A 57,671-nucleotide genomic window follows, 5' to 3' on the forward strand; every position below is an offset into this window, starting at 1 on the left:
TTACATAATATGAGCTTAAATTGGTTTAATAAAATAATTAAAGAACATCCGAAATTTTGGGAAACCTATCTTACTTACTTTGAAGAAAATCAGAGCAAAGAAAAGCGTTATGTGGTATTTGATTGCGAAACTACAGGATTAGATTATAAATCAGATCGAATTTTGTCAATTGGTGCGGTTGCGATTCAAAATAATGAAATAATTGTCAATGATTATTTAGAGGTTTTCCTGCAACAAGAAGTTTTTAAAGCAGAAACGGTTCCCATTCACGGAATTTTACGCGAAGGAAAAGAAGAAAAAATTGTAGAAGCTGAAGCTGTAATTCGTTTTTTAGAGTTTGTAAAAGATGCAACATTAGTAGGACATCACGTAGATTTTGATATTGAAATGATTAATCAAAGTTTAACACGCTTAGATTTGGGAAAACTTAAAAATCAGTCAATGGATACCGATATTATGTATCAGAAATTGAAGTATTTACCTTATGAACAACATACTTCCTTGGATGAATTATGTACTATTTATAAAATTAAAAAATCAGACCGACATACCGCAAGTGGTGATGCTTTTATCACGGCCTTATTATTTTTAAAATTGAAGCGAAAATTAGAAATTTAAAGTATTAATTTAAAACTATAATTTCTTTAAATCTTCCGTGATGACTTACGGATATAGGTTTGTTTGAATTTAAAGTTATAGGTAAACCCTTTTCATCTTTTTTATATTCGGAAGTATTTACTTTTTCAATTCGTTCAAAATCGGCTTTATTTAAAACCACAATTGTTTTTATGAAATCGGAATCACTAGTGGTTTTTCCATAAAATAAAGTGTCAAATAACTGAACAACAGATTCATTTTTAGCGTTTATTTCTAAGATTTCGATTTTGGTTGGATAGAATCCTTCGTTATAGTTAATTCTTTGATAAGCCTTGTAAACACTTTCTTTTATGCTCCAAAGCATCCAAACCAGTTCTTCTTGATTTGTTGCTTTCGCGATTAATTCTTGCTCAAATGATGTAAATAATTTAGTTAGAAAGCCTTTGCGTTTCCAATTGCTTTCTTTTTTCGCGAGCACCAAATCAATTACATCATTTCCAATCATTTCTCTGCTAATTTGTTTTGAATGATAGCAATTGTATTTCCTAAATCTAACATTTTTTCCATTGAATCGTTGTCAATTTCAATTCCAAATGCTTCTTCAACATCTAAAACAATATCTACTAAATTGGCCGAATTGATATTCAAATCCGTAATAAAATGTGTTTTTTCGGTAATTGAATTAAAAGCGTTTTCGTCTTTCACAAATGGTTTAACGATTGGTTTCAATTTTTCTATTATTTCTTCTTTATTCATATTTTTTTTATTTAAATCAGTGTACAATATACACTTTACAATATACTTTTTTAATACTTTTTAAAAATAAGGCAACCATTTACATCGCCAAATCCAAAACTTGCTTTTGCGACTATATTTAGTTCTTTTTGAATCATTTTTTGTGGAATTTTCTCTTCCGAAATGATCGCTTTTATTTCTTTGTTCAAATCTTCACAATTGATGTTGGGAAAAATAAAATTATTATATATTTGAAGTACAGTTGCCACAGCTTCCACACTTCCCGAACCAGATAAACAATGGCCAACCATCGATTTTAATGAATTTATATACGGAAAATCAATTCCTTTTCGGTTTAAAGCTTCGCTCCAATTCTTAATTTCCAACGCATCTTTTGAAGTTGCCGTTAAGTGACCGTTTATGGCATCAATTTCATTTGGATTTACGTTGGCATCTTTCAAAGCATCGGTAATACATTTCTGAACGGCCACCGAATTTGGAGCTGTCATTGTTCCTTCTCCACGTTGTCCGCCAGAATTTACATTTCCACCTAAAATTTCGGCATATATTCGAGCTCCACGAGCTAAAGCCGATTCTAATTCTTCTAGTACCAAAGCTCCTGCTCCACTACTTGGAACAAATCCGGAAGCGGTTGCACTCATTGGTCGTGAGCCTTTTTCAGGTTGTTCATTATGTTTAAAAGTACAGACTTTCATCGCATCAAATCCACCCCAAATATATGGACCAGAATCGCTCGTGCTTCCGACCAACATTCGTTTGGCTTTTCCTTGTTGGATGCGTTCAAAACCCATTAAAATGCTTTCAGTTCCTGTTGTGCAAGCGGATGAATTGGTTGTAACTTGATTTCCTAAACCTAATTTTCCACCTAAGTAGGCCGAAATTCCACTGTTCATAGTTTGTGCAACAGCCGTACTTCCTAATCTTCTGGTTTCAAAAGCGTCAATTTTATAAATCGATTCCCTAAATTTTTCAATTCCCGAAGTTCCTGTTCCGAAAATCGTTCCGGTTTCCCAATCGGGGTTTTCGTTATTTTCAATAGGTAAATCTGCATCTTTCCAAGCATCTAAACCTGCAATTACACCATATAAAATACCTGTCGAGTTAAAATTTCTTAATTCTAAATCACTAAAATAATTACTTTTAAGTTCTTCCGAAATTTCTGGAGTTCCCGAAATCTGGCACGAAAATTTTAAACGTTCTAATTCCGCATCAAACTTAATTCCTGAAATTCCATTTTTTATCGCATTCATAAACGCGTCAAGTCCTACTCCATTTGGAGCAACAATTCCTAAACCTGTTATGACGACTCTTTTTTTCAAATTTCAATTACAATTACAAAAAACAATATCAACTACAAGGTCAGTTCTAAATTCTAAAAACTATTATTTATTATCAAAATAAAACTTACAACATACAACCTAGAACATATAACCTTTCCTAAATAATCATTCCCGACAAAGTTCCAGAACAAACTTCTTGCTTTTTCTCATTTAGCATTTTTACTTTGCATTTCAGTTTCCCAAATCTATAATATATTTTTTCAGAAATTACTGTTACTTTTTCATTTGGATACACCGGTTTCAAAAACTCCACTTCGGAAGATGTAAATCCGATGTTTTGAATCTCTTTTCCTTCATTTAAATAAATTCCCAAACAAACCAAACCAATTTGAGCCATTGTTTCCGTTAAAATAACGCCCGGTGTTATTGGGTTATTCTTAAAATGGCCTTTATAAAAATCTAAATTCGCATCAAAAGTAAACGTTCCTTCTACCCCATTTTCATTGATTGCTAAAATTTCATCCACAAACAAAAAAGGTTTGGAATAAGGTAATTTCGTTATAATTTCTGCTTTTGTCATTACCATTCTAATAAAACTCTTTGAGCTGTAAAACCAGGTCCAAAACTCAACATTACGCCTTTATCTCCGTCTTTTGGTTTATTGTCCATTATTCGTTCTAAAACGTATAAAACTGTGGCACTCGACATATTTCCATATAAACGAAGCACTTCTTTTGTATCATTAATATTTTTTCCTAAATCGGAAAATAAGCCTTCGACTAAATTAACGATTTTTTTTCCACCCGGATGGAATATTAAATGATCAATATCTTCTATTTTTAAGCTATTTCGCTCTAAAAACGGATGAATTATAGCCGGAAAATGTTCTTCAATCGTATCGGGAACTTCGATATCTAAAATCATTTTTAAACCATTATTAGTCAGTTCAAAACCCATCATATTTTCTTTATCATAGAAATGATACATCGCTTCATCAACAATGGTTGGCCCCACTTCATTTTCATACGAAGAAAGTAAAACACAAGCCGCTCCATCACCAAAAATCGCAGCACTCACAATGTTTGCCATCGAATAATCATCTAATTGAAAGGTCGCTGTTGGACTTTCGACCGCAATTACAACCGCTCTTTTATTAGGATTTGCTTTAAGAAAATTTTTGGCATAAATAATGCCTGAAACACCGCCAACGCAACCCATTTCAGTAACCGGCAAACGCACGATATCCTGACGCAAATTCAATTTATTAATCAAATAAGCATCTACTGACGGAATCATAATTCCGGTGCAACTTACCGTAATAATATAATCGATGGTTTCTGGTTCCCAATTGGCTTTATCTAATGCTTTTTTAAGTACTTTTTCACCTAAAACAATCATTTTTCGTGCATAAATGGCATTTCGCTGTTCAAAAGAATATAACGAAAAAACTTCCGCAGGATCCATAATGGAATACCGTTTATCCACGTTTGCTCCTTCAAAAATCTTTTTGACTTTCCGCTTGAATCGATCGTCTTGATTTACTAACCAACTATCTAAAAAAGGCAAGATATCTTTGGTTTCTCGAGAGAAATCGGGTAATTGTGTAGCAACATTTATTATTTTAACTGGCATAAAATATAGATTTTTAGCTATTAAGATTTATGGATATCTAGATTTTTTTAATAATCCATTGGTAGCGAAAGGCCCATTTCCAATGAATGGTATAATTTTTAAATTGATTTCGTTCTGAAAAATTGATTAATTCTTGTTTTTTAAAACCTCTTAAAATGGAAATTAAACCATCTTCTCTGGACATTCTGTTTAAGCGAAAGAAGAAGCAAATCAATTGAAACGCTCGGTAAGCAATTATATTTCGATGTAAGTCATTAATAACGATTCCTATTCGTGCTTGCTTTTGAAATAATTGTAATAAGTAATCTATCTGATTGTTTTTAAAATGATGTAATGTTAAGGTGCACAACACAATATCATAATTCAATTGACTGAAAGGTTCACTAAAAATATCTTCGCATTTGTAGCTTATATTTGGATATTCTTTGGATAGTTTGATAGCATAATCAATTGTAAAAGCATTTGCATCGATTCCGATTAGCTTGCAATTATAGTTATTTTTCGTTGCAAAATCAGCCAAAGCTCGCAACATATCGCCATTTCCGCAACCCACATCAACGATTGTAATTTCGTCATTTGTGTGAATTAACTTTTTGACTCCTTGTAAAGTTAGTTTATTTCCTCCCAAAAACTGATTTATAGAAGCAATTTTATCCAAAGCATCTCGAAGTTCTTCACCTTCTAGCGAGAAATCGTCCATAATTTCCTCTTCTTCAGTTCGATATTTTGTGCTAATTGCCATCTTATAAATTGCTTTTTGAAGTTGTTATTGTTGTCGACATTTATAATGGATTTCCGTGCGTTTTCTTAATTATTATCGGCAATAAAAAAGGAAATACTAACAACAAATTCATTGTTACTTTAGATAGATACGGATTTAAGAGCAGTTTGGATAAAAATTTTCCAAATCTTAATCTATTTTTAAACGTTTTATTCCAAATTGAAGTATAATTGACTTCTAAATTTGTTCTTGAAATTTTATTATTTAGAAAATCGGCAACTAATTCGCTGGCAATTTTTGCACTGTGAATCGCCATTGCCATTCCGTTTCCACATAAAGGATGAATCAAACCAGCCGAATCGCCCAACATTAAAATGTGATTTTCAATTTTTGGTTTGTTTTCAAATGATATTTGACTAATCGTTAATGGATTATCGAAAATCATTTTGCTTTCTTTCAATATTTTTTTAAGATTTTTGTTCTGAAAAAGGATATTCTCTTGAAACTCTGCAATATTTTTATACTTCTTAAACGATTCGAATTGAACTAAATAGCAAATATTAATCACATTATCTTCCACTTTTGAAACGCCACAATATCCTCCTTCGAAATTATGCAATCCAACTAAATCATTTGCAAAATCTCCTGCATAATGTGCTTTTACACCTAACCAAGGCGATTTCTGTTGGATAAATTTTCGCTTCAATTCGATGTCTAAATTAGAACGTTTTCCGAAAGCTCCTAACGCAACTTTTGAGTGAAAAACTTCATTGGATTGTGTTATAATCGTAAAAATATCTTCAGAAAAGTCAATAGTTTTAACGGTTTCGAAAACTATCTTCCCTCCTAATTCTAGGACTTTTTCAGCTAAATAAGCATCTAACTTATAGCGACTTACACCAAATCCGCCCAAAGGTAATTTTGTTTCAATTATCTTTCCAGAATGCGTTGATAACTCGGTTTTATAAATATGTGTTGGCTGAAGTGACTCGATAGTTAAACCTAAATTTTCTAAATAAGGTAAAACTTCATTGGAGATGAATTCGCCACATACTTTATGTTTTGGGTATTCGTTTTTTTCGAAGACAATTACTTTAAAATTTCTATTCAGTAAATCGATAGCGGCTGTTAAACCTGCTAAACCACCACCAATTATAGAAACGTCGTAAGTTGAATTCATTTTACTAAAGTATGAATTTTTAAGTGAACAAATATCAAACTATTTAAATTAACAAGCGTTTAATAAAAAAAAACTGCTTCTTTTCTGAAGCAGTTTTTAAGATAATAATATGAATTTTAATTATTTCGGATCTAATATAGCATTAATTCTAGCCAAACAATCTTCTAAATGAAAGTTGTTTTCAGTTGTTGTTTGCAATCCTTTTTTAGTTTGAATTAATTTTTTTAGTGTGGATAATTCGCCACGAACTAAAGCTCTAACATCAGATTGTGATACATTGTAACTTTCTTTAGAATTGTTGTTTTTAAACTCTTCTTTCATTAAAAATTCCATTCGTTCAATATAAGCTCTTTGCAAATTTCTTCTGTAAATAGTTGTGTTTTGATTGGCATTTAATTCATTCCAAATTCCAGTTCTAAGTTCTTGTAAAAATGTTAATGGTTTATAAGCATTTTGGTCAATTACTGTTGCATTTTGAAGTCTTCCTAATGTTTCTAAGCTTAAAATTTTATTTAAAACACGAACTTGTAAAACTCTAAACTTCTCAATGTAACCCGTATAAGCTGTGTTTTTTAAGATAGTAGTATTCACCAACCAGGTTGGACTGTTGAAAGCATTTTCTTGCAACCATTTTAAAGCTTCTTGCTGTTTTACTTTTGGTACATTTTTATAAATTTCACCAGCTTGATTTGGTTTTTTATAAGTTTCGTAAACGCCGCCAATATTTGTCGCTACGTGGCCCACATAACGGTTCCAGCATCCTAATAATTCATCATATAATTCTTCTACATCTTCGTAGTTATTTGTTTTTAAACTAGTCCAATTTTCTAAATTATCAGCAACAATTTTTAAATTTTTTAAAGCATAAGTACTAGCTTTCATTGCATCATTCCCAATATCTTCGGTTTGTGAACTTGGATCGAAACTACTGCCTTGGTTTCCAAATTTATAAGTGACGTCGTTTGCTTTTTCTTCAATCCACTGGTCTAAAATTTTAACTTCACTTTCTGGCGTGGTTGCATTTGGAATTTTTCGATAGCCCCAATTTGTAGCATAAAAATCATAGGGACCCATTTGACGAATAAAACGCACATCTTTATCGCCAGGTTGCGCAATATAATTGTAGCGCGCATAATCCATTATACTTGCTGAAATTCCCATTTTCTTAGTAAAAGCAGGTTTTCTATAATTCTCCACATCATAAGCACAACTTGCTCCCATATTATGCGGAAAACCTAATGCGTGCCCCACTTCGTGCGCAATAACCATTTGCATCATTTCGCCCATATCCTCTTCGGAAGTGTCTAACGTTCTTGCCTTTTCATTCGCAGCGCCAGTTTCTAATAAATATCTATTTCTATACGATCGCAAGTGATTGTGATACCAAATAATGTCACTTTCAATAATTTCACCAGTTCTTGGGTCTGAGACACTTGGTCCAACGGCATTTCGTGTTGTACTTGCTACATAACGAATTACAGAATATCGAATATCTTCTGGACTAAAATCAGGATCTTCTTCTTTTGTTGGCGCATCTTTACAAATAATAGCATTTTTAAAGCCCGCACTTTCAAACGGTTTTTGCCACTCTTCTACTCCAGCTTTGATGTATTTTCTTAATTTTTCGGGCGTTGCAGGATCTAAATAATACACAATTGGTTTAATTGGTTCAACTAATTCGCCACGATTGTAAGCATCAATGTCTTTCGGTTCCAAGCGCCATCGTCTGATAAATGTCTTTTTATCTGATTTTAATGCTTCGCTAGAATAATCGTATTGATTTACTGTAAACCATCCAACACGATTATCAAAAAGTCTTGGTTGCATTGGAATTTCGGGCAATAAAATCATTGATTGATTCATTTGTAAACTAATCGTTTCTGTATTTTGTAAAACAGAAGGATTCGAAGCAACATAAGTAAAGTCTTGTATCACTTCAATATTAAGTGGAAATGATTTTACCGAAGTGATAAAACTTCTTGAATCATCTAAACTTTTTACTTTGTAAGTTTCACGCATCTGAGATGTTAAACCACTTAATGCTTTCACATCAGAAGAATAAAATTTTGTTACATCAATCACAACGGCTGAAGAATCTTTAGCAAAAGCAACGATATCAAATGCGTACAAAGTTGGTTCGTAATTATTCGCTTTTACAGAAATATTAATCGGCAAGCTATCATTTGCTATTGAAGCAAAAGATTTGACTTTTATTAAAATTTTATCTTGAAATTTCTCCCAAACTATCAGTTGTTCATTTGCCGAAGAACCCGCATTGACATAGCCTCCACCAAGTCCAGAAGGAAGTTTAGAAATTCTACTTACCAATAACATTTCCTTGTTTAGAAGCACATTTGGAATTTCGAAATAATATTTATTATCTACTTTATGACTTTTAAATAAACCTTCATCTGAAATTGCACCTTTAGTAATTACTTGATTGTAATCTTTTATTTTAACCTCTTTTTTCTTGTCGGCTTGGAACTTAAGTAACTGCTCTTTTTCTGCTAATTCTTTTTTCTTTCTTTTAGATTGTGAATAGGTATGATTTAGTTGAAAAAACATACTCAAAACCAACAGTAATGTAATCTTTCTCATATTTAATTTTTAGGGAAACCAAATATAGCAAAGGATATGGTAATAATATAAATTGTTTTTGTAATTTCATAAAAGAAAGTACAGTAAAGTAGATACTTTTAATAAAAATTATTAGACTATGACAATAGAAATTATCATTGTATTTACTGTTCTTTTATCGTCTGTGGTTTTATTTGCCTTAGAGGTATTTCCTGTAGATAAAATTGCATTTTTCATAATGGTTAGCTTATTGTTTGTAGGGCTTTTAAGTCCAGAAGAAGCGATTAGTGGATTTTCGAGTCCGGCTACAATATCTATATTATGTTTGATGATTATTGCCATTGGTTTGGAAGATAATGGTGTAATTTCTTGGCTTTCACAAGGACTCCAGAAGTTAAAAATATTACCGCTTCTCCTGATTATTCCTTTGTTTATGTTCATTACTGGAACGGTTTCTAGTTTTATTAGTACGACTGCTGTTGTAATTGTTTTCATTAAAATTATTACCGATTTAGCTCGAAATTATAAGATTCCGAAAGGTAAATTGTTACTTCCCATATCATTTGCTGGAATTTTAGGCGGAAGTTGTACTTTGATGGGAACTTCTACCAATTTAATTGTGAATTCTGTTATCAAAAAAGAAGGTTTGGATCCGTTTACTTTTTTCGAGTTTACAAAATATGGAGTATTATTTTTGGTAATTGGTATTGTGGTAGTAACTGCTTTATCCTTTTTGTTGCCAACCGGAAATTCAGATGATTTAGATGTATTGGACAAAAATAATCGTTATTTAACTACAGTTCAGATTAAAGATGATTCGGAATTAATTGATAAAACATTAGAAGAAACGGTTTTATTTAAAGATGATAAAATCAAGATTTTGAAGTTAATTAGAAACTATAATACCACAAAATCTCCGGGGAAATATATTAAAATTAAAGCAGGTGATATCTTCGTAATAAGTGGTGATGCGAAATCTTTGTTTGATATGAAGAATTCGGAGCACTATTTGGTTAATCATACATTGGAAGAGAATGAAATTGAAATTAGTACGAACGAAAAGCACAAAGAAGCAAATTATACCAAAATTGTTGATTTAGTAGTTTTGCCCGGTTCGGCATTGATCAATAAACGATTTTCGGATATTAAAAGTTATATGATTAATGGTGCGAAGCCGTTGGGATTTCGAAAAAGAACGAATTTGCCCAATTTTTATGAGCGAATGATGCAAGTTAAAATTAATGACCAAACGATAAACTTAGGCGATCAACTTTTGGTAGAAATTCCAGAGAAAAGGTATTTTGAATTTAGTTCATCGGAATATATGACGGTAAATAGAGATTTCGATTTTACAATCAAAACTTCTAAATTTAAAAGAAATATTACTTTCTCAATTCTACTATTAGTGATTGGATTAGCGGCGACGAGTATTGTTCCTATAATAACTAGTGCATTAATTGGTTGTGCTTTATTGCTTGTTTTTAATTGTATTACCTTAGGAAATATCTATAAAAAAGTAAACTGGGAAATTATTTTCCTTTTAGCCGGAATGATTCCAATAGGAATTGCTATGGCAAATAGTGGTGCCGATAAATTCTTAACTGCTAATTTATTAGAATTGTGTATAGGCCAAAAGCCGTATTTTGTTATTGGAATTTTATTCTTAACAACAATGATTATTAGTGGTTTTGTCTCTAATAATGCGACTGCAATCATTATTACTCCTATTGCAATTGCCTTAGCTCAAGGTATGAATTTGCCTGTAAAACCCTTTATATTAGCAGTATTATTTGCTTCGAACTTTAGTTTCTTTACGCCAATGGGATTTCAAACCAATACGATTATTTATGGGCTGAATATTTATAAATTCAAGCACTTTTTTATAATTGGTGGGATTTTATCTATTGTCTTATGGATTGTAGCAACGTTTGTTTTATCAAGTATGTTGTAAAAAAAAGGAAGCTTATAGCTTCCCTTCTTTAATTTCATCTACAATTTCTGGATTGAGCAGTGTTGAAGTATCTCCAAAGTTTGAAAAATCTCCTTCTGCAATTTTACGTAATATTCTACGCATAATTTTACCAGAACGTGTTTTTGGTAAACCACTCACAAATTGAATTTTATCTAATTTTGCAATCGGTCCGATTTGATTAGAAATCATCTCGTTAATTTCTTTTGCTAAGTTAGTTTTATCACGTCCTTCACCACTTTCTTTCAAGATAATGAATCCGTACAAAGCATTTCCTTTAATATCGTGTGGAAATCCTACAATAGCACTTTCCGCTACAGCTGGATGTTCATTGATTGCATCTTCAATTGGTGCAGTTCCTAAATTATGTCCAGAAACAATTACGACATCATCTACTCTACCTGTGATTCTGTAATAACCAACTTCATCGCGTAAAGCTCCATCTCCAGTAAAATATTTACCTGGGAAAGCTGTAAAATACGTTTCCTTATATCTTTGATGATCACCCCAAATTGTTCTAGCCATTGACGGCCACGGGAATTTAATACATAAACTTCCATTTACTTGATTTCCTTCAATTTCATTGCGTAAATCATCCATTAAAACAGGTTGAATTCCCGGTAATGGTAACGAAGCATAAGTTGGTTTTGTTGGCGTTACGAACGGAATTGGTGAAATCATAATCGCACCAGTTTCCGTTTGCCACCAAGTATCTACTAACGGGCAACGCTTTCCTCCTACGTGGTCGTTATACCAATGCCAAGCTTCTTCATTGATTGGTTCTCCAACCGATCCAATTACTTTTAAAGAATCTAATTTGAATTTTTGAACATAGTCTAAACTTTCTTTAGCTAGTGCACGAATGGCCGTTGGAGCGGTATAAAATTGAGTAATTTGATGTTTTTGAATCACTTCCCAAAAACGACTAAAGTCTGGATAAGAAGGAACTCCTTCGAAAATTACTGTTGTTGCCCCGTTTAAAAGTGGTCCGTATAAAATATACGAGTGTCCGGTAATCCAACCAATATCGGCTGTACACCAATACACATCATTTTCTTCGTAATTGAATACATTTTTAAAGGTATATGCCGTATAAACCATATATCCTGCTGTTGTATGCAACATTCCTTTTGGTTTCCCAGTCGAACCTGAAGTATATAAGATAAATAACGGATCTTCTGCGTCCATAATTTCGGCAACGCTTGTTCCCATTGCTTCATCTAATAAAGGTTGTAACCAAATATCACGACCTTCTTTCATTGTTACTGGCGTGTTTGTTCTATTTACCACCAATACTTTTTCTACACAAGGAGATTTTTCTAAAGCTTCGTCGACAATTACCTTTAGATCGATTGATTTATTACCTCTATAACTTCCGTCTGAAGTAATTACCATTTTACATTCACTATCGTTAATTCTTGCTGCAACAGCTGTGGATGAAAATCCCGCAAAAACAACTGAATGTATGGCTCCAATTCGAGCACAAGCTAATATGGCGACCGATAATTCAGGAATCATTGGTAAATAAATACAAACTCGGTCTCCTTTTTGAATGCCTTGACCACGCAACACATTAGCCATTTTAGAAACTCTTTCATACAATTCATTATACGAAATGTGTAAAGCTTGTTCATTTGGATCATTTGGTTCAAAAATAATAGCTGTTTTCGTACCTCTTTTTGCCAAATGCCTGTCAATACAGTTTTTAGTGATATTCACTTTAGCATTAAGAAACCATTTAAAATTAGCCTCTTGCATATCCACTTCAAAAACTTTGTCCCATTTTTGGTACCAAACAAAGTTTTCATCAGCAATACGATCCCAAAATTTTCTGGGTTCCCGTACTGATTTTTTATACATTTTAAAATAGTTCTCTAAATCGTGTATTTTATAATAACTCATTTTTAAGTGTGTTTTTTATTTGATTATGTAAATATAACTAATCTATTTTTTGATTTTCATATTATTTTGCAAAATAGATATAGCTTGTATAAACTGTAAAATTGAAATTTGAAATTCAAAAAGTAGCATGAATTTATATATTTTAGTTGAACTATTTAAAATATCCGATTTTAGCAATTGATAAAACTTCTCTAATTTCATCAATTATAGCTTCGTCATCGATTGTGGATGGGATTTGAAATTCTTCACCATCGGCAATGCTTCGCATCATTTTTCTTAAAATTTTACCCGATCTTGTTTTTGGTAAGCGTTCTACCATCGCTACATCTCGTAAAGAAGCAACGGCTCCGATTGTATCTCTAACTAGCTTAACTACTTCATATTGTAATTGAAAACGCTCAATTTCTTCACCTGATTTTGCAACCACTAATGCCAACGGAATTTGACCTTTTAAATCGTCGTTTATTCCAATTACAGCACATTCAGCAACCGAAGGATGAGAAGCCACTACTTCTTCCATTTCTGCAGTAGATAATCGGTGTCCGGCCACATTTATTACATCATCAACACGACCCGTTATGAAAATATAGTCTTCTTCATCTTTATAACCGCCATCTCCTGAGAAATAATAACCTGGGAATTTATTCAAATAACCGGCTTTAAATCGCTCATTATCTTTCCATAAATCCAATAAAGTTCCAGGAGGTAATGGTAATTTAATTACGACATAACCTTCTTCATTTGAACCTAATTCTTGTCCGTTTTCATTAAAAATTCGCACATCATAACCTGCAACTACTTTTCCGGAAGAACCTGGTTTTATTGGCAAACGCTCCACTCCCATCATATTTGCAATCATTGGCCAGCCTGATTCTGTTTGCCACCAATGATCAATTGCAGGAACCGGAATATGTTGGTTAACCCATTCTAAAGTTGCCACGTCACAACGTTCGCCTGCTAAAAATAAAATTCTTAATGATGCTAAGTCATATTTTTTAATAAATTCGCCATTTGGATCTTCCTTTTTAATAGCTCTAATTGCTGTTGGTGCTGTGAACATTACGCTTACTTTGTGCTCTTCAATTACTCGCCAAAACGTACTTGCGTCGGGTGTGCGAATTGGTTTTCCTTCAAATATAATCGTCGTATTTCTGTTTATTAATGGACCGTAAACGATAAAACTATGCCCAACAACCCAACCCACATCGGAAGCTGCCCAGAAAACTTCGTCTTGTTGTACATCATAAATGTATTGCATTGAATATTTAAGCGCTGTTGCATAACCTCCTGTATCTCTTACAATTCCTTTTGGTTTTCCTGTTGTTCCCGAAGTGTATAAAACATATAATGGATGCGTTGCATTGACTGGAACACAATCCGTTTCTTCTGAACCATAAACTAAAGCGTCATAATCGACATCATATTTTTTGAAGGGAACTCTTGCTCCTAACTTTCTATTGAAAACCAATACTTTTTCAGGTTTGAAGTTTGCTAATTCAATGGCATCATCAACAAGTGGTTTATAAGCAATTAATCTATCAATTTCAATTCCTGAAGAAGCCGTAATGATTAATTTTGGTTCACAATCGTCAATTCTTATAGCTAGTTCGTGCGGTGCAAAACCTCCAAATACTACCGAATGCGTAACGCCAATACGAGCACAAGCTAACATTGCAAAAGCAGCTTGTGGAATCATTGGCATATAAATTACTGCGGTATCTCCTTTTTCTAGTCCTAAGGATAATAAACCTCCGGCAAGCTTAGCTACTTCCAACTTTACTTCACTATATGTATACTTTTTAACAGTTTGAGTTACTGGCGAGTCATAAATAATAGCAATTTGATCGCCAAAGCCATCTTCTATATGTTTATCAACTGCTAAATAACAAGCATTTAGCTCGCCATCGGCATACCAAAGCGGATAATCATTAGCATCATTAGATAAAATCGTCTCGGGATTCTTAAACCAATCAATCTTTTGGGCTTGCTCCTTCCAAAAATCTTCTGAAGATTCAGTACTTTTCTTATAAAATTCTTGATAATTCATAGGGATAGTTTGGTATTCGTTACTATTTGATTCGTAAATTTAAAGAATTAAAGAACGCCAAATGAATTATTCTTGCAAAATAGCTATAGTTTTATAACCATAAAAAAAGACTAAGTTTCCTTAGCCTTCTATTTCTTTTAAACTAGTAACTCACTAATCTGTTCGACTACCTTTTTAATCGTAAAAGGCTTTGTCATATAGGCATCGGCACCTAAAGCCAATCCTTTTTCAATATCACTTGCTTTATTTTTAGCCGATAAAAATAACACCTTAGTATGTTTCAAATTATCGTCTTTTCTAATTTGTTCTAAAGTGGCAAATCCATCAACCATTGGCATCATAATATCTAAAATTATAACGTCTGGAAAGTTGGTTTTTAAAATATCTAAAGCTTCTTGCCCATCACGAGCAATGAATACTTCGTAGTTGTTTTTTTTGAATGTATATTCCAATGACATTACAATGTTTGGCTCGTCATCTACAATTAAAATCTTCTTCATAAATCTTAGTTTTCAATATTTTTTTGTGGCAATGTAAATACAATACAAGCTCCTTTGACACTTGGTTCTACAGTAATTTCACCTCTGTGATGTTCTATAATTTGTTTGCAAATAGCAAGTCCAAGTCCGCTTCCGATTGGTTTTTTAAAATTTTGATTGGAAGCTTGATAAAACTTGTCAAATATAACATCAAAATCGGTAGGATTTATCCCTTTTCCATTGTCTTGAATCGAAGTAATTACGAAATTATCCTTTTGTTGGACTTGAATTGTTATTAAGCCTTCTTCATCAGGACAAAATTTAATAGCATTTGATAGTAAATTGGTAATTACTTGAATGATCCGGTCTTCGTCATAAAATGCAAAAATAGAATCTTTCGCTTCAATATATACTTTAATATTTTTATTCTTAATCAGCTGTTGTAAAGGTTTAATAGCGTTTTCAATAGTTGCGATTAGATTACTTTCTGTTGGATAAATGGTTTGTTTTCCCGTTTCAAACTTCTCTAAATCTAGTATTTTATCGATTAAGCGGTTTAAGCGATCGGATTCAGAGATTATATTTTGTAAAAATTGTTTTTTTAATTCTTCTGGAATATCATCATCGTCGTGTAAAATTTCGCTCGCCGCCCGAATTGCCGTGATTGGTGTTCGTAATTCGTGCGTAACGGTATCTAAAAACTCATCTTTTTGTTTGTCTTTTCTAACTAAATTTTCGTTGGCCGTTTGGAGTTGGGAAGTGATTTCTTTTAATTCATTCGAAGTTTCAATCAGTTTTTTATTGGTAATAATATTCTCTTTGGATTCTTCTAATATTTTTAAAACTTCCGGCAATGTTACTTTTTCCTCTTTTACAACGCTGGAAATTAAAATTCGAGCAGAAGCTGTCCCAATATGTCCGGTTAATAAATTTTCTGCAAATTTTATTAATCTTGAATCGGCTAATTCGTCGTGTTTATCTACATTATATTTTAGATTAAAGAGATTCAAAGCTCTTTTGGTGCGTTCTTCACCCAGAAATCGAACTAATACTTTTTTAATATCACTTGTGTAAGCAGTTCCTTTCCAAACAAATGCATTTTCGTGATTGGTGCTGTATTTGTCAATATCAACATACATTTCGGCATAATTTCTTTCGCGATAATTTCCTTTAAAACTTACGGATACTGCGAAATAAGTCAACGTATTGAATAACATACTCCAGAAAAATGCGTGAGGAACAGGTTCTAAATAATCCAATCCGAACAATTGGAAAGGTTTTAATAAACTAATATTCATAAATCCTTCTGAAATAAAGGAACTTTCTTGGTTAGTTAGCCCAATAGCATAAGGAATTAAAAGCGTGTAGAGACAAATTGCAAAGCCAATTAAAATTCCATAAATTGCACCTAATCTTGAACCTCTTTTCCAAAAAATAGCTCCAAAAAAAGCGGGTCCTAATTGTCCGATGATTATAAATGCGACTAATCCGATGGAAACTAAATTATAATCTAAAGTGAAGAAGCGATAAATCAAATAGGATGCTATAATTAATGAAAAGATTCCAATTTTCCGAATATTTACAATTTTTTTATTATTGATGGTTTGTTCTTCATTGCGTAACTTCCCTAGAAAAGTATACGGAATTAATAAGTTGTTACTCAACATTGTAGATAAACTTATACTTGAAACAACAATCATAGAAATCGCGGCTGAAAATCCGCCAAGGAAAACTAAAACCGTTAAAAAAGTATTGTTGAAATATTGCGGAATTAATAGTGAATAAGAATCTGCATTGGCATTCGTTCCTTCAAACAAGACATTTCCGCCCCAAGCTATTGGATAAACAAAAATATTGAATAACAATAAATACAACGGAAACAACCAAATCGCCGTTTTAATATGACGTTCTCTATTATTTTCAACCACCGACATATGAAATTGTCTTGGCAAGAGAAAAATCGCAAAAAGTGAAACCATACAAAGGAAAAACCAATTCATTCCTTGTTCTAAACTTCCGAAAGTGTTCTTTTCTTTATAATTTTCTAAGAGTGAAGCTTGTGCATAAATATCATCATAACCATCAAAAACAAAATATGTTACATAAATACCAATAATTAAAAAGAATACTAATTTCAGAATACTTTCTAAAGCAACTGCCGTAACGATTCCTTTTCGTTTTTCGGAAGCATCTACATATCTGGTACCATAATAAGAGGCAAAAAGTGCTAAAGCTATAGCAACATAAGTTGTGGTATCATCAAATATGAGTGAACTTGTATCGGTTTTCGTTACAATATGAAAGGTTTCAGAAATTGCTTTCATTTGTAATGCTACATAAGGTAAAATTCCAGCTAAGCAAACTAGCGTTACCAATGCTCCTAAAAAACGACTGTTTCCATAGCGAAGCGAAATAAAATCGGCAATACTAGAAATTTTATTGACTTTCGAAATTCGTATAATTTTTTTAAGAATAATTATCCAAGCCGGAATAATCATTATTGGTCCAACATAAATTGGCAAATAGCCTAAACCAGAATTTGCGGCCACACCGATACTTCCATAATACGTCCAAGCCGTGCAATAAACAGCTAATGAAAGTGTATATACATAAGAATTATTTGTCCATTTGCTATTTTCATTTTTTTCTGCCCAATGTGCGATAAAAAAAAGAATACCCAAATAAACTAAAAGTATAAGTAAGAGAATAATACTATTCATAATAACGTTGGACTACGAACCAAGAAATTAATACCGAGAACAACCAAACCGAGAAAATATAAATGTAGATAATAGGAAAACCTAAAAAACTTTCCGCACTATCAAATAATAAAAGTAATGGCAAATTTAACGCCAATAGTAATAATAAGGATAATACAACTAATTTATGTTGATGTCTATTCTTCATTAAGAACAACTTAATTTTTTACATTTATTTTTTAAAAATACAAACTCTGTTCTTGAAAAACAAGAACAGAGTTGTAAAATAATTATATCTAAAAATTAGTGTGAACCTCCCGCTTCTCCGGCTCCGGAAGGAATTCGAATGTTTTCCACAATATCTTGTACTTCTTGCGGTGGTGCTGGTGTAAATTTACTTACAACAATTGCAACAACGAAGTTTGCTATCATTGCAACAGTTCCAAATCCTTCTGGTGAAATTCCGAACCACCATTCTGATTTGTCTGGCATATCGCCAATCCAACCTAATTTGAATTTTGCCATATAATAAAGCATCAATAACATTCCGACAACCATTCCAGCAACTGCACCTTCTTTATTCATCCGTTTGTTGAAAATTCCCAAAATAATAGCTGGGAAAAAAGATGCAGCTGCTAATCCGAAAGCAAGTGCGACGACGGCCGCAACGAAACCAGGTGGATTAATTCCGAAATATCCTGCAATAACTACCGCAACTGCAGCAGCTCCACGAGCTGACCAAAGTTCGGCTTTTTCAGAAATTCCTGGATTAATCATTTTCTTAATTAAATCGTGAGAAACAGCGGCAGAAATTACTAATAATAATCCAGCAGCAGTTGATAAAGCCGCAGCTAATGCTCCAGCAGCAACCAACGCAATTACCCAGTTTGGTAATTTAGCAATTTCAGGATTCGCTAAAACCATAATATCATTGTCGATATACAATTCGTTTGCACTGTCTAAATTTGGATGGTCTTTTTGAGGCTTACCATCAACAAGCATAAAAGCATCTCCTTTTACATATTGAATTTTTCCATCTGCATTTTTATCATTATAAATTAATAAACCCGTTTTTTCCCAGTTTGTAAACCATTCTGGCATATCTACATAATTTTTATTGCTCACAGTTTCAATTAAATTAGCTTTAGCAAAAACCGATACTGCAGGAGCTGTTGTGTATAAAATTGCAATTAATAATAAGGCTAATCCCGCAGATTTTCTAGCATCTTTTACATTTTTAACCGTGAAGAATCTAACAATAACGTGAGGTAATCCCGCAGTTCCAACCATCAAAGCTAATGTTATTGCGAAAACATCTAATTTAGATTTTGTACCACTAGTATATTCTGCAAATCCTAATTCTGTAGATAATCCGTTTAGTTTGTCTAATAAATAAACGTCATTTCCTATTACTTTTCCTCCCATTCCTAATTGTGGAATTGGATTTCCTGTCATATGAATTGAAATGAAAATCGCAGGAACCATAAATGCGAAAATTAATACGCAATATTGTGCTACTTGCGTGTAAGTAATTCCTTTCATTCCTCCTAAAACTGCATAGAATAAAACGATGATCATTCCGATAATTACTCCTGTGTTAATTTCCACTTCTAAAAATCGTGAAAACACAACTCCTACGCCTCGCATTTGTCCGGCCACGTAAGTAAATGAAATAATTAAAGCACAAAATACAGCTACCGATCGAGCGGTTTTTGAATAATAACGATCCCCAATAAAATCAGGCACTGTGAACTTCCCGAATTTTCTTAAATAAGGAGCTAAAAGTAAAGCTAAAAGCACATAACCTCCAGTCCAACCCATTAAATAAACAGCTCCATCGTAACCAGCAAAGGATATAATTCCTGCCATCGAAATAAACGAAGCAGCAGACATCCAATCGGCAGCAGTTGCCATTCCGTTAGCTAATGGAGAAACGCCTCCGCCGGCAACATAAAATTCTTTTGTAGAACCAGCTCTACTCCAAATTGCAATTCCAATATATATAGCAAACGTAATTCCTACAATAATATAGGTCCAAATTTTTACATCCATAATTTCGTTTTTTTGTAGTTAGTTAGTCCTTATCAAATCCGTATTTTTTGTCTAATTTGTTCATCAATCGTACATAAACGAAGATTAAAATAACAAATACAAACATTGAACCTTGTTGTGCAAACCAAAATCCTAATGGAAATCCACCCATTTTAATGGTATTTAATTGGTCAACGAATATGATTCCAGCCCCATAAGAACATAAGAACCAAATGCTTAATAATATCAGAAGGTATCTTACATTTTCCTTCCAATAAGCCGTGGCGTGTTTTTGATCGCTCATAATTTTGTAGTAGTTTTGATTGGTTATTATAGATAAATCATCGCTTGAAGTGTTAGCGTATTTACCGCATCACTTGTAGCATATTTTAAAGATTGGTATTCTAAAGTTAATTTAGCGTTGTGACCGCTTAAATAGAGGTTTGTTCCAAGTCCAAATTGTGTCGCATCATCGTTTAAAGCATCAATTTGCCTGTTGTTATAAGAAAGATAAGGTTGAATTTTTGCTTTTAATTTAACAGGCAAAACATAACCAACGTGAGCATATAACATCGAACCCGTTTCATAAGTTGTTCCTAAGATGAAGTCTTTTCCGTAATCGTTATTTTGGTATAAAGCATAAGCCGTTAAAGCCGCACCATTTGTTCCTACTGGAACATCATAAAAAGCATCTATAGCTAGTATTTTTACATCATCGCCACTTAAATTCCCAATTGCATCTGCAACTACAGATCCTTTTGGATGAACAAAAAATCCTGCTCCTACATTAAATACTTTTTTAGTTCCAACATAAGAACCAACTTTATAAGGTAAAAAATTACTTTCATTTTCTAAAAATCCATATTCAAAATAACCAGCATACGTTTTGCCAGCATCTTTTGAACCTAATAATCTTCTTCCTGAGTAATTTGCAGCTCCACCATTTACAGGAAGTCCTGTTTGTAGGTTTGTTGTAACAGCATCGTTGATCGAAATTCGGTATTGAAATTTATCCAAAGCTCCTTTTAAATAAACTCCCATATGTCTCGCAAATTGATCAGACAAACCGAGAGTTGCCCAAGTTTGACGCTGGTTGTCTAAAGTCATAATGTTCAAAGTGCTTTGGTTATTTAAACGCGAAATTCCGTTCCAATAATGCAAACCTCCACCGATTGCGTGATTATTTCCCAAACTATATTGTGCCCAAACATCGTGAAAGAACAATTGAGAAGCATCTTTAGTTCCGGTCGGACTCATATTATCAGCATTTAGGCTGTTTAAACCAAAGTGCGTTAATATCATAAAATCCTTGTTGATTTGTGCATACATTAAGACTCGTGCTCTTCGAAGATTGAATTGCGTGTCCGATTGTTCGTTTCCGTTTGCATCTAAAGGTCGGTCTGAATTGTGTTGTGCCCAAAACTGAGCCCAAGAGATAACTCTGAAGTATTTAGAGCCATCTTCATTGATGTTTACTTTCAATCCTCCGCCATAATCAGGCGAACCTTGACCAAATGTTAGTGCCGAAAATAATAATCCAGCGGTTAGTACTATTTTTCTCATAGTTTAGAAATTGGTTAATCAGTTGGTTTTTGATTTAGCCAAATTCTAAAATTATGTTAATGAAAAAAATTACAATATATAATTTTGTAAAATACTATAGTTAATCCTTGAAACGTTCCCATTTTATCAGCATAAATTTATCACCTAATTCGGTAATAATCATTCCTGCACCTGATAGTTGGTCTTTGTTTTGAAGGTATTCTACTAGTTCGGCGTGTTTAAAAATTTTATATGTTGGATGATAATTAGGATGTGGTGGTTTCTTGATTTTAAACTCCTTAACCCAATTACTAATGGAAACGTGCGAAACTCCGATAATTCGTTCAATTTCTCTAAAGCTCAGTCCTTCTAAATACAATTGTAATGCTTTAGTCACATAATAATCATCAATCTTTTTGCCTATTTTGTTGACTGTGAAGTAATAATTGCAAGATTTACACAAATAACGCTGTCTTTCTTTAATGATACCGCTTTTTACAATTGTGTCACTTTGACATTTCGGACAAGCTAAAATCTCCATATATATAATTTTTGCATAAATATACTAATTTAGCAAGATATACAAAACATATTTCACAAATATTAAATGATATTTTTTTATTAATCACAATTATAGTCCTTAATATTTACATATAATACAATAAAATCAACAAGTAACCAATGGTAATAGTGAAAAATTACAGCTTATATTCTAATTAATCTTTAATTTTATGTTTATTCTATTATGGAAACTTTAATTAATTTACTTAATTTGTAGAAACAACGATAATAATTATGCAATTCGATATTCAAAACACAGATTCTTCAACACTGTACAAACTTTTGACAGGAACAATTATTCCAAGGCCTATTGGATGGATTGCTACTTTGGATGAAAATGGAATTAACAACTTAGCTCCTTTTTCTTATTTTAATATGGTAAGTAGCGATCCGCCTTGCGTTATGTTTTCCACCCGAAGAGATAATAATTTCAATAAAGACACTTTAAATAATATACTACAAAATGGTGAATTCGTGGTAAATTTAGTCACGATGGATGTTGTAGAACAAATGAATGCAACTTCAGCAACTGTAGCTCCAAATATTGATGAATTTGAACTAGCAGGCTTAACTCCTATTGATTCAGTAATGGTTAAACCCAAAAGAGTTAAAGAGAGTTTAGTACATTTTGAATGTGAAAAAATGCATCATTATTTCATTCGAGATGCCGGTGGAAATGAAACGGCTTGTGTAATTATTGGCGAAATCAAGACCATTCACATTGACGATTCAATTCTATCAGAAAACAATCATATCAATTTAGATAAATACAAACCTGTTGCTCGTTTAGCCGGTTCAAATTATGCAACTTTAGGAGAGGTTTTTTCAATAAAAAGACCTTAATCCTTTTTTACTTAGTACTGAATCGATTTACAATATACAAAATGAAGATAACAATAATTGGTGGTGGTCCAGGCGGACTCTATTTTTCGATATTGACTAAAAAGGCAATGCCCGATTGTCAAATCGATGTATATGAACGCAATAAACCTGATGATAGTTTTGGTTTTGGCGTAGTTTTTTCTGATGAAACGTTAGGAGAATTTTTAAAACGCGATATGCAATCTTATGATCTTATTCGAAGTAATTTTGCATATTGGGATGATATTATTATCGCTCGAGATGGCGAAACCGTAACTATTGCTGGAAACGGTTTTTGTGGCTGTTCGCGTAAAACTTTATTGAAATTATTGCACCAACGTTGTTTAGAAGAAGGTGTAAATTTACATTTCGAGCAAAATATAGCTGATTTATCACAATTCGCTGATTCAGATATTATTATTGCTTCAGACGGAATTGCAAGTGCAGTTCGAACGAAATATGCAAAGGAATTTGGAACTAAAATTGAATTGAAAAAAAATCGATTCGTTTGGTTGGGTTCCACAAAACCTTTGGACGCTTTTACCTACTTTTTTAGAACAACGCCTCACGGATCAATCGTGGCACATTCGTATCAATACGAAGAAGGAATGAGTACTTGGATTTTTGAATGTTCCGATGAAACTTGGCAAAATTTAAATTTCGAAGTAACCAATGAAGAAGATACGATTGCTAAAATTTCGGAAATCTTCAAAGAAGAATTAGATGGCCATTCGTTAATTTCTAATAAATCGCATTGGCGTCAATTTCCACACGTTACCAATGAAAAATGGTTTCATAATAATATCGTTTTGTTGGGCGATTCCAAAGCAACAGCCCACTACTCTATTGGTTCGGGAACAAAATTAGCAATGGATTCGGCGATTGGACTTTCGGATGCTGTGATTGCGAATCCGAATAATGTTCAATTGGCTTTTGAACAATACGATAAAACCCGAAGAAATACGGTAGAAATGATTCAATATGCGGCTTTAGTTTCATTGGATTGGTTCGAAAATATGGATCGCAATAACCAACATCCGTTTTATCAATTTGCTTTCGGATGTATGACCCGTTCGAAAAAAGTGACTTATGAAAACTTACGATTACGAGATAAATCATTCACTGACAAAGTTTTAAGCGAGTTCAACAGCAACTTACAACTTACAACCGATAACTTACAACCTAATTCTCCAGCTTTCTCAAAATTTAAACTTAGAAATCTAGAACTTCAAAGCCGAATTGTAATGGCTCCAATGGGCCAATATATGGCGGAAAACGGCTTAATAAATGATTGGCATTTCCAACATTATACTTCAAGAGCTGTTGGTGGTTTGGGATTAATTTTAACCGAAATGACCGCAGTTTCAGAAAATGGTAGAATTACCGAAGGTTGTGCCGGAATTTACAATCAAAACCAAATTGATACTTGGAAACGAATCAGCGATTTCATTCAACAATATACTTCCACTAAAATCGGAGTGCAATTAGGACATTCCGGACGAAAAGGTGCTTCAAAAAAACCTTGGGAAACTTCTTTTACAGGAAATAATTGGGAGTTACTTTCCGCTTCAGCGGTAGCATTTAATAAAAATTTGAATTCCGAAGTTTCGGGACCAAAAGAAATGACTGCAGCAGATATGGATTTGGTTGTTGCTCAATTTGTTCAAGCTACAAAAAATGCAGAAGAAGCTAATTTTGATATGATTGAATTACAAGCACATCACGGATTTTTATTAGCTTCCTTCTTATCACCGCTAACAAACATAAGAACGGACGAATTTGGCGGCAGCATCGAAAACCGCCTAAAATTCCCACTAAGAGTATTCTCCGAAATGCGAAAGGTATTTCCAAAAGAAAAACCGATGTCGGTACGAATTTCCGCAACAGATTGGGCAACAAACGGAATTTCGGAAGCAGATGTTCTTACAATTGCAACTGCTTTTAAAACGGCTGGTGCTGATATTATTGATGTTTCCACAGGAAATACGGTTGCCGATCAAAAACCCCAAATTGGAAGAATGTGGCAAACTCCTTTTTCTGATTTAATTCGAAATACGGTTCAAATTCCAACCATAACAGCTGGATATATTCAAGATATTGACCAAATTAATACAATTATTTTAAACGGAAGAGCCGATTTAGTAGCTTTGGGTAAACCCTTATTATTAGATGCTAATTTTGTTAGAAATGCCCAAGCTTACGAACAATTTCAACCCTCAGATATTCCAAATTCCTACAAAATGGGAATTTCACATTTATATCCGCTAAAAGCTTCCGAAAGAAAACAAATCGAAGGAATGCGAAAAGCGTTGAAACCGAAGAGTAATAAATAGTTCGAATAGAAGTTACCAATATAAATAATTTAAAAACTGTTCGAATTCAATAGGTTTAAAGTAATTAGTCAAAAAACTAATAATTATGAAGCAAAAAAAAACTATTATAAATGTATTAGGAACTGAAATATCAATTGTTTCGGAAGAACAAAATGATTTTATTTCCTTAACAGATATGGCTAATAAATTTGGTGGCGATGACCTCATTTATAGTTGGATGAGAAATCGAAATACATTAGAGTTTTTAGGGATTTGGGAACAAATTCATAATTCTAAATTTAAAGGTGGCGAATTCGAGACCTTTAAAAAAGAAGCAGGTTTAAATTCATTTCATTTGACTCCTAGAAAATGGGTTGAAGCTACGAATGCTATTGGTATATATTCTAAATCGGGTAGATATGGTGGAGGAACTTATGCTCATAAAGACTTAGCTTTCGAGTTTGGAAGTTGGTTAAGTCCTGAATTTAAGTTGTACTTGATTAAAGAATTTCAGCGACTAAAAGAAGATGAAAATAGTAGATTGTCTCTTGCTTGGGATTTAAATCGCACATTATCAAAACTAAATTATCGAATTCATACTGATGCTATCAAAGAGCACATAATTCCGAAAAACATTACCAAAGAACAAGCAAATTTTGTTTATGCTAGTGAAGCAGATGTTTTAAATGTTGCATTATTTGGAAAAACTGCCAAACAATGGCGGGAAGAAAATGTAAGTTTAAAAGGAAATATCAGAGATTATGCAACAATTGAGCAATTGTTAATTTTAGTGAATATTGAAAGTTTAAATGCAGAATTTATTAGAATGGAACTGCCACAAAACGAACGACTATATAAATTGAATCAAATAGCTATCATTCAGTTAAAATCAATTTCTTCAAATAAAGATGTTCAAAATTTAATTGAATAATTATGCAACACTACGAAGACAATTTTGCAAACAATAGCTTACCTATTTCGGACTTACAACCAGAATATACTTTTTTAGATTTACCACAGTTTCAACATCCAGAAATGCTAAATTGTGTCGCTAAATTATTAGACAATCACATTAAAGAAGGTCGTGGTGAAAATGTTTGTATTCGTACGTTTGAAACAATTTGGACTTATTCCGATTTATATAAAAAAGCGAATCAAATTGCACACGTTTTAGTGGATGATTTAGGATTAAAATCGGGAAATCGTGTATTATTGCGTTCGGCTAATAATCCAATGATGGTTGCGTGTTGGTTTGCAGTTTTAAAAGCCGGTGGAATTGTTGTTGCCACGATGCCGTTACTTCGTGCTAAAGAATTAACTACGATAATTGATTGTGCGGAAATTTCTCATCTCTTATCAGATAAACAATTAGAAGAAGAAGTTCGTGTAGTAAAGTCTGATTTTTTGAAGCAAACTTCTTTCTTCGGAAATTCAGATTTAGAAGAATTAATGGTTCATAAACCAACAACTTTTCAGAATTTCCATTCGAAAGCAGATTCCGTTGCTTTAATCGGATTTACCTCAGGAACAACGGGCTTGCCTAAAATGACAGCTCATTATCACAAGGATATTTTAAATATTTGCGAAGCGTTTCCAAATTATTCCCTTCAACCGACAAAAAACGATATTTTCACAGGAAGTCCGCCTCTAGGATTTACCTTCGGATTAGGCGGTTTAGTAATATTTCCGATGTATTTCGGTGCTTCTACCTTTTTAATCGAAAAACCAAGTCCGGATTTACTCCTAAAAGCGATTGAAGCATTTAAAATCACCATTTGTTTCACAGCTCCAACAGCTTGGCGAGTTATCACTACAAAAGCCCACGAATTTGATATTTCAAGCTTACGCAAATGTGTTTCGGCAGGAGAAACTTTACCTTCAAAAGTATGGCAAGATTGGTTTGAAATTACAGGATTAAAAATCATCGATGGAATCGGAGCTACCGAAATGCTTCACATCTTTATTTCCTCTAACGAACAGAATATGAAAGCTGGAGCAACCGGAGTCGCCATTACAGGTTACGAAGCTAAAATCATTGACAACAACGGAAACGAAGTAGCTAGAAATGAAATCGGAAGATTAGCAGTCAGAGGAATAACAGGTTGCAAATACCTAAATAGAATCGATAAACAACAAGAATATGTTGAAAACGGTTGGAATATAACTGGTGATATTTTCCGTCAAGATGAAGAAGGTTATTTTTATTTTGTGGCTCGTGGCGATGATATGATTATTTCTTCCGGCTATAATATTGCGTCAATTGAAGTAGAATCCGTACTTTTAACAAATGAACACATTTTAGAATGTGCTGTAGTAGGTTTACCAGATAAAGAACGAGGAATGTTGGTTTGTGCTTATATTGTCTTAAAAGATTATAATAAAGCAACAGATGCAATGAAATGTGATATTCAATTGTGGTTCAAGCAAATATCAGCACCATATAAGTATCCAAGAGTGATTAATTTTGTAACTATTTTACCCAAAACAGAAACAGGAAAAATCCAAAGATTTAAATTAAAATAATAAAATAAACTATGAGAAAAGTATTTTTAGTAGTCAGTTTCACGCTCCTTTCACTAACAGGAATTCTAACATTTGTCAATTGGAAATTCAGTTTTCTATTATTGATTTTTGTCCCTTTAATTATAATGGGACTGTACGATATGTTTCAATCGCAAAAGACCATTCGCCGAAATTTTCCTTTACTAGGTCGAATGCGTTATTTGTTAGAAGGAATTGGACCAGAAATACGCCAATATTTTGTAGAAACCGATTTAGATGGAAAACCTTTTAATCGACTACAACGAAGCATTGTTTATCAACGAAGTAAAAAAGAAGCCGATTCAATGCCTTTTGGAACCCAATTAGACGTTTACAAAAATGGTTACGAATGGATAAATCACAGTATTCGTGCTATTTCTTTCACTAATGTAAACGAAAATCCAAAAGTACATATTGGTTCTTCGCAATGTGAAAAACCTTATGATGCTAGTTTGTTCAATATTAGTGCAATGAGTTTTGGTTCTTTGAGTAAAAACGCAATTCTCGCTTTAAATAATGGAGCAAAACAAGGCGGATTCTATCATAATACGGGCGAAGGCGGACTTTCACCCTATCATTTACAAGGCGGCGATGTCGTTTGGAATATTGGAACAGGTTATTTTAGTTGCCGAGATGAACAAGGAAATTTCAATTACGAACAATATGCTAAAAGAGCCGTTTTAGACAATGTGAAAATGATTGAAATAAAATTCTCACAAGGTGCAAAACCGGGTCATGGTGGAATTTTACCGAAAGAAAAAGTAACCGATGAAATTGCTGATATTCGATTAGTAGGCAAAGGATATGACATTATTTCACCGCCAACGCATTCTGCTTTTTCAACACCTTTAGAATTGATGGATTTTGTGAAATTACTACGAAAAGGTTCAGGTGGAAAACCGATCGGAATCAAGATTTGTATCGGAAATAAAACCGAATTTGTAGCCATTTGTAAAGCGATGGTAGAAACAAAAACGTATCTCGATTTCATCACAGTAGATGGCGGCGAAGGCGGAACTGGAGCGGCTCCACAAGAATATTCAGACCACGTAGGAATGCCATTACGAGATGCTTTAGCGTTTGTATATGATTGCTTAAATGGATTCGGAATCAAAGACCAAATAAAAATTATTGCTAGCGGAAAAGTTGTCACTGGATTCGATATTATTCGTTGCCTTTCCATCGGTGCCGACCTTTGCAATTCAGCCCGCGGAATGATGTTTGCCTTAGGTTGCATACAAGCTTTAGAATGCCACGCCAACACTTGTCCAACCGGAATTGCAACGCAAAATCCAAAATTAACCAAAGGTTTAGTTCCCGAAGAAAAAAGCATTCGTGTCGCTCGTTTTCAGCACGAAACCGTAAAATCAGCTATGGATTTAATGGCTTCTGCCGGCATTGATCACCCAGATGGTGTAACGCGTGATGTAGTGAGTACAAGAGTTGAACGCAATAAAACACAAACATTTGCCGAAATTTATCCCGAATTAAAACCAGGTTCACTTTTAGACGGAAGCAGCGTGCCTAACGAATATTTCAGAATTTGGAAAAATGCCACTTCAGAAAAATTTTAATTAGAAGCTAATCCCGCTATCCGTTGCAATCTTTGTGTTTATAAAGAAAAAACACAAAGGATTTCCACTCCTATCGGGGCTAGACAACCAGCAATGTTAAGTAATAAAATTTAAATTAGTACTATTTTGTACTATTTGGTAAAATATAGAGAATATGAATCAAGCATTTGTAAAACAAGAAAAAATTCGTTTCAAACACGTCGATTACGCCGGAATCGTTTTCTATCCGCGATTTTTAGAAATACTCAACGATTTGGTAGAAGATTGGTTCGAAGAAGCTTTAGAAAGACCTTTTTCAAAAATGCACGAAACCAACGGAATTCCCACAGTAGATTTAAAAGTGCAATTTAAAAATGCGGCTCGTTTGGGTGAAAACCTAACCAAGAAACTTTGGGTAAAAGAGCTAAAAAACTCCTCTTTAATTTGTGGTTTTGAATTCAGTAACGACCAGCATAAAACAGTTTTAGAAGGCGAAGTAACTTTAGTAAACGTAGTAATTCAAGAAGATAGAAATAGCATTAAAGCCGAAACTTTTAATGAAGAAATTAAAAGCAAAATAGCCAATTACATAATGTAATAATACAGATTAATGAAATTTAAGAAATCAAAATGATTTTTCAATTTCTCTAAGCTACGTTTCGAAAATAAATCAGCGATTATTAGCGTTTGCAAAGCAATTCGTTTCATTCGCGTACAAAATAACAAAAAATGGAATTTAAAAAATTCAAAGCCGCTACCGTTCAAACTGCCCCAGTTTTTCTAAACGTAGAAAAAACGGTTGATAAAGCGATTTCTTTCATCAAAGAAGCTAGTAAAAATGGTGCCAAACTAATTGCTTTCCCGGAAGTTTTCATTTCTGGTTATCCGTATTGGAACTGGATTATGACGCCGGTTCAAGGCAGTAAATGGTATGAAGAATTGTATAAAAATTCAGTCGATATTACTAGTCCAGAAATCAAAAAACTTTGTATGTCGGCAAAAGAGAACGACATTCACATCGTAATGGGAATAAACGAACGTGGCAAAAGTTATGGTGAAATTTACAACACTAATCTAATCATTGACAACAAAGGTGTAATCATTGGAAAACATCGAAAATTAGTGCCAACTTGGGCCGAAAAATTAACGTGGACTTCAGGTGATGGCTCTTCATTAAAAGTGTACGACACTGAAATTGGACCAATTGGAACATTAGCTTGTGGCGAAAACACTAATACTTTAGCTCGTTTTACTTTATTAGCACAAGGCGAATTAATCCATATCGCCAATTATATTTCACTTCCCGTTGCACCACCCGATTACGATATGGCCGAAGCTATAAAAATTAGAGCCGCAGCACATTCGTTTGAAGGAAAACTTTTCACCATAGTTTCGTGTTCCACCATTTCTCAAGAAATAAAAGACGCTCTTCGTGCTGATGTTCCAAATGTTGATGAATTATTAAGTCGAAAAAGCAGTGCTTTCTCAGGATTTATAGGACCAAATGGAGCAGTTATCGGACAACCGCTAATCGACGAAGAAGGAATGGTGTATGCCGAAATTGATTTAGAAAAATGTATCCAACCGAAACAAATGCACGATATTTTAGGACATTACAATCGATTTGATATTTTTGATTTACGCGTAAACATCGCTCCTACCCGAAAAATTACATTTATAGATAATCACGAGGAATTTAATAGGAGATAAGTTTTGGCTAAAGCCAATTAAGAATCATAATCAATATCCCTTTGGGTAAAGCCAAAGGCAATCAAAACCAATGCAATTGAGACAGAAGGAATTGAGACAAATGCAATTGAACTATTTAATATCTTTTAAATCATTTATTGAACATTATAACTATCGAATTTATAACATAAAAATATATGCCATTTATAAAAGTTTACATTCATTTTGTTTGGAGTACTAAAAATAGAGTTCCTTATCTGAAGACTATAGATTTAAGAAAAGCTATGTGGAAACATATTAAAGAAAATGGAGCAAAAAAAGATATTTTTAGAGATTATGTAAATGGATATAATGATCATTGTCACTGTTTAGTTTCATTAGGAACAGAACAGACAATTAGTAAAGTAATGCAATTGATAAAAGGAGAATCGGCATTTTGGTTTAATAATCAAAAATTAATTTTAGAAAAATTTCAATGGCAAGATGAATATTTTGCTGTTTCAGTTTCAGAATCTATGGTTGAAAAAGTTAGAAATTACATTAAAAAACAAGAATTTCATCACAATAAAAAATCGTATCAAGAGGAACATAATGAAATGATTAATAAATTCGGATTTCAAAAATTTAACGACGAACAATAATCAATAGAAATGGGTTTCAACCCATTTAAAAATGAAATGATTAATAAATTCGGATTTCAAAAATTTAACGACGAACAATAATCAATAGAAATGGGTTTCAACCCATTTAAAAATGAAATGATTAATAAATTCAGATTTCAAAAATTTAACGATGTAAAACAATCAATAGAAATGGATTTCAACCCATTTAAAAATGAAATGATTAATAAATTCGGATTTCAAAAATTTAACGACGAACAATAATCAATAGAAATGGGTTTCAACCCATTTTAAAATGAAATGATTGATAAATGTGGATTTGAAAAATTTAACGATGTAAAACAATCAATAGAAATGGGTTTCAACCCATTTTAAAATTAAAATTTGAATCAAAATGAACATAACGAAATGATTTATAAAATTTAACGATGTACAATTATAAATAGAAATAGGTTTCAACTCATTTCATAAAAAAATGAGTAATTGGCTTTAGCCCCAAAAAAAACATAAACAAATGAACGACAACCATTCAGACGACCAATACGGAAGAGCAAGAGTTCAGGATTCACCAGAATTAATTGCTTATTATAAAGAATTAGAAAGTCTAGGAGCTGGTGCTTTATGGACCGTTGCCAACGATATTGAACCGTGGGAACCACGATCGACATCTGTTCCAATGCTATGGAAATATGATGATTTACGTAGTTTAGTTTTAAAATCATCAGAATTAGTTACACCAGAACAAGCCGGAAGACGAGTGGTTTATTTAGTCAATGAAAAGCGAAAAGATGTGGCGGCGGCCGTGGGTTGGTTGTATTCGGGCATTCAAGTAACGCGTCCAGGCGAATTTACTTCGGCACATCGTCATCGAGCTTCTGCCCTACGTTTTATTATGGAAGGAGAAGGCGGTTATACAATCGTCGACGGTAATAAAATTATGTTAGAGGTAAACGATTTTGTAATTACTCCAAATTCTGCGTGGCACGAACACGGCGTTGAAGCAGGTGGAAAAACGTGTATTTGGCAAGACGGCTTGGATATTCCGTTAGTTAATGCTTTAGAAGCTAATGATTATGCTGTTTTAGACGGACATCAAGAATTAGTAAAACCACTTAATTTCTCACCAATTACTTATGGTTGTTCGGGATTAATTCCAGCAGATACTACTTGGGATAAACCTTATTCGCCTTTGTTTAAATATTCCTGGAAGAATGTTTATCCGGCTTTATTAGAAGCACAAAAAGTGACAGAAATCAATCCGTTTGATGGAGTTTTTATGCATTATTCCAACCCAATGACTGGCGGACACGTGATGCAAACGATGGGAGCTTCGATGCAATTATTACCTGCGGGTTTCAAAGGAAAAGCACATAAACATACGGGTTCTTTCGTGTTTCAATGTGCTAAAGGAAAAGGATATTCCATCATGAACGGCAAAAGATTCGATTGGAAAGAACGTGATATTTTCTGCGTTCCATCTTGGGCTTGGCACGAACATCATAATGCTTCCGAAACTGAAGATGCGTGTTTATTCAATTTTAATGACTTACCAGTTATTGAAAGTTTAGGTTTATTTCAATCGAAAGAATATATGGAAAACGAAGGAAATCAGGTAATTCAATACTCAGAACAAATTTAATATTATCCAAAACATTTGCGAACTTTGATCAATCCATTGCGATTATCACGATTAAATAAAAACTATGAAACTACTTACTTATAAAACACAAGACACCGAACCAAGATTAGGGTTCTTACACAACAATCAAGTTATCGATATGCAAGATTTTGGAGATATTTCAAATTTACCTTTGCCAAATGATATGTTGGAATTAATTGATATGGGATTTGAAATTATTGCAGAAATTACAGAATTAGTTGCAGATACGCCAGACGAATTTTTCGAAGAAATTTCCTATGAATTAGATGAAGTAACATTCTTAGCTCCAATTGAAAAACCTCGGAAAAACATCATTGGAATTGGCTTGAATTATACGGAACACGTTGCCGAAAGTGCTAGAACATTAGACACTACTGGAAAACTTCCAACCCAACCAATTATTTTTTCAAAACCGCCTACAACGGTAACCGCAACAAATACAGAAGTAATCAAAAACACTAAGTTAACACAACAATTAGATTATGAATGCGAATTAGCGGTAATCATCTCTAATAAAGGTAAATACGTGCCTAAATCGGAAGCTTTAGATTATGTTTTTGGTTACACAATTATTAATGATATTTCAGCTAGAGATTGTCGTCGTGAAGGGCAATGGATTGTTTCAAAAGGACAAGATACATTTGCTCCAATGGGACCAATTTTAGTCACAAAAGACGAAATTGAAAATCCCCATAACTTAAATTTATCCTTAAAAGTAAACGGCGTAGAAAAACAAAATTCGAACACCAAATTAATGCTTTTTAATATCAACGATTTGATCGAAGATTTAAGTACGGTTTTCACTTTAGAGCCAGGTGATATCATCGCAACTGGAACTCCTGCAGGTGTTGGAGCCGGAAGAAATCCACAAGAATGGTTGCACAATGGCGATGTAATTGAAGCAACGATTGAAGGTATCGGAACGATCATCAATACAATAAGGGAAATATAATTATATTAGAACACAGATTAAATAAATTTTAAAAATTATTAGAATTTCCTTAATCTGTGTTCGAAAAAAACATAATAAAAAATGAAATATAGAATCGGACAAATAGTTCCATCATCAAACGTAACGATGGAAACTGAAATACCAGCTCTTTTTAGATCTAGAGAAACCATTTTACCAGAACGTTTTACGTTTCACAGCAGTAGAATGCGTATGAAAAAGGTAACCAAAGAAGAGTTAGAAGCTATGGATGCTATGAGTTTAAAATGTGCACAAGAATTATCGGATGCACAAGTTGACGTTATGGGATATGCTTGTTTAGTTGCTATTATGAGTATGGGACGCGGTTATCATTGTGTTTCTGAAGTAAATTTACATCAGGAAACGGTAGCAAATGACTTCCCTACTCCTATTGTAACTTCTGCTGGTGCTTTGATTAATGGTTTAAAAGTTTTGGGTGCGAAACAAATTTCAATAATTACACCTTATATGAGACCTCTAACAGATATGGTAGTTGATTATATTGAAAATCAAGGCATTAAAGTTAAAGAAAGCATTGCTTTAGAAATTCCTGATAATTTGGAAGTTGCGGCACAAAATCCTATGAATTTATTGGAAATCTATAAACAATTAGACCTAACTGATGTGGATGTTTTGGTTGTTTCAGCTTGTGTGCAAATGCCATCTTTGGAAGCTATTGACTTAATTCAGGCAGAATGTGGAATTCCAGTAACTTCAGCTGCGGTCTGCACAACGTATGAAATGATGAAAAAATTAGGAATTGAAGCGAGATCTACAATTGGAGGCGAATTATTAAACGGTAAATACTAAAACTATGGAATGGAACGTAATTGATGGAAAATTGGTGAAAAACTTTAAGTTTAAAACCCAAACGGAATTAGCACAATTTCTTTTAAAAATAGCTACTTGTGCAGATGAAATGAATCATCATCCCGATTGTAAAATTCATAAAGCATTTCAATTAGAAATTACTTTATTTACGCACGATAAAAACGAAATTACTGATTTAGATCATCAGCTAGCTGAAAAAATAAATTCATTATAGGTTTGAATAAGAACTAAATAGTACTATTTGAAATAATTTTAAAACATTAAATTTATATAAATTATTTATAGAATTATGTAAAAGTTAAATGGATAATCTATCTTAAATTTGCTTTACTAATCAATTAAAACTAAATATTATGAACGGATTTTTTAAAACTATAATCGCCGGATTTACCGCAAAAAAATTAGGCGGTGGCTGTCTTACAACAATTATAATATTTGTAATCATCTATTGGTTGTTGGGGAAATTTTAGAACAACAGATTCAATTTGAAATTTGCACAAGGGTTTAGAAATTAAAAAAATTCTAACATAATCCGCTATTAAAGTCAAATTTTAAGATATTTTAAAGTGAAAATTCCATAGAAATTTGTAAATTTACTAAGCATTTTAAGCCAATTAAACTGTTTAATTTACTCATTCTATGGAATTTATTGATTACTACAAAGTACTAGGCATTTCCAAAACTGCAACTGCAGATGAAATTAAAAAAGCTTATCGAAAATTAGCTAGAAAATTACATCCCGACATTAACCCAAACGATAAAGAAGCCAATGCGAAGTTTCAACAATTGAATGAAGCTAATGAAGTTTTAGGCAATCCCGAAAAAAGAAAGAAATACGATAAGTATGGAAAAGATTGGGAAAACGGTGAAGAATACGAAAAATACAAACAACAACAATATTCTAACGCTGGCCAACAACAATCGTATGGCGGTGGTTTTGGCGGAGATGATTTTTCGGACTATTTTTCTTCAATGTTTGGCAATCAATCTGCTGGTGGTCGAAGAAGCCAACCCAAATATCGCGGACAAGATATTCAGGCAGAAGTACAAATCAATATAAAAGAAGCTTATACAACTCATAAAAAGGAATTTACGGTTAGCGGAAAAAATATTAGAATTACTATTCCTGCTGGAATTGAAGACCAACAAACCATTAAAATTGGTGGTTATGGTTCGCCGGGAATGAATAATGGACCTAGTGGCGATTTATATATTACGTTTTCAATTGTAAATAATACGGCTTTTAAACGAGTCGGAAATGATTTATTTTTCACCCAAAATATAGACTTATACAGTGCTGTTTTAGGAGGAGAAATTACAATTTCCGATTTCAATCAGTCAAAATTGAAACTAAAAGTTGCAGCAGGAACTCAAAATGGTACAAAAGTACGTTTGAAAGGAAAAGGTTTTCCAATTTATAAAAAAGAGGATTCATTTGGGGATTTATACGTGATTTATAATATCGTCATTCCAACAAATCTTTCGGAAAGAGAAAAGGAATTGTTCAATGAATTAGCAAAAACCACTAAAAACTAAAACTTATGGAAACGCAAGAATTAATTGTAATAGACGTATTTTGTAAAGAATATCAAATTGAAATTAACTTTATCCAAGATTTAGAAGAATTTGGTTTAATTCAAACAATTGCGCATCAACAACAAAAATATATAGCTAAAAATCAATTGGTCTTTATCGAAAAAATAATACGACTTCACAACGATTTAAACATCAATAAAGAAGGAATTGAAGTTATTTTAAATCTTCAAGAAAAAGAAAATCAATTGCTTTCGGAAATTAATTATCTAAGAAAGCGTTTGGGAATATATGAATAGGAAAAAACCTGAATCAGAAGTAATTTTTTGACTCAGGTTTTTTTATAAAATTAGTTGAATTCAATTACAAATTCCTCTTTAGGAGTTCTCACTTTTTTCATTGGAGCAACCCAGTCTTTTGGCGTGTCGGCATAACCAACATACATTAAAGAGACGCTTTTTAATCCTAATTTATTTAGTTCTAATATTTCATCAACAACACTATTGTCGAATCCTTCAACAGGCGTGCTGTCAATTCGTAGTTCAGCAGCTTGTCCCAAGGCTAATCCAAGAGCTATATAAGTTTGTCTCGCAATGTGTGCGAAATTTTCTTCAGCAGATTGCGCCATATACATTTTCTTTAGCATATCGGTATAACTTCCAAAACGACCGCGTTCTAAACCACGTTCGTCAGTGGTAAAATCATAAACTTTATCAATTCGTTCTTCGGTATAACGATCCCATCCCGCAAAAATCAATACGTGAGAACAATCTCTCATACAATCCGGATTTAAAGCTCCTTTTACTAATTTCTCTTTTAATTCTTGATTTTCAACAACAAGCACATTAAAAGGTTGTAAACCTGAAGATGTTGGTGCTAAACGAGCTGCTTCTATTATTTTATCAATATTTTCTTTACTTACTTTTTTTGTTGAATCGTATGCTTTTACAGCGTGTCTCCAATTTAAATCTTCTATTAAAGCCATTTTATTTATGTGTTATTTAATTTATTTATTCGTTTGAAAGAGTCAATTTTACGGCCATATTTCCTCTTGTCGCGTTGGAATAAGGACAAACTTGATGTGCTTTTTCAATTAACGATTGTGCAACTTCCATAGTAACTCCAGGAATAGTTGCGTGTAATGCTGCTTCAAGGCCAAATCCACCCGTTTCCGTTTGACCAATACTAACTTGAGCAGTTACAGATGTAATTCCAGTTTGAATATTCTCTTTTTTAATAACCAAATTCAAAGCACTATCAAAACAAGCCGAATATCCGGCAGCAAATAACATTTCTGGATTTGCAAAATCATCATTGGCACCGCCTAAAGCCTTTGGATGTCTAACTTCTAGATTAATAATTCCGTTTTCACTTTTTACTTGTCCGTTTCTTCCACCGGTCGCCGTAGCTTTTGTTGTATACAATGTTTTCATTTTTATTTTTTTGAAATTTTACTAATTATGTTTTTTAAAACGATCAAATCTTCCATTGAAAGATCCATAGATTCCATCATTTTCGTAGGAATGCAAGCAGCTTTAACCTTTAAAGCTGTACCTTTTTTGGTCAATGAAATATTTACTATTCGTTCATCAACAGAACTTCTAATTCGAGTAACAAAATCTTTCAGTTCCATTCTTTTTAGTAATGGAGTTAAAGTGCCACTATCCAATTGTAATTTTTCACCGATTTGATTGACCGTTTGTTGCTCAAATTCCCATAAAACCAGCATAACTAGGTATTGCGGATAAGTAAGTTCAAGTTCATCTAAAAAAGGGCGATATTGATTAATTATTTCCTTAGCAAGGGAATAAACCGGAAAACAAACTTGCTCACTAAGATGTAATGGATCTTTCATATTGTCAATTTGATGGTACAAATGTAAAATAAAATTAAGTTTTGTGCAATTTAATTGTTTGAAATTAATATTAGTTTAACAATAGTTTATTAAATTATTAAGAGACGTGATTTAGCACCATCCACCTAATTGAATTAACTTTGTAACTTCTTAAATTGAAAAACTACAACCGCAAAAAATTATATAAAACAAGGTTTTTAGTTGAGTAAAATTCACTAATTAATGTATTTCGTTTTAGTATTTGTAGTGTTAAGATAGCTCACAAAAGTATTTTGCTACCTCAAAAAAAGTCAAAATTTTAAGTATAAAAATCAATGAAAAATCAACATACCTCCTATTCTATTTTAGATCTTGCTTTAGTTTCAGATGGAAATTCGTTAAAGCAAACCTATACCGATGCACTAAAACTAGCTCAACAAGCTGAAAAATTTGGATATACACGTTATTGGTTAGCAGAACATCATAATGCTCCTAATATTGCCAGCAGTGCCACGTCGATATTAATTGGTTACGTTGCACAAGGAACAACAACACTTCGCATTGGTTCGGGTGGAATTATGTTGCCGAACCACTCGCCATTACTAGTAGCGGAACAATTTGGGACTTTAGGATCATTATATCCTAATCGTATTGATTTAGGATTAGGACGAGCTCCAGGAACAGACGGAGAAACCGCAAAAGCCATTCGGTCTGATTTTATGGAAGCTGCACATTCGTTTCCAAATGAAATCGATAAAATTCAAAAATATTTTTCTGCAGACAATTCAACTGCTAAAGTTCGTGCCACAGTTGCAGAAGGTGTTGAAGTTCCGCTTTATATTTTAGGTTCAAGTACTGATAGTGCTCATTTGGCAGCCAAAAAAGGATTGCCTTATGCTTTTGCAAGTCATTTTGCTACAACACATTTGATGGAAGCATTGGCTATTTACCGAAACGAATTTCAACCTTCAAAACACTTAGAAAAACCCTATGTTTTAGCTGGCGTAAATATCATAGTCGCTGATACGTATGAAGAAGCACAGCGTTTATCAACTTCGCTAATTCGTATGATTGTTGGAATCCTAACCGGAAAACGAGATTATGTACAACCACCAACAGAAATGACCGATGATTTAACAGAAGTTATGCAACATCCTCAAGTTTACCAAATGTTGAAATATTCTTTTATTGGAAGTAAAACCACAGTAAAAGAACAGGTTAAGAATTTTTTAGCCGAAACAAAAGCAGATGAACTTATTGCTGTTACTCATATATTTGATGTAAAGGACAGAATTAGATCGTATGAATTATTTGCTGAAATTATGAAGGAACTGAATTAAAAAAAGCTAGTTACTACTGATCTTTCTTCACCTCTATAAAATGTTGAATAAAGAATTGCTCTTTGTTTAGCTAACTTCATTTCGTGTTTTCACAATTAAAAAAAAAGCGACAAAACAAATTTAACAAAAAAAACAACCACAAAAACAGGTTCGTAACCTTTTCCGATGGTTGTTTTTTTTATAAATAATCTAATTCTAAATGAAATCCCTACGGAATAACAAATATTAGATATTGGTTTTTCAGCTTATAGATTCTAAAAAACTAGTAAGCCAAAAGCTCTTTTAATTCTGTTTCAAAACGAACTTTTGGTAAATATTGATCTTCTAACGATTTCATAAACGGAATTGCCGATTCTAAACTTCCCACTCTTCGAACGGGTGCATCTAAATATTCAAAACAATTCTCCATAATCAGCGCAGAAATATCACTTGCAATCCCACCAAACAAAGTGTCTTCTTGCAAAATAATTACACGATTTGTTTTCTTAACCGAATTAAAAATTGCTTCCGTATCCAATGGTTGTAAAGATCTTAAATCTAACAAATCGGCACTAATTTCTGGATTATTATTCAATGTTTCTAAAGCCCAATGCACTCCTGCACCAAAAGAGATAATCGTTACATCTGAACCTTCTTTAAGCAATGACGCTTTTCCGAAAGGCAATGTATAATAGTCTTTTGGGACATCTTGATGAATACTTCTATACAATTGTTTATGTTCGAAAAACAAAACCGGATTTGGATCATTAATTGCGGTATTCAATAAGCCTTTTGCATCGTAAGGAAACGCAGGATAAACCACTTTTAACCCTGGTGTTTTGGTAAACCAAGCTTCATTAGTTTGCGAATGAAAAGGTCCGGCTTGCGTGCCACCACCACAAGGCATTCTTACAACTACATCCGATTTTTCTTGCCATCTGTAATGTTGTTTTGCCAATAAATTTACAATAGGATTGAATCCTGAAGAAACGAAATCTGCAAATTGCATTTCCATCACGGCTTTATAGCCATTTATTGACAATCCGTTAGCTGCTGAAACAACTGCACTTTCACAAATTGGTGTATTTCTAACGCGTTCTTTTCCGAATTGCGCTACAAATCCATCCGTAATTTTAAAAGCACCGCCATATTCGGCAACGTCTTGGCCCATAATTACTAAATTATCGTGTCGTTCCATTGACTGACGTAAACTTGAAGAAATAGCATCAATGAAACGAATATTTTCAGTTTCTGCTGAAGGTTCAAAAGTTTCAAAATCATAAGGAGCATAAACATCGCCTAATTCTCCTTCCAAAGTTGCTACAATTGCTGGTTCTTCTTGCACTTTTGCCCAGTCGGTGTCAATTTCTTTTTTAATTTCAGCACGAATTAATTCATCCTCTTCATCTGATAAAACTATAGTTTCTTTCAAATAACGTCTGTAATTCTCCACAGGATCTTTCACAGCCCACATATCCATTAATTCTTGTGGTACATATTTAGTGCCACTCGCCTCTTCGTGACCACGCATTCTAAAAGTTTTGAATTCTAATAAAACCGGACGAGGATTTTCAACTATAGATGTTTTTAATTCGGTGATTAAATGCACTACTTCTAATAAGTTATTTCCGTCCACAACGTGGCTTTCCATTCCGTATCCTATTCCTCTATCGGCTAAATTTTCACAACGATATTGTTCGTTTGTTGGCGTTGACAAGCCATAACCGTTATTTTCAATCACAAATAAAACGGGTAATTCCCATACAGAAGCAATATTTAAAGCTTCGTGAAAATCGCCTTCTGAAGTAGCTCCTTCTCCTGTAAAAACCGCAGTTACTTTTCCGTTTTTCTTTAGTTTATTAGCCAATGCAATTCCGTCCGCAACACCCATTTGTGGGCCAAGGTGCGAAATCATACCAATAATATTATATTCTTGCGTACCAAAGTGAAAACTTCGATCACGACCTTTTGTAAATCCATTTTCTTTTCCTTGCCATTGCGAAAATAGACGGTGCAACGGAATGTCTCGCGTTGTAAAAACACCTAAGTTTCTATGCATTGGCAAAATATATTCGTCTTTATCCAAAACTGCAGTAATTCCGACCGAAATAGCTTCTTGGCCAATTCCTGAGAACCATTTTGATACTTTTCCTTGACGAATTAGGATTAGCATTTTTTCTTCAATTAATCTCGGTTTTAGAATTTTCTTATATAAATCTAACAACTGTGGATTCGATAATTCTCTTCTTTCAAAGTTCATAATAGTGGAACAATTAAATTTTTCTCAAAAGTAAGAAAAATAACATTTTGAAAACCATTTGTGATAAAATATTATATCTTTTTTAGAATGGAAATTATAAGGTGCTTTTTAAATGTTAACAACAGTACTATTATTTAATAAAAATAATTATATTTGTTGTACTTGGGTTATAGCCCTATTGGTTTATTAACAATAAAGTTTAAGTATGCAACAAATTCCTAGTGTTGACTTACGTGATTTCCTGTCGGATGATCCGGCACGTAAACAAAAGTTTGTAAATGAAATCGGAAAAGCCTACGAAGAGATTGGATTCGTAGCATTGAAAGGTCACTTTTTAGATGATCAACTAGTTGAAGGCTTATATTCAGAAGTGAAAAACTTCTTCAGTCTTCCGTTAGAAACCAAGTCTAAGTATGAAATTCCTGGTATTGGCGGTCAAAGAGGCTATGTTTCTTTTGGTAAAGAACACGCTAAAGGTCGTTCAGCTGGTGATTTAAAAGAGTTTTGGCATTTTGGACAATACGTTAGCGAAGGTTCACCTTATGCTGGCGAATATCCAGATAATGTGGAAGTAACAGAATTAGCAAAATTCAATTCGGTAGGAAAAGAAGCTTACCAAATGTTAGAAAAAACCGGCGTTTATGTATTAAGAGCTTTGGCTTTATACATTGGCTTAGATGAATTTTATTTTGACAAATTCATCAAAGACGGAAACAGTATTTTACGTCCAATTCATTATCCACCAATTACTAGTGAACCACAAGATGGTGCTGTTAGAGCTGCGGCTCACGGCGATATCAACTTGATTACGCTTTTAATGGGTGCTCAAGGAAAAGGTTTGCAAGTACAAAATCACGATGGCGAATGGATTGACGCAATGGCACAACCGGACGAGTTAATGATTAATGTGGGCGATATGTTATCGCGTCATACAAACAATAAGTTGAAATCTACGATTCATCAAGTGGTCAATCCACCTAGAGAATTATGGGGTTCTTCTCGTTATTCTATTCCGTTTTTTATGCATCCTGTAAGTGATATGGATTTGAATTGTTTAGCAGAATGTATTGATGAAAACAATCCGAAAAAATATGAAGATATCACTGCTGGTGCTTATTTACACGAACGTTTAGTGGAATTAGGATTGATTAAAAAATAAAATACCAAATTATAATTCATAGAAAGGCATTGAGATTTCTTGATGCCTTTTTTAATTTTTGTAATTATGTAACACAGATTTAAGAAATTTCAAAAATTTGTTTCTTGAAATGAAGACAATAAAAACTAAAAGCCAAACAGAATAAAAATGAAAAATTTTCCACATCAAGAGTTAACAAAAGCAATAATAGGTATTTACTACAATGTTTATAACGAGTTAGGATACGGATTTCTAGAAAGAGTTTATCAAAATGCGATGCTGATCGAACTAAAATCAAGAGGTTACGAAATTGAAGCCCATAAAAAGATAAATGTCTATTATAAAAATGAAATAGTTGGTGATTATATTCCTGATATAGTGGTTAATAATTCATTAATTTTAGAATTAAAATGTACCGAATGTTTAGTAGATGCACACGAAGCACAACTATTAAATTATTTAAAAGCCACAGATTGTGAAGTGGGATTAATTCTTAATTTCGGAAAAGAACCACAATTTTTACGAAAAATTTTCACAAATGATTTAAAAAAACGCAAATAAGCAGAATCTAAAGATTTTTTAAAATTATTTTAATTTCTTAAATCTGTGTTGCTAAAAAATTATAGCAATGAATTTAGAAACACAATTATTAAATTATTGAAAAGTTACAGATTGTGAGGTAGGATTAATTCTTAATTTTGGGAAAGAACCAATATTTATAAGAAAAATTTTCACAAATGATTTAAAAAAAAGCAAATAAGCAGAATCTAAAGATTTTTTAAAATTATTTTAATTTCTTAAATCTGTGTTGCTAAAAAATTATAATAATGAATTTAGAAGAACAACTAAAAAAATTATTCCCAGACCACGAAGTTTCTAACGAACCCGAAGAGGTCGACGATACGCCGCACGAATTATTTGTTCAAAAAGAACCGATGATTTGTAAATATGAGAAACGAAAAGGAAAACCAACCACGATTATTTCAGGTTATGAAGGCGAAGATGAAGATTTTAAACTTTTAGCAAAAGAAATTAAAAATAAATTAGCCGTTGGAGGCACTTTCAAAGAAGGTGAAATCATTATTCAAGGTGATTATCGCGATAGAATAATGAAAATGTTACAAGATAAAGGATTCAAAACAAAACGCGTAGGCGGATAAATTTGTTTCAAGTTTCAAGTTTCAAGTTCAAAGTTAAGAACCTGAAACCTGAAACCTGAAACTTTAAACAAAAAAACAAATGATAGCAGCATCAGAATTAATATTAAATCCAGACGGAAGTGTTTATCACTTAAACTTAAAGCCTGGTCAAATTGCAAATGACATTATTTTCGTTGGCGATCAAAATCGTGTTGAAAAAATCACGAAACACTTTGATTCTATTGATTTTTCTACTCAGAAAAGAGAATTTAAAACCCAAACGGGAACCTATAAAGGCAAAAGAATTACAGTAATGTCAACAGGAATTGGTCCTGATAACATTGACATTGTAATGAATGAATTAGACGCTTTAGTAAACGTAGATTTGGTAACAAGAACCATAAAAAAAGAATTAACTTCTTTGAATATTGTTCGAATTGGGACTTCAGGATCTTTGCAAGCTGATATTCCTTGTGACAGCTTTGTTATGAGTCAATATGGCTTGGGATTAGATAATATGCTTCGATCCTATTTGATTGAAGAAATTTCGGAAATTGCGATGGAAGATGCTTTTATTACACATACCAATTGGGATATGAAAAAAGGACGTCCTTACGTAATTGCAGGAAGTAAAACTTTGGAAAAAAAATTGGAAAGCGATAAAATATTCAAAGGTTTCACAGGAACAGCTGGTGGATTTTATGGCCCTCAAGGTCGCGTTGTTCGTTTAGGAATTCAAGATCCTGAATTAAATAATAAGATGGATTCATTCAATTATAAAGGAATCAAAATGACCAACCTAGAAATGGAAACGGGTGCGATTTATGGACTTGGAAAATTACTAGGACACCAATGTTTATCATTGAATGCTATTATTGCCAATCGTGCAAGTGGTACTTTTAGTGAAGATCCTTATAAGGCTGTAGATGAATTAATTGAATATACTTTAAACAAGTTAGTAGAATAGTGAATTATCTGCTTCAAAATTTTATTTTAGGTATTGGTGGAATTGTTAGATGGTTATTTTATCAATTTTTAAATGTGCCACTTAATGACAAATATCCTAAAAACATTTCACACTTTTTGGATGATGATGCTACCAAAGATAACGGAGGATTAACCTCACAAAACAAGAATTTTATTAGTTTTTTTATCTTCTTGTTTTTATTTATAGTTGTGGCAGAAAAATATTTTTAAAGAAAATTCAAATTTCTTTTTCTTTGTAATTATAAGATTATCTTCAAATGTGCTTTATTAGTGTTATAGAAATGTTATTTAAAGTTTAAAATAAGGTTAATATTATCAAGAAGGAATGCTAATTAGCCCTGAAATTCGCTAATTAGCATTACTTTTGTTGTTAATCAAAAATTAGAATGAAAATTATTCTTACAGGAGCAACAGGTGCTTTGGGTTCTCATATTATGTTTGACATTTTGGAGCAGTTCATAACCAATAACATTGATGGAAAATTATTTTTAATTTCTAGAAACAAAGGGAAAACTAGTGCTAAAGATAGAATTAACAGCATCTTATCAAGTGATTATACTCCGAAAATTTTACTGGATTTTGGCATAGAAAAACTAACTGAATTTTTAGAAATCATTGATACCGATTTAGCGAATATAAACGATTCATTTTCGGACAAAATAAAAGATTCTTACTTTATCCACGCTGCTGGTTTAGTAAATTTATCTACCGATGAAGATCAAAAGAATAAAATTTTTAAGGAAAATGCCGAAATAACGAAAGCAATTTTTAAAATTTTTTCTCCTTACATAAAAAAATTCATATACATAAGCACTGCTTTTTCATCAGGAACAAGAAAAGGTTTGATTGCTAATGATTTTCATAATTTAGATTTTGAATTAGCACATCGAAATGCATATGAAAATGCGAAATTTCATTCGGAAAGCTACGTAATTGAGCAGTCCAAAGCTATAAATTTGCCTTATCAAATTTTACGACCAAGTGTGATTGGCGGAAAAATGTTAGGAACAGAAAATCGTTATTTTATTTCAAAGTATATGGTTTTTTATCTGATGGCTAAATTTTTTCATTTCACTGCCCAACGCAAAAATGAGCAGGAAAATGTACGTTTTTCAATAAATAATGCATCAGGTTTAAATATTATTCCAGTAGATTATGTCGCTAAAGTAATTGTTAATATCTTTGAAAGAGACGATATAAAACAGTTGAACATTGTGCATAATCAAAGTTTCAATTTAGTGGAAGGACTGCAAATAATTATGAAGGAAGTAGGTTATTCTAATTTTAGCGTCATTCAAAAAACGTTCGATTTTAGTTATTCCAACACAATTGAAAAGCTATATTACGAGAGTATCGGAAAACATTTAGAGCCTTATTTAACGGCTCCGGCAAATGAATATGACACTACTTTACTCAATTCAATTTTAGAAATCCCAAAGCTAGATGACGAATCTTTTACAAATCTGATTCGTTATGCGCGTCTTAACAATTTTAAAGATATTAATGTTTAATTTATTGTGAGAATAAAATCGAGTATTTACGAATACAAAAAAAAATATTTACAATATGAGTAAAACAATAAAAATAGCAGGTGTGCCAGAGCACTTTAATTTACCTTGGCAAATGTGTATTGAAGATGGCGAATTTGATGCTGTTGGCATAGACCTAGAATGGACAGATGTGCCAGAAGGAACCGGGAAAATGTGCCAGATGCTTAGAGATGGTGAAACAGATATTGCCGTAATCCTTACTGAAGGAATTATTAAAGATATTATAGCTGGAAATCCGTCTAAAATTGTGCAGGTTTACGTGCAAAGTCCATTAATTTGGGGAATTCATGTTGCTGCCAATTCTAATTATAAAACATTAGCTGATTTAGAACATAAAAGAGTAGCGATTTCTCGATTTGGTTCAGGTTCACAATTGATGAGTATCGTAAATGCGGAAAATCAAAAGTGGGACACTTCTAAATTAGAATTTGAAGTTGTAAATACAATTGACGGAGCTGTTGAAGCATTAACTTCAGGCAAAGCCGATTATTTTATGTGGGAACGTTTTATGACTAAACCTTTAGTAGATCAAGGAATTTTCAGAAGAATTGATGATTGCCCTACGCCTTGGCCCTGTTTTGTAATTGCTGTAAGAAATGAGTTTTTGGAAAATAATCCGAACGTTATCGAACAAATTTTAGAAATTATAAATACCACTACTGAAGAATTTAAAATTATTCCTAGTATTGATAGAACTTTAGCTTCTAAATACAATCAGGAAGTTGAGGCAATTCAGGAATGGTTGAAATTAACAAAATGGTCGCAAAAACAAATGAATACACAAACTTTTGATAAGATAATCGAACAGCTTTTAAAGCTTAAAATCATCGAGAAAAAAGTATCAAAAGAAATGATACTTAAATAATATCGTATTTTTATAGTTTTAAACGAAATGACAATCAATATTCCAACAATCGCCATACTCAAAAAAAAGCTTTCTTTACCGAAGCCTTGGGATGTTGTTGTCATTTTTCTTCTAAATATTCTAATTGCAATACCGGTTTTTTTAGTTGTACATCATAATTTAATAGATTTAAATTGGATTTTACAGTTAGATCGAATAATTCTATTTGTAGTTATTATTGTGTTAATTCAGTTGCTGTTAAGGCTTGTAAAGACGTTTATTATTTTTATTGTTTTTCTTTACTTAATTGCGCTATTGTTTGGAACTTTATTTGGTGATTATGGCTTTAATCGCGTTTTTGAAGATTATCGTTATATGATATACGCCATGAAAGATAATCCGAATCCACAAGATTTGATAATTTCTAAATTGCTTCCTTTTCCCAACAAATCTAAAATTATCTCGGCTGTTGAATATAATAATCCAAAAGTTAGAAATTTTGCTGTGGCATCTACCGCAAAACATTTTAGAAATGAAAAAAAATCAGGAGATCTTCGTGTAATGATTCAATGTTTTGCAGTTTTTAAAGAAATAAGAAACAACTGGAATTATGTAAATGACCCGAATGGTAGTGAATACATAGCGCCAGCCTCAGAAAGTTTACAGCATTTCTCGGGCGATTGCGATGACCATGCTATTTTGATGGCGGCTTGTATTAAAGCAATTGGAGGAACGCCAAGAATTATTCACACGGGCGGCCATTTGTATCCCGAAATGCTAATTGGCTCGCAACGAGAATTAGAAACAGCAACTTATTACATTAAAGAAGTTCTGTTTGCTAAAGAATCTCATAACCAACAAATTCATTATCATATTGATGAACGTGGTCAAATTTGGTTGAATTTAGATTACACTGCTACTTACCCCGGCGGAAAATTTATGAGTGAAGAAATTTTAGGGGCATTGACATTTTAAAATAATTAAATAGTAATTGATGAGTAAAAACGAAATTAAAAAAGCACCAGTAGACAGATGGGTTATCGAGCCTATAAAAGATTTTATAAACAACAGTACAACTAGTGGAATAGTTCTCTTTTCTTCCGCTGTAATTGCTATGATTTTGGCAAATTCTCCTTTAAGAGACGCGTACCATCATTTTTGGGAAACTTCTTTTAGCATTGGATTTGACGAACACGTATTAACAAAATCTTTACATCATTGGATAAATGATGGTTTAATGGCGGTTTTTTTCTTTGTGGTTGGACTTGAGTTAAAAAGAGAAATAGTTGGTGGCGAATTAAGTGATCCAAAGAATGCTTTACTACCAATAGTTGCTGCGGCTGGTGGAATGATTTTTCCTGCCTTAATCTTTTTATTCTTTAATAGTTCGGGTGAAGCTTCTCAAGGTTGGGGAATTCCAATGGCAACCGATATTGCCTTTGCACTCGGAGTTTTATTCTTATTAGGAGACCGAGTTCCCATTCAAGTAAAAATATTTTTAACGGTTTTAGCGATTGCAGATGATTTAGGAGCCGTTCTAATTATTGCTTTTTTCTATACGTCACAAATTGATTTTGATAGTTTATTAGTAGGGATTCTATTTATAGGAGTTTTAGTTTTCTCTAATTTTATTGGCGTAAGAAACACTTTGTTTTACGGGATTGTTGGAATTTGTGGTGTTTGGTTGGCATTTCTAATGTCAGGTGTTCACGCAACAATAGCGGCTGTTTTAGCGGCTTTTACCATTCCTACCAGTGCAAAAATTGATGAAAAACAATTTAATTTTCACTTGAATTATTTATTGCAAGAATTTAAAGGAGCAAAACCTAATGAAAATCCAACGGTAACTACGGAACAACTGTATATTTTAGAGGAAATTAGGGATTATTCTAAAAAAGCGTTAACACCATTACAACGCTTGGAACACAGTATGCATCCTTTAGTTTCCTTTATAATTATGCCAATTTTTGCTCTATCAAATGCAGGAGTTGAAATTAATAGTGCAATGTTTTCAAATGGCTTTAGTAACGTAACTCTAGGAGTAATTTTTGGATTAGTTGGAGGGAAATTAATAGGAGTAGTTGGTGGAACTTATTTATTCCACAAGATGAAATGGGCCACTTTACCAGAAGAAATTACGGTGAAACATTTACTTGGTATTGGTTTATTAGCTTCTATCGGATTTACAATGTCTTTATTTATTTCCGGATTAGCCTTTAAAGATCCATTATTAATTAGTCAAGCTAAAGTAGGTGTATTAATTGCCTCCGTTGTAGCTAGTATTGTCGGATTTTTTGTAATGAAAAACGCTACTAAAAATTAACAAAACTTATATAATAAATTTAAAGCTGAATTAGACTACCACTCTATTTCAGCTTTTTTATTTTGTTTTAAATACTCATTAGTCAATTTGAAATGATTGTTTCCAAACCAAAAACCCCGATTTGCACTCAAAGGTGATGGATGTCCAGTTTCTAAAACCAAATGTTTGTTTCTGTCGACAATTTTGCCTTTTTTATGGGCGAAATTTCCCCAAAGTAGAAAAACTACATTTTCACAATTTTCGTTTAAATGTCGAATTACAGCATCGGTAAAAATATTCCATTTAAGATGTTTGTGACTATTAGCTTCGTCTTTTCTAACGGTTAATCCTGCATTTAATAACAAAATTCCTTGTTTTGCCCAACGTTCTAAATTGCCAGATGTTGGAAAAAGTAACCGATCATATTCCGAATTAATTTCTGAAAATATATTTTTCAACGAAGGCGGAATCGCAATGCCATCATTTACCGAAAAACACAATCCATTCGCTTCACCCGTTCCGTGATAAGGATCTTGACCAATAATTACCACTTTAGTTTGTTGAAAATCAAATTTTTCAAAACCATTAAAAATGAGCTCCTTCGGCGGGAAGCAAATTGTTGCTTCGTATTCATTTTCAACCTGTTGCATCAATTCCAAAAAGTAGGATTTCTGAAATTCTTCCTTTAATTGGACTTTCCAACTGTTATTTCTGATAAACATATTATAATTTTTACCAAAAATATAAATTTCTATTGCAATATGGCTTTATAACTTTGTAACTTTGACCTACTAGAAAAAGAAAAATGATTTCGATTACAGAAAAAACACTAAAAGATTTAGAATTTAATACCATTTTAGAAACCATCGCCGGTCGGTGTAATACGGACATTGGGGAAGAAAAAGCGTTGGCAATTGTGCCTTTTAAAACAAAAGAAGAATTGCTTATCAATTTAAAGCAGACTTCTGAATATGTGTCTTCTTTTTCAAACAATAATGCAATTCCAAACCACGGATTTGATAATATAAATTACGAATTAAAATTTTTAGCGATTGAAGACAGTTTTTTAGAAGTACTAAGTTTTAAGAAAATTGGAACGCTTTCTGAAACAGCAATTGTGCTACTTCAATTTTTAAAGAAATTTGAATCCTATTATCCTAATTTGTATCAAAAAGCAGTTCAAATTGATATTATTAAGCTAATTAATCAACGAATAGATGAAGTAGTAGATAAATTTGGTATAATAAAAGACAATGCTTCACCCGATTTAATTGAAATAAGAAGAAATATCAATGTCGTTCGTGGCAAAATAAATCAAAGTTTTGGAATGGCGATGAGTCAATACAACTCCTTGGGTTATTTAGATGATATTAAGGAAAGTATTGTTGATAATCGTAGGGTTTTAGCGGTTTTAGCAATGTATCGAAGAAAAGTAAAAGGTTCCATTTTAGGAAATTCTAAAACCGGAAGTATCGCTTATGTAGAACCCGAGGCAACTTTACGCTATTCTAGAGAATTAAACAATTTAGAATATGAAGAACGCGAAGAAATAATGCGAATTTTAAAGCGTTTGACTAATGAGATTCGTCCGTTTGCAGACACAATAGCGGCTTATCAAGATTTTTTAAGCGATATTGATGTGATTGCCGCCAAAGCGAAATACGCCAATAAAATCAACGGAATATTACCAAATATTACGGAAGACCGACGTTTGTTTTTTAGAGAAGCCTTCCACCCTATTTTATATTTAAATAACAAAGAAAAAAAAGCGGTCACTTATCCGCAAACTATAGAATTACACGCGGAAAGTAGAATTATTGTAATTTCTGGTCCAAATGCCGGTGGAAAAACAATTTCATTAAAAACGGTTGGATTATTGCAATTGATGTTGCAATGCGGAATTCTAATTCCAGTCCACGAACGAAGCGAAACCTTCTTATTTGATCGGATTTTAACAGATATTGGTGATAATCAGTCTATTGAAAATCATTTGAGTACGTATAGTTACCGTTTGAAAAATATGAATTACTTCCTGAAGAAATGTAATGATAAAACGTTATTTCTAATTGATGAATTTGGAACTGGTTCTGATCCTGAATTAGGTGGAGCTTTAGCCGAAATTTTCTTAGAAGAATTTTATGATCGCGAAGCTTTCGGAATTATTACTACGCATTATAGTAACTTGAAAATACTGGCTAATGAATTGCCATTTGCTTCGAATGCCAATATGCTTTTCGATGAAAAATCACTTGAACCCTTATATAAATTAATATTAGGTCAAGCTGGTAGTTCGTTTACGTTTGAAGTTGCTCAGAAAAATGGAATTCCCTTCGGATTAATAAATCGAGCTAAAAAGAAAATTGAAGTCGGAAAAGTTCGCTTTGATAAAACGATCGCAACACTTCAGAAAGAACGTTCGAAATTAGAAAAAACTTCAATTAATTTAAAGGAAGAAGAAACGAAAGCTCGTGAAGAAGGTAAGAAAATGGAAACCATCAACGCGAAAATTCAAGATAAATTAGAACGTTATCAGGAATTATATGATGCGAATCAACGTTTGATTTACATCGGACAAAAGATTGATGATATCTCGGAAACTTATTTCAATAATAAAGATAAAAAGACTTTAATCGGTGATGTTTTAAAATTAGTGGAGATTGAAAATTCAAAACGTAAAAAACTTACTGTTAAAGAGAAAAAAGTTAAAGAAGTAGTTCAGAAAAAAGTTGCTGAAGAAGTAAAAGTTATAGTGGAAGAAATTCGAGAAGTTAAAAAAGAAAAGAAAATTAAGGCTAAAATTGAAGAAGCTAACAAACCAAAAGTGATCCTAAAAGTAGGCGATCGCGTTCGAATGACCGATGGAAAAGCTATAGGAACTTTAGAAAAAATTGAAAAATTGAAAGCGACTGTAAATTATGGAGTATTTACTTCAAAAGTTAGTTTAGAACAATTAGAATTTGTTGATGCTGTAAAATAGAATTCAATCTTGATATTAAATAAATATGCTCCTTGTTAAAATAAGGAGCATATTTTTTCAAAATTAGTTTCTAAATGCTAAAATCTAATTTTTAATAATTTTCTTTGTAGCTAAACCTTTATCATTAGTGATATTTAAGAAATATACTCCTGAATTAAGGTCGGAAATATTAATTTCATTTTCTATCGTACTTACATCAATATTCTTCACTGTTCTACCGTTGATATCTACAATTGTTACACTATTAATTCCAATATTATTTTCATTTTGGATAGTAAACATATTGTTGATTGGATTTGGGTAAATCGATAAACCATTTGATTCAAACGACTGAGTGCTCAAAACCGTTCCTGTATACTTAGAAATTCCTCCAGCACTATTTGAAGTATTAAATTCACCTGTAAAACCTATTGTACTGTTTAAAAATTCTACTTGCAAATGTTGAACAATATCTACATTTACCCACGTTAACCCATTGTCAGTACTGTAAGATGAGCCTGAACTTCCTGTTGCAGCACCAGTACTTACAACACCAGATGTTCCTGGTATAAAAGTTAGATCACCAGTAAAAACTGTTCCTGTATACGTTTGAGGTATCCAAGTTGCGCCGCCATCAGTTGACTTGTACATGGCGCCATTACTATCATTCACAATCAATCCATTAGTAGCGTCTTTAAATGAAAAAGAGAAAAGATTATCGCTTAGAGGTGTTGATGCCACTGTCCAATTTAAGCCCATATTAGTTGATTTATACAAACGTCCTGTAGCTGTTCCAAACCAAATTGTTCCAGAAGCGACTTCATAAAAATTTGTATATCCGTATTCAGCCGCAGAATTTGTTGCGGGAATATTTACACTTGGCACTCTTGTCCATGTAGTTCCTCCATTAGAAGTTGTGTAAATTTCAAAATATCCGCCAGCAGGATCACCTTGACAAACACCATTGTTAACATCAAAAAAGTGAACAAAATTGGTGAAAGAGTCATTTGGTGTATTGAATTCCGCAGAAGTTTGCTTAGTCCAAGTGGTTCCTCCATTTGTAGTTTTCCAAATACCACCAGCACCAGATGTTGCAGGAAACGCAGAGACCCAAGCAGTTGATGCGGAAACCGCCGTGATATTACCAATTCCTAAACCTGTTGTGCCTGATCCCAAATTTATAGCTCCCGAAGTCCAAGTATTACCACCGTCAGTACTTTTCGAATACTCCTTAATTGTTTCAATCGCTCCACCTGATCCATCTAAAGCTTTGACCCAAACATTATTTGCATCAACAATAGAAATACTATTAACTCCTCTGGAAGGAGACCCAAAAGTGGTAGCTTTCGCAGTCCAAAATTGTGCATTTGTAACAAATGGCACAAATAATAATAAACTAAGTAATTTTTTCATCATAATATTATTTTAATTGTCTAAAATACAAAAAATTAATATAATAAATTAGTTAATTTTCATTTAAATAGTTAAAATGTTTCTATATGTATATAAAACAACTATATGGTTGAAATAGTTTTGTGCTAAAATCCTGTTTTCAAATATATTTGTTAAAATGTTACATATTATACGTTTGTTATATTTAGCTTTGTGATATAATATTTGATTCTATATTTTGAAATTTCAAGTTTTTGAATTTAATTCTACTTTTAAATAACAGCAATGAATAATTTACCTGAAAATAAAAAAATAATATTATTTGATGGCGTTTGCAATTTGTGCGATGCTTCTGTACAATACATCATAAAGCACGATAAAAAAGATACCTTTCGATTTGCTGCTTTACAATCGGAAATAGGCCAAAACATTTTGAAGCATATTGGAATTAGTGATCAAGAAATTGATAGTATTGTGCTGTATGAGCCGGGAATTGCCTATTTTTATAAATCTTCAGCAGCGATTGAAATAGCAAAAGGACTAAGTGGAATTTTCATTTTAGCAAATATTTTTAAAATTTTACCTGCCGGTTTACGAGATAATTTATATGATTATGTAGCTGCTAACCGCTATAAATGGTATGGTAAAAAAGATAATTGCTTACTTCCTACAGCAGAACTAAAAGCAAGGTTTTTAGAGTAATTATATGATAATTATCAGTTAATTAACATTTGTTAATCATTATATTTGTTAAAATTCTAACCTTTATAACTATGGCAAATTTATTATTACCACTTTATTCTTGGGGCAGCGGAGCATTTATTATGGTTGCAATTTTCGGACTTGTAATTGTAGGTTTGATTGGTGCCGTGATGCTATTAATGAACAGCGATAAAAAAAAGAAAAACGACCAATAACTGGTCGTTTTTCTTTTGTAATATTGTTTAGTCCTGAAATATCAAGATATTAATATTTTAAGTGAATATAATGATCTTAATATTTAATTAAAAAATGCTTTCCTAAATTACTTAAGTAGGCATTTCTTATTAGTAATTCTTTAATTTTTAACCATTCATAAGTACGCTTTTGGTATAACTACTGAATCAATAACGTGAATTACACCGTTTTTTTGATTTACATCAGCGATAGTAATTTTCGCACTATTGCCATTTTCATCTGTAATATAAAGGTCTTTTCCTTTCATCCAAGCAGTTAATGAGTCACCACTAACAGTTTTAAAAGTATACTTTCCTTTTCCTTTTTTAACAGCATCCATAATATCTTTTGCGCTCCATTTTCCCGCTGCAACGTGGTAAGTTAGGATCGTGGTTAACATTCCTTTATTTTCTGGTTTTAATAAAGTTTCCACAGTTCCTTTTGGCAATTTATCAAAAGCCGCATTTGTTGGTGCAAAAACAGTAAATGGTCCATCAGACATTAATACATCTACTAATCCAGCAGCTTTTACAGCAGCAACTAAAGTAGTGTGATCTTTAGAATTAACTGCATTTTCCACGATGTTTTTACTTGGATACATTGGTGCTCCTCCTACTTCAACTGTTTTTTCTTTTGATTGTGCAAAAGTTGATACACTAAAGAATAATCCGAATGCTACTAATCCTGTAGCTAAAATTTTTTGAGTTTTCATTTTACTATTTTTAAAGTTATAATTGCATTTACGCAAATACATTAAACTTGGTTTTAATAAAAGGAAAAATAATTTAATCTTAAGATTTTCATACAACATTATTGAATTAAATTTTTTAAATTTGTTATCTTAAAAATTAAGCAATGGCAACAATAACATTAGGTGGAAATCCAATTCACACTTCAGGAGACTTACAAAAAGTAGGTACAAAAGCAGTAGACTTTAGTTTAGTAAATACAGATTTAGGAACTTCTACTTTAGCTGATTTTTCAGGTTCAAGAGTTGTTTTAAATATTTTCCCAAGTATAGACACGGGAACTTGTGCAGCATCTGTTCGCAAATTCAACGAAAAAGCTAGTGCAATGCAAAACACTAAAGTATTATGTATTTCTAGAGATTTACCATTTGCTCAAAAACGTTTTTGTGGCGCAGAAGGTTTAGAAAACGTAATTAACCTTTCTGATTTTAAAGAAGGTAGTTTTGGTAAAAACTATGGTTTAGAAATTACGGATGGTCCTTTAGCAGGATTACATTCTCGTGTAGTAATTGTTATTGATGAAAATGGGACTATTTTACACACCGAACAAGTTGGTGAAATTGCAGACGAACCTAATTACGAAGCTGCTTTAGCTGTATTATAATATGAAATTCGAAAAAGACGAAACACTTTTTACCGGAAGACTAAAAAGTATGGGCTTTGCTCTAAAAGGTGCTATCAAATTAATCACAACCGAACACAGTGTAATGGTGCAATCGTCGTTAGCTTTGTTAATGATCATTGCAGGATTTTACTTTGGGATTACCCGATTTGAATGGATGTTTCAAATTCTGGTTTTTGGATTGGTTTTAGCTGTGGAAGGTTTAAATACTGCGGTAGAAAAAATAGCTGATTTTATACATCCTGAATACCATGAAAGAATTGGGTTCATAAAAGATATTGCTGCTGGTGCCGTTTTTTTCGCAGCAATGACAGCAATTGCTGTTGGTTGCATTATTTATTTTCCATATTTATTTTAAAAAAGCTATTTTTGTAAAAATAGTTCCGCTTAAATGGCTAAAAAAAACTCAAAAGACGCTGCAAATACAGCAAACGAAAATACTAATCATAAGTTTTCAATAAAAATAAATCGCCAACAAAAGTTTATTGTTGGTGTTTTACTTATTTTCTCTGCTTTAGCCCTGCTTCTGTCCTTTATTTCCTACTTTTTTACTGGAAATATAGATCAAAGCCAAGTATCTGAATTAGGAAATAGAATTGCAAAAACTGAAAATTGGTTAGGTAAAATTGGCGCTTATGTAGCTGATTTTTTCTTGTACAAAGGTTTTGGAGTTACTTCATTCATTTTCGTTAGAATTTTATTCTTAATGGGAGCCTATTTAATTTTAGATATGGCTTTAGGAAAACTGAAAAAAAGTTTCTTTTGGGATTTATTTATAATCATTATTGGGTCAATTTTACTAGGATTCTTTTGGAATGTAATCCCACAGCTAGGCGGTACAATTGGTTTTGAAATGAATTTATTTATACAAGATTATATTGGTAAAACAGGAACTTTACTATTACTTTTATTTGGAGTGGTAATTTTCTTAATTTTTAAAATAAAAATTTCTCCCGACGCTATAGCTTCTATTTTTGAAAAATCTACCAGTTCTTTTAAGGATAACTTAAAAACAGAAGATGCTAATCAAAATAACACAACTATAATACCTGCAAACGATAGTAACCTATCGACTGCTTTAGATCACCATAAAAATGAAG

At 32.6% G+C, this 57,671-nt stretch carries 57 protein-coding genes (2 of these 57 running past the window's edge); 33 read left to right on the forward strand and 24 right to left on the reverse strand.

What is annotated here, in order from left to right; all coding sequences use genetic code 11:
• Together T1L09_RS05575 and T1L09_RS05580 are read left to right on the forward strand one after the other, a co-directional pair.
• Positions 1-8, forward strand: the final stretch of a protein-coding gene (locus T1L09_RS05575) for a DUF294 nucleotidyltransferase-like domain-containing protein (RefSeq protein ID WP_322549967.1). Its footprint begins 1,912 nt before the window's first position; 8 of the gene's 1,920 nt are visible here — the last part of the coding sequence; its start codon lies off the left edge, out of view; the stop codon is at positions 6-8.
• Between the two features lies 1 nt (position 9).
• Complete coding sequence (locus T1L09_RS05580) at positions 10-618, forward strand: 3'-5' exonuclease (protein WP_322549968.1); 609 nt, start codon at positions 10-12, stop codon at positions 616-618.
• 4 nt (positions 619-622) lie between these two features.
• Here T1L09_RS05580 and T1L09_RS05585 read toward each other — a convergent pair whose 3' ends face one another.
• The 8 genes from T1L09_RS05585 to T1L09_RS05620 form a co-directional block, all read right to left on the reverse strand.
• Positions 623-1,102, reverse strand: a complete 480-nt coding sequence (locus tag T1L09_RS05585) for a 4'-phosphopantetheinyl transferase family protein (RefSeq protein ID WP_322549969.1) — start codon at positions 1,100-1,102, stop codon at positions 623-625.
• A complete protein-coding gene (locus T1L09_RS05590; protein ID WP_322549970.1) occupies positions 1,099-1,353 on the reverse strand; it encodes an acyl carrier protein in 255 nt (84 codons plus the stop codon). Before T1L09_RS05590 ends, T1L09_RS05585 begins: the two co-directional genes overlap by 4 nt.
• Before the next feature lie 50 nt (positions 1,354-1,403).
• On the reverse strand, positions 1,404-2,672 hold the full coding sequence (locus T1L09_RS05595; RefSeq protein ID WP_322549971.1) for a beta-ketoacyl-[acyl-carrier-protein] synthase family protein: 1,269 nt from the start codon (positions 2,670-2,672) through the stop codon (positions 1,404-1,406).
• 118 nt (positions 2,673-2,790) lie between these two features.
• Positions 2,791-3,213: a 3-hydroxyacyl-ACP dehydratase FabZ family protein gene (locus T1L09_RS05600; protein WP_322549972.1), complete on the reverse strand. Its 423-nt coding sequence runs from the start codon at positions 3,211-3,213 to the stop codon at positions 2,791-2,793.
• Positions 3,213-4,265 carry a type III polyketide synthase gene (locus T1L09_RS05605; protein ID WP_322549973.1) on the reverse strand — a complete coding sequence of 351 codons (1,053 nt, stop codon included), beginning with the start codon at positions 4,263-4,265 and terminating at the stop codon, positions 3,213-3,215. Before T1L09_RS05605 ends, T1L09_RS05600 begins: the two co-directional genes overlap by 1 nt.
• A 37-nt stretch (positions 4,266-4,302) precedes the next feature.
• Entirely contained in the window at positions 4,303-5,007 is a 705-nt protein-coding gene (locus T1L09_RS05610; RefSeq protein WP_322549974.1) for a methyltransferase domain-containing protein, read from the reverse strand.
• 40 nt (positions 5,008-5,047) lie between these two features.
• The gene (locus tag T1L09_RS05615; protein ID WP_322549975.1) at positions 5,048-6,166 is read right to left on the reverse strand and encodes an NAD(P)/FAD-dependent oxidoreductase; all 1,119 of its coding nucleotides are present in this window, start codon (positions 6,164-6,166) and stop codon (positions 5,048-5,050) included.
• Positions 6,167-6,286: 120 nt separating this feature from the next.
• A complete protein-coding gene (locus T1L09_RS05620) occupies positions 6,287-8,764 on the reverse strand; it encodes a zinc-dependent metalloprotease (RefSeq protein ID WP_322549976.1) in 2,478 nt (825 codons plus the stop codon).
• A gap of 118 nt (positions 8,765-8,882) precedes the next feature.
• Between T1L09_RS05620 and T1L09_RS05625 the strand changes: the two genes are divergently transcribed.
• On the forward strand, positions 8,883-10,694 hold the full coding sequence (locus tag T1L09_RS05625) for an SLC13 family permease (RefSeq protein ID WP_322549977.1): 1,812 nt from the start codon (positions 8,883-8,885) through the stop codon (positions 10,692-10,694).
• A 12-nt stretch (positions 10,695-10,706) separates the two neighbouring features.
• Here the strand turns inward: T1L09_RS05625 and acs are convergent, their stop codons facing one another.
• From acs to T1L09_RS05670, 9 genes are all read right to left on the reverse strand, one after another.
• A complete protein-coding gene (acs, locus tag T1L09_RS05630; protein WP_322549978.1) occupies positions 10,707-12,614 on the reverse strand; it encodes an acetate--CoA ligase in 1,908 nt (635 codons plus the stop codon).
• Between the two features lie 151 nt (positions 12,615-12,765).
• A complete protein-coding gene (locus T1L09_RS05635; protein ID WP_322549979.1) occupies positions 12,766-14,661 on the reverse strand; it encodes an acetate--CoA ligase in 1,896 nt (631 codons plus the stop codon).
• A gap of 137 nt (positions 14,662-14,798) precedes the next feature.
• Positions 14,799-15,161 (reverse strand): response regulator transcription factor, encoded by a 363-nt coding sequence (locus T1L09_RS05640; protein ID WP_322549980.1) that lies wholly within the window; start codon positions 15,159-15,161, stop codon positions 14,799-14,801.
• 5 nt (positions 15,162-15,166) lie between these two features.
• The gene (locus tag T1L09_RS05645; RefSeq protein WP_322549981.1) at positions 15,167-17,860 is read right to left on the reverse strand and encodes an ATP-binding protein; all 2,694 of its coding nucleotides are present in this window, start codon (positions 17,858-17,860) and stop codon (positions 15,167-15,169) included.
• Positions 17,853-18,047, reverse strand: a complete 195-nt coding sequence (locus tag T1L09_RS05650) for a hypothetical protein (protein ID WP_322549982.1) — start codon at positions 18,045-18,047, stop codon at positions 17,853-17,855. The genes T1L09_RS05645 and T1L09_RS05650 overlap by 8 nt, the downstream gene beginning before the upstream one ends.
• Positions 18,048-18,142: 95 nt before the next feature.
• A complete protein-coding gene (locus tag T1L09_RS05655) occupies positions 18,143-19,891 on the reverse strand; it encodes a sodium:solute symporter family protein (RefSeq protein ID WP_322549983.1) in 1,749 nt (582 codons plus the stop codon).
• Positions 19,892-19,913: 22 nt separating this feature from the next.
• Complete coding sequence (locus T1L09_RS05660; protein ID WP_322549984.1) at positions 19,914-20,174, reverse strand: DUF4212 domain-containing protein; 261 nt, start codon at positions 20,172-20,174, stop codon at positions 19,914-19,916.
• 26 nt (positions 20,175-20,200) lie between these two features.
• Positions 20,201-21,433, reverse strand: coding sequence for a hypothetical protein (locus T1L09_RS05665; protein WP_322549985.1), 1,233 nt, complete (start codon positions 21,431-21,433; stop codon positions 20,201-20,203).
• A 100-nt stretch (positions 21,434-21,533) separates the two neighbouring features.
• Entirely contained in the window at positions 21,534-21,953 is a 420-nt protein-coding gene (locus T1L09_RS05670) for a transposase-like zinc-binding domain-containing protein (protein ID WP_322549986.1), read from the reverse strand.
• Positions 21,954-22,207: 254 nt separating this feature from the next.
• Here T1L09_RS05670 and T1L09_RS05675 point away from each other — a divergent pair, with 254 nt between their 5' ends.
• The 15 genes from T1L09_RS05675 to T1L09_RS05745 all read left to right on the forward strand — a co-directional run bounded on the left by T1L09_RS05675 (position 22,208) and on the right by T1L09_RS05745 (position 36,842).
• Complete coding sequence (locus T1L09_RS05675) at positions 22,208-22,816, forward strand: flavin reductase family protein (RefSeq protein ID WP_322549987.1); 609 nt, start codon at positions 22,208-22,210, stop codon at positions 22,814-22,816.
• 41 nt (positions 22,817-22,857) lie between these two features.
• Positions 22,858-25,167: an oxidoreductase gene (locus T1L09_RS05680; protein WP_322549988.1), complete on the forward strand. Its 2,310-nt coding sequence runs from the start codon at positions 22,858-22,860 to the stop codon at positions 25,165-25,167.
• An 85-nt stretch (positions 25,168-25,252) separates the two neighbouring features.
• Positions 25,253-26,077 (forward strand): KilA-N domain-containing protein, encoded by an 825-nt coding sequence (locus T1L09_RS05685; RefSeq protein WP_322549989.1) that lies wholly within the window; start codon positions 25,253-25,255, stop codon positions 26,075-26,077.
• A gap of 2 nt (positions 26,078-26,079) precedes the next feature.
• Positions 26,080-27,669 carry an AMP-binding protein gene (locus tag T1L09_RS05690; RefSeq protein ID WP_322549990.1) on the forward strand — a complete coding sequence of 530 codons (1,590 nt, stop codon included), beginning with the start codon at positions 26,080-26,082 and terminating at the stop codon, positions 27,667-27,669.
• 11 nt (positions 27,670-27,680) lie between these two features.
• Positions 27,681-29,261, forward strand: a complete 1,581-nt coding sequence (locus tag T1L09_RS05695) for an FMN-binding glutamate synthase family protein (protein WP_322549991.1) — start codon at positions 27,681-27,683, stop codon at positions 29,259-29,261.
• A gap of 154 nt (positions 29,262-29,415) precedes the next feature.
• The gene (locus T1L09_RS05700; protein WP_322549992.1) at positions 29,416-29,838 is read left to right on the forward strand and encodes an acyl-CoA thioesterase; all 423 of its coding nucleotides are present in this window, start codon (positions 29,416-29,418) and stop codon (positions 29,836-29,838) included.
• A gap of 131 nt (positions 29,839-29,969) precedes the next feature.
• Positions 29,970-30,950, forward strand: a complete 981-nt coding sequence (locus tag T1L09_RS05705; RefSeq protein WP_322549993.1) for a carbon-nitrogen hydrolase family protein — start codon at positions 29,970-29,972, stop codon at positions 30,948-30,950.
• A gap of 176 nt (positions 30,951-31,126) precedes the next feature.
• Positions 31,127-31,570: an IS200/IS605 family transposase gene (gene tnpA / locus T1L09_RS05710; protein ID WP_322549994.1), complete on the forward strand. Its 444-nt coding sequence runs from the start codon at positions 31,127-31,129 to the stop codon at positions 31,568-31,570.
• A 90-nt stretch (positions 31,571-31,660) separates the two neighbouring features.
• Positions 31,661-31,813 (forward strand): hypothetical protein, encoded by a 153-nt coding sequence (locus T1L09_RS05715; RefSeq protein ID WP_322549995.1) that lies wholly within the window; start codon positions 31,661-31,663, stop codon positions 31,811-31,813.
• 250 nt (positions 31,814-32,063) lie between these two features.
• Entirely contained in the window at positions 32,064-33,188 is a 1,125-nt protein-coding gene (locus tag T1L09_RS05720; protein ID WP_322549996.1) for a cupin domain-containing protein, read from the forward strand.
• Positions 33,189-33,252: 64 nt separating this feature from the next.
• The gene (locus T1L09_RS05725; RefSeq protein ID WP_322549997.1) at positions 33,253-34,161 is read left to right on the forward strand and encodes a fumarylacetoacetate hydrolase family protein; all 909 of its coding nucleotides are present in this window, start codon (positions 33,253-33,255) and stop codon (positions 34,159-34,161) included.
• Positions 34,162-34,242: 81 nt separating this feature from the next.
• Positions 34,243-34,989, forward strand: coding sequence for a maleate cis-trans isomerase family protein (locus T1L09_RS05730; RefSeq protein ID WP_322549998.1), 747 nt, complete (start codon positions 34,243-34,245; stop codon positions 34,987-34,989).
• A gap of 4 nt (positions 34,990-34,993) precedes the next feature.
• Positions 34,994-35,224 (forward strand): 4a-hydroxytetrahydrobiopterin dehydratase, encoded by a 231-nt coding sequence (locus T1L09_RS05735; RefSeq protein ID WP_322549999.1) that lies wholly within the window; start codon positions 34,994-34,996, stop codon positions 35,222-35,224.
• Between the two features lie 425 nt (positions 35,225-35,649).
• Entirely contained in the window at positions 35,650-36,546 is an 897-nt protein-coding gene (locus tag T1L09_RS05740) for a J domain-containing protein (RefSeq protein ID WP_322550000.1), read from the forward strand.
• A 5-nt stretch (positions 36,547-36,551) separates the two neighbouring features.
• Positions 36,552-36,842, forward strand: coding sequence for a chaperone modulator CbpM (locus T1L09_RS05745; protein ID WP_322550001.1), 291 nt, complete (start codon positions 36,552-36,554; stop codon positions 36,840-36,842).
• Positions 36,843-36,892: 50 nt separating this feature from the next.
• Here the strand turns inward: T1L09_RS05745 and T1L09_RS05750 are convergent, their stop codons facing one another.
• The 3 genes from T1L09_RS05750 to T1L09_RS05760 are packed head-to-tail and all read right to left on the reverse strand — an operon-like array spanning position 36,893 to position 38,398.
• The gene (locus tag T1L09_RS05750; RefSeq protein ID WP_322550002.1) at positions 36,893-37,528 is read right to left on the reverse strand and encodes an NAD(P)H-dependent oxidoreductase; all 636 of its coding nucleotides are present in this window, start codon (positions 37,526-37,528) and stop codon (positions 36,893-36,895) included.
• A gap of 25 nt (positions 37,529-37,553) precedes the next feature.
• Entirely contained in the window at positions 37,554-37,976 is a 423-nt protein-coding gene (locus T1L09_RS05755) for an organic hydroperoxide resistance protein (protein ID WP_322550003.1), read from the reverse strand.
• A 2-nt stretch (positions 37,977-37,978) separates the two neighbouring features.
• Positions 37,979-38,398: a MarR family winged helix-turn-helix transcriptional regulator gene (locus tag T1L09_RS05760; protein ID WP_322550004.1), complete on the reverse strand. Its 420-nt coding sequence runs from the start codon at positions 38,396-38,398 to the stop codon at positions 37,979-37,981.
• A gap of 314 nt (positions 38,399-38,712) precedes the next feature.
• Here T1L09_RS05760 and T1L09_RS05765 point away from each other — a divergent pair, with 314 nt between their 5' ends.
• A complete protein-coding gene (locus tag T1L09_RS05765; protein ID WP_322550005.1) occupies positions 38,713-39,717 on the forward strand; it encodes an LLM class flavin-dependent oxidoreductase in 1,005 nt (334 codons plus the stop codon).
• Positions 39,718-39,979: 262 nt separating this feature from the next.
• On the opposite strand, the gene T1L09_RS05770 is transcribed toward T1L09_RS05765, so the two are convergent.
• Positions 39,980-41,956, reverse strand: a complete 1,977-nt coding sequence (locus T1L09_RS05770; RefSeq protein WP_322550006.1) for an alpha-ketoacid dehydrogenase subunit alpha/beta — start codon at positions 41,954-41,956, stop codon at positions 39,980-39,982.
• A 205-nt stretch (positions 41,957-42,161) separates the two neighbouring features.
• On the opposite strand from T1L09_RS05770, the gene T1L09_RS05775 reads away from it, so the two are divergent.
• From T1L09_RS05775 to nhaA, 8 genes are all read left to right on the forward strand, one after another.
• Positions 42,162-43,115: an isopenicillin N synthase family dioxygenase gene (locus T1L09_RS05775; RefSeq protein ID WP_322550007.1), complete on the forward strand. Its 954-nt coding sequence runs from the start codon at positions 42,162-42,164 to the stop codon at positions 43,113-43,115.
• Positions 43,116-43,262: 147 nt separating this feature from the next.
• Positions 43,263-43,655, forward strand: coding sequence for a GxxExxY protein (locus tag T1L09_RS05780; protein ID WP_322550008.1), 393 nt, complete (start codon positions 43,263-43,265; stop codon positions 43,653-43,655).
• Between the two features lie 266 nt (positions 43,656-43,921).
• Entirely contained in the window at positions 43,922-44,254 is a 333-nt protein-coding gene (locus T1L09_RS05785; protein WP_322550009.1) for a translation initiation factor, read from the forward strand.
• Positions 44,255-44,333: 79 nt separating this feature from the next.
• Positions 44,334-45,200: a nucleoside phosphorylase gene (locus T1L09_RS05790; protein WP_322550010.1), complete on the forward strand. Its 867-nt coding sequence runs from the start codon at positions 44,334-44,336 to the stop codon at positions 45,198-45,200.
• Between the two features lie 406 nt (positions 45,201-45,606).
• Positions 45,607-46,731: an SDR family oxidoreductase gene (locus T1L09_RS05795; RefSeq protein ID WP_322550011.1), complete on the forward strand. Its 1,125-nt coding sequence runs from the start codon at positions 45,607-45,609 to the stop codon at positions 46,729-46,731.
• A gap of 55 nt (positions 46,732-46,786) precedes the next feature.
• Positions 46,787-47,635 (forward strand): substrate-binding domain-containing protein, encoded by an 849-nt coding sequence (locus T1L09_RS05800; protein ID WP_322550012.1) that lies wholly within the window; start codon positions 46,787-46,789, stop codon positions 47,633-47,635.
• Positions 47,636-47,662: 27 nt separating this feature from the next.
• Positions 47,663-48,589, forward strand: a complete 927-nt coding sequence (locus T1L09_RS05805; RefSeq protein WP_322550013.1) for a transglutaminase domain-containing protein — start codon at positions 47,663-47,665, stop codon at positions 48,587-48,589.
• A 19-nt stretch (positions 48,590-48,608) separates the two neighbouring features.
• Entirely contained in the window at positions 48,609-49,937 is a 1,329-nt protein-coding gene (nhaA, locus tag T1L09_RS05810; RefSeq protein ID WP_322550014.1) for a Na+/H+ antiporter NhaA, read from the forward strand.
• A 35-nt stretch (positions 49,938-49,972) separates the two neighbouring features.
• On the opposite strand, the gene ung is transcribed toward nhaA, so the two are convergent.
• Positions 49,973-50,638, reverse strand: coding sequence for a uracil-DNA glycosylase (gene ung / locus T1L09_RS05815; RefSeq protein WP_322550015.1), 666 nt, complete (start codon positions 50,636-50,638; stop codon positions 49,973-49,975).
• Between the two features lie 83 nt (positions 50,639-50,721).
• Here ung and T1L09_RS05820 point away from each other — a divergent pair, with 83 nt between their 5' ends.
• Entirely contained in the window at positions 50,722-52,893 is a 2,172-nt protein-coding gene (locus T1L09_RS05820) for an endonuclease MutS2 (RefSeq protein ID WP_322550016.1), read from the forward strand.
• An 84-nt stretch (positions 52,894-52,977) separates the two neighbouring features.
• On the opposite strand, the gene T1L09_RS05825 is transcribed toward T1L09_RS05820, so the two are convergent.
• Positions 52,978-54,288 carry a T9SS type A sorting domain-containing protein gene (locus T1L09_RS05825; RefSeq protein WP_322550017.1) on the reverse strand — a complete coding sequence of 437 codons (1,311 nt, stop codon included), beginning with the start codon at positions 54,286-54,288 and terminating at the stop codon, positions 52,978-52,980.
• A gap of 261 nt (positions 54,289-54,549) precedes the next feature.
• Here T1L09_RS05825 and T1L09_RS05830 point away from each other — a divergent pair, with 261 nt between their 5' ends.
• On the forward strand, positions 54,550-54,966 hold the full coding sequence (locus T1L09_RS05830; protein WP_322550018.1) for a thiol-disulfide oxidoreductase DCC family protein: 417 nt from the start codon (positions 54,550-54,552) through the stop codon (positions 54,964-54,966).
• A gap of 71 nt (positions 54,967-55,037) precedes the next feature.
• Positions 55,038-55,181, forward strand: coding sequence for a hypothetical protein (locus tag T1L09_RS05835; RefSeq protein WP_322550019.1), 144 nt, complete (start codon positions 55,038-55,040; stop codon positions 55,179-55,181).
• A gap of 155 nt (positions 55,182-55,336) precedes the next feature.
• On the opposite strand, the gene T1L09_RS05840 is transcribed toward T1L09_RS05835, so the two are convergent.
• Positions 55,337-55,912 carry a fasciclin domain-containing protein gene (locus T1L09_RS05840; protein WP_322550020.1) on the reverse strand — a complete coding sequence of 192 codons (576 nt, stop codon included), beginning with the start codon at positions 55,910-55,912 and terminating at the stop codon, positions 55,337-55,339.
• 143 nt (positions 55,913-56,055) lie between these two features.
• Here T1L09_RS05840 and tpx point away from each other — a divergent pair, with 143 nt between their 5' ends.
• The 3 genes in view from tpx to T1L09_RS05855 are tightly spaced (at most 33 nt apart) and all read left to right on the forward strand, a layout consistent with a single transcriptional unit that may run on beyond the window.
• The gene (gene tpx, locus T1L09_RS05845) at positions 56,056-56,553 is read left to right on the forward strand and encodes a thiol peroxidase (RefSeq protein ID WP_322550021.1); all 498 of its coding nucleotides are present in this window, start codon (positions 56,056-56,058) and stop codon (positions 56,551-56,553) included.
• Position 56,554: 1 nt separating this feature from the next.
• Positions 56,555-56,929, forward strand: coding sequence for a diacylglycerol kinase (locus T1L09_RS05850; protein WP_322550022.1), 375 nt, complete (start codon positions 56,555-56,557; stop codon positions 56,927-56,929).
• 33 nt (positions 56,930-56,962) lie between these two features.
• Positions 56,963-57,671, forward strand: partial view of a DNA translocase FtsK gene (locus tag T1L09_RS05855; protein ID WP_322550023.1) — the 5' end (the start) only. It continues 1,799 nt past the right edge of the window; the window shows 709 of its 2,508 coding nt (coding positions 1-709); its start codon is at positions 56,963-56,965; the stop codon falls past the right edge of the window.

Source organism: Flavobacterium psychraquaticum (assembly GCF_034497725.1).
In the GTDB taxonomy this organism is placed as follows: domain Bacteria; phylum Bacteroidota; class Bacteroidia; order Flavobacteriales; family Flavobacteriaceae; genus Flavobacterium; species Flavobacterium psychraquaticum.

Coding starts and splice junctions, on each gene's coding strand:
- T1L09_RS05740 (WP_322550000.1), top strand. CDS start 35,650: ATGGAATTTATTGATTACTACAAAGTACTAGGCATTTCCAAAACTGCA.
- T1L09_RS05580 (WP_322549968.1), top strand. CDS start 10: ATGAGCTTAAATTGGTTTAATAAAATAATTAAAGAACATCCGAAATTT.
- tnpA (WP_322549994.1), top strand. CDS start 31,127: ATGCCATTTATAAAAGTTTACATTCATTTTGTTTGGAGTACTAAAAAT.
- T1L09_RS05725 (WP_322549997.1), top strand. CDS start 33,253: ATGAAACTACTTACTTATAAAACACAAGACACCGAACCAAGATTAGGG.
- T1L09_RS05635 (WP_322549979.1), bottom strand. CDS start 14,661: ATGAATTATCAAGAATTTTATAAGAAAAGTACTGAATCTTCAGAAGAT.
- T1L09_RS05620 (WP_322549976.1), bottom strand. CDS start 8,764: ATGAGAAAGATTACATTACTGTTGGTTTTGAGTATGTTTTTTCAACTA.
- nhaA (WP_322550014.1), top strand. CDS start 48,609: ATGAGTAAAAACGAAATTAAAAAAGCACCAGTAGACAGATGGGTTATC.
- T1L09_RS05850 (WP_322550022.1), top strand. CDS start 56,555: ATGAAATTCGAAAAAGACGAAACACTTTTTACCGGAAGACTAAAAAGT.
- T1L09_RS05615 (WP_322549975.1), bottom strand. CDS start 6,166: ATGAATTCAACTTACGACGTTTCTATAATTGGTGGTGGTTTAGCAGGT.
- T1L09_RS05775 (WP_322550007.1), top strand. CDS start 42,162: ATGCAACAAATTCCTAGTGTTGACTTACGTGATTTCCTGTCGGATGAT.
- T1L09_RS05805 (WP_322550013.1), top strand. CDS start 47,663: ATGACAATCAATATTCCAACAATCGCCATACTCAAAAAAAAGCTTTCT.
- T1L09_RS05640 (WP_322549980.1), bottom strand. CDS start 15,161: ATGAAGAAGATTTTAATTGTAGATGACGAGCCAAACATTGTAATGTCA.
- T1L09_RS05730 (WP_322549998.1), top strand. CDS start 34,243: ATGAAATATAGAATCGGACAAATAGTTCCATCATCAAACGTAACGATG.
- T1L09_RS05760 (WP_322550004.1), bottom strand. CDS start 38,398: ATGAAAGATCCATTACATCTTAGTGAGCAAGTTTGTTTTCCGGTTTAT.
- T1L09_RS05745 (WP_322550001.1), top strand. CDS start 36,552: ATGGAAACGCAAGAATTAATTGTAATAGACGTATTTTGTAAAGAATAT.
- T1L09_RS05705 (WP_322549993.1), top strand. CDS start 29,970: ATGGAATTTAAAAAATTCAAAGCCGCTACCGTTCAAACTGCCCCAGTT.
- acs (WP_322549978.1), bottom strand. CDS start 12,614: ATGAGTTATTATAAAATACACGATTTAGAGAACTATTTTAAAATGTAT.
- ung (WP_322550015.1), bottom strand. CDS start 50,638: ATGTTTATCAGAAATAACAGTTGGAAAGTCCAATTAAAGGAAGAATTT.
- T1L09_RS05625 (WP_322549977.1), top strand. CDS start 8,883: ATGACAATAGAAATTATCATTGTATTTACTGTTCTTTTATCGTCTGTG.
- T1L09_RS05665 (WP_322549985.1), bottom strand. CDS start 21,433: ATGAGAAAAATAGTACTAACCGCTGGATTATTATTTTCGGCACTAACA.
- T1L09_RS05735 (WP_322549999.1), top strand. CDS start 34,994: ATGGAATGGAACGTAATTGATGGAAAATTGGTGAAAAACTTTAAGTTT.
- T1L09_RS05765 (WP_322550005.1), top strand. CDS start 38,713: ATGAAAAATCAACATACCTCCTATTCTATTTTAGATCTTGCTTTAGTT.
- T1L09_RS05785 (WP_322550009.1), top strand. CDS start 43,922: ATGAATTTAGAAGAACAACTAAAAAAATTATTCCCAGACCACGAAGTT.
- T1L09_RS05670 (WP_322549986.1), bottom strand. CDS start 21,953: ATGGAGATTTTAGCTTGTCCGAAATGTCAAAGTGACACAATTGTAAAA.
- T1L09_RS05755 (WP_322550003.1), bottom strand. CDS start 37,976: ATGAAAACATTGTATACAACAAAAGCTACGGCGACCGGTGGAAGAAAC.
- T1L09_RS05605 (WP_322549973.1), bottom strand. CDS start 4,265: ATGCCAGTTAAAATAATAAATGTTGCTACACAATTACCCGATTTCTCT.
- T1L09_RS05650 (WP_322549982.1), bottom strand. CDS start 18,047: ATGAAGAATAGACATCAACATAAATTAGTTGTATTATCCTTATTATTA.
- T1L09_RS05675 (WP_322549987.1), top strand. CDS start 22,208: ATGCAATTCGATATTCAAAACACAGATTCTTCAACACTGTACAAACTT.
- T1L09_RS05795 (WP_322550011.1), top strand. CDS start 45,607: ATGAAAATTATTCTTACAGGAGCAACAGGTGCTTTGGGTTCTCATATT.
- T1L09_RS05660 (WP_322549984.1), bottom strand. CDS start 20,174: ATGAGCGATCAAAAACACGCCACGGCTTATTGGAAGGAAAATGTAAGA.
- T1L09_RS05680 (WP_322549988.1), top strand. CDS start 22,858: ATGAAGATAACAATAATTGGTGGTGGTCCAGGCGGACTCTATTTTTCG.
- T1L09_RS05645 (WP_322549981.1), bottom strand. CDS start 17,860: ATGAATAGTATTATTCTCTTACTTATACTTTTAGTTTATTTGGGTATT.
- T1L09_RS05835 (WP_322550019.1), top strand. CDS start 55,038: ATGGCAAATTTATTATTACCACTTTATTCTTGGGGCAGCGGAGCATTT.
- T1L09_RS05830 (WP_322550018.1), top strand. CDS start 54,550: ATGAATAATTTACCTGAAAATAAAAAAATAATATTATTTGATGGCGTT.
- T1L09_RS05840 (WP_322550020.1), bottom strand. CDS start 55,912: ATGAAAACTCAAAAAATTTTAGCTACAGGATTAGTAGCATTCGGATTA.
- T1L09_RS05610 (WP_322549974.1), bottom strand. CDS start 5,007: ATGGCAATTAGCACAAAATATCGAACTGAAGAAGAGGAAATTATGGAC.
- T1L09_RS05700 (WP_322549992.1), top strand. CDS start 29,416: ATGAATCAAGCATTTGTAAAACAAGAAAAAATTCGTTTCAAACACGTC.
- T1L09_RS05685 (WP_322549989.1), top strand. CDS start 25,253: ATGAAGCAAAAAAAAACTATTATAAATGTATTAGGAACTGAAATATCA.
- T1L09_RS05790 (WP_322550010.1), top strand. CDS start 44,334: ATGATAGCAGCATCAGAATTAATATTAAATCCAGACGGAAGTGTTTAT.
- T1L09_RS05690 (WP_322549990.1), top strand. CDS start 26,080: ATGCAACACTACGAAGACAATTTTGCAAACAATAGCTTACCTATTTCG.
- T1L09_RS05825 (WP_322550017.1), bottom strand. CDS start 54,288: ATGATGAAAAAATTACTTAGTTTATTATTATTTGTGCCATTTGTTACA.
- T1L09_RS05600 (WP_322549972.1), bottom strand. CDS start 3,213: ATGACAAAAGCAGAAATTATAACGAAATTACCTTATTCCAAACCTTTT.
- T1L09_RS05780 (WP_322550008.1), top strand. CDS start 43,263: ATGAAAAATTTTCCACATCAAGAGTTAACAAAAGCAATAATAGGTATT.
- T1L09_RS05590 (WP_322549970.1), bottom strand. CDS start 1,353: ATGAATAAAGAAGAAATAATAGAAAAATTGAAACCAATCGTTAAACCA.
- T1L09_RS05750 (WP_322550002.1), bottom strand. CDS start 37,528: ATGGCTTTAATAGAAGATTTAAATTGGAGACACGCTGTAAAAGCATAC.
- T1L09_RS05820 (WP_322550016.1), top strand. CDS start 50,722: ATGATTTCGATTACAGAAAAAACACTAAAAGATTTAGAATTTAATACC.
- T1L09_RS05715 (WP_322549995.1), top strand. CDS start 31,661: ATGGGTTTCAACCCATTTAAAAATGAAATGATTAATAAATTCAGATTT.
- T1L09_RS05655 (WP_322549983.1), bottom strand. CDS start 19,891: ATGGATGTAAAAATTTGGACCTATATTATTGTAGGAATTACGTTTGCT.
- tpx (WP_322550021.1), top strand. CDS start 56,056: ATGGCAACAATAACATTAGGTGGAAATCCAATTCACACTTCAGGAGAC.
- T1L09_RS05800 (WP_322550012.1), top strand. CDS start 46,787: ATGAGTAAAACAATAAAAATAGCAGGTGTGCCAGAGCACTTTAATTTA.
- T1L09_RS05770 (WP_322550006.1), bottom strand. CDS start 41,956: ATGAACTTTGAAAGAAGAGAATTATCGAATCCACAGTTGTTAGATTTA.
- T1L09_RS05695 (WP_322549991.1), top strand. CDS start 27,681: ATGAGAAAAGTATTTTTAGTAGTCAGTTTCACGCTCCTTTCACTAACA.
- T1L09_RS05720 (WP_322549996.1), top strand. CDS start 32,064: ATGAACGACAACCATTCAGACGACCAATACGGAAGAGCAAGAGTTCAG.
- T1L09_RS05585 (WP_322549969.1), bottom strand. CDS start 1,102: ATGATTGGAAATGATGTAATTGATTTGGTGCTCGCGAAAAAAGAAAGC.